Here is a 50,524-nt window from a genome sequence, read left to right as displayed (position 1 = left end):
ACTACGATTCAACCAAATCAAAGAGCAAATTGTTCTTTGGCTCGAATTTTTACTGCTTATTTTTGCAGATGTATTTTTGGTAAAAAATCTAAAAACTCAAAAAGTGGGTTCTTAAGGAATGACTAAAATAGCGAAGGGATTTGACTGTATTTCGCTTTTCACCAATGAGAGAATCTTGATTGCGTTTCAACTGAAAACCTCTCGCAAAACCGGCATCAACAAAACCTTTTTTAGCACTAGGTGCCAAATAACAAAACGGCTTTTTACGAAAGTAGAAATAAGGTATTCCCCATTTGAACAACAACTCTAGTTCAGGGATTTCTTTTTCGAAAACAGCAATCAAATGCAATAGTATCGATTGATACTTTTCTGATTGTCTAAATATATATCCGTCTGTAAGTCTCATTTTGTAAAAATAATTAAAAAAACAGTTGTTTTTTCCTTAAATTAGTGCAATCATAATTTTCACCACTATGAACTCGAAAATCGGAATTCTATATGCGACTGTAGATGGGCAAACCCTGAAAATTTGCAAAGTAATTGAAGAAGTTTTAGTCGAAAAAGGCAATACCGTCGAATTGTTTTCTATTGATGATTTCACAGGAAAACCAAGCGGCTTCGATAAGTTTATCATTGGCGCAAGCATCCGCTACGGCAAACACAATGCGAAAATAATTGAATTTATAAACCAAAACAAGACGGCACTCGATAATACCGAAAACGCTTTTTTCTCGGTCAATTTGGTAGCCAGAAAACCAGAAAAAGCAAGTCCTGAAACCAATCCATACTTTATCAAATTTCTAAAAACTATCGATTGGGTTCCCAAAACATCAGCTGTTTTTGCTGGCAATCTTGAGTATCAAAAATATCCCTTCACCGATCGATTGATGATTCAATTGATTATGTGGATGACAAAAGGCCCTACTGATTCAAAAGCTAAAATCGAATACACCGATTGGAACAAGGTTCGTGAATTTGCCGTTACTATGAATAATTTATAAGTTTTAGAATATTATTTAAACTATATTTGTTTTGTTAATTTCCTGCCTTATATTTGAGATTTCAAATTATTACCAATTAAAAACACATCAAAGTCGTTTTTTTTTTAGAATAGACAGTTGGCTTCAACTCTAATTATATATGATTAAACCTTTAAATTGGTATTTACGGCGACATCCCTTATTATATACAATTCGATTCCGATTAGTATCAAAAAATGCTTCTTCAAAAACTTTAGAACAATACAGCTACAATAAAATCAACAAAAAAGACAGTATTCCACCCTTATATTTTGAAATTAACAATTTAATTTTTAGCCAAAAAGTAGAAGGCTTAAATGATTTTGAAAAAGCTAAAACTATAGCCGTCTGGCTAATGAACAATATCAAAGGAGGCCCCGGATTGGGTAAATCTTCAACAATTGCTTTACAAAAAATGATTGCTGGTGAAGGTGGCGTATGCAGCGATTTCTCACAGATTTACAGCAATTTTTGTGTAATCAATGATCTGAAAGTTAGGGAATGGGGAATGAAAAATTTATCCACTGACCGCAGTGTTTCGGGCGGACATTCTTACAATGAGGTGTATTGCAAGGAGTATGATAAATGGATTATGATTGATGTATCCAAATCAGTCGTATTTTATCACTTAGATCCAAATATACCTATCTCAGCTCTAGAATATATTCGTTTAAAAAAAGATAACAAAAGGATAGACATCAAAAACATCAACGAAAATAGTGCTTTAGACATTGAGAACATCACTAAAATTTACATTGGTACAAATTCTCTACCCTTTCTAATAACCAACTACAACAATAAAACTATTGATGAATTCTTGGAAAAACTTGATTTTTTTCCAGTATCAATCATTCACGGATTAATTATGCTGACAGGACAAGGATATACTTTTGAGTTTCCATCCCAAGAAAATTAACAAAAAAAAACGGTGCAAAATAAGCACCGTTTTCTTATCATAATCATTATTATTTTTTTGGTGGCATTGCAGCCATAATTGGCACTCGATCCACAAAATGGTTCACCTGATCTATTTTGTCATTATCATCAAAATGGTACAGAATATGCATCCATTGCGTCATCGAAGAACCACCTTTGTATTTTGCCGTTACTTGATACCAACCCATCAGCCAAATCCCAGGCTTTTCAGTATTTTGCGGTTTATTCACTTTTACTGGCAACCAAACATCATTTTTAAACGAAATGGTTTCAATAACGTTCATTCTTCTGTCTCTCCAATATTTGTCAATTGCAGGCTTTCCTATTAAACTGTCGCCAGCGTTCCAATAGTATTTCGCATTATCAGCATAACTGGCTGTCCAACCTTCCATCTCACCGCTAGTCATCGCAGCAAGCGCTTTTTTGCCGATTTCAATGTATTTGCCATCTGCAATTTCAGCAGGTGCTTCTGTTTTTGCAGTATCTGCAGTTGCTGTTGCAGTTTCCTCGCCATCTTCTTTTTTGCAACCTAAAAATAAGGAAGCACATAACACAAATAAAAATAGTTTTCTCATAGTTAAAATGATTTAAGTTAATAAAATACAATTAGTTAAAAATTCTCTTTGAAAAAATATTTTAGGGCAAACTTGAAATAAATGTAACAATAAAAAAGTTATACTTCCGATTTTTACTAACAAAAAAAGTGTAAAATAGACTGATTATCAACTTTTTATCAATAATACCTTACGGCAACTTTAACCAAAAAATTTATTTTATGCGCTAAACCCAAATTAGAAAAAATGAATTTGGCGCTAATAAAAATGTATATATTTGTATAAAAATACACTCTTATGCAACACATCATCGACCGCTTTATAAGCTACGTTACTATTGACACCGAATCGGATTCCAGTTCAGAAACTACACCAAGTACCAAAAAGCAGTGGGATTTAGCCAATAAATTGGTAGAAGAATTGAAAACTATTGGAATGCAAGACGTAACTATTGACGACAAAGCCTACATTATGGCTACTTTGCCTTCTAATGTGGAACACGAGGTCCCAACAATAGGATTTATTTCCCATTTTGACACCACTCCTGATTTTACAGGTGCCAATGTAAAACCACAAATTATTTCAAATTACGATGGTAAAGACATTATTTTGAATGAAGAACTGAACATCGTATTGTCACCCAATTATTTTAAAGATTTACTCCAATACAAAGGACAAACACTAATCACTACTGACGGAACCACACTTTTAGGTGCTGATGATAAAGCTGGAATTACTGAAATTGTAACAGCAATGGAATTCTTGATTAATAATCCAGAAATCAAACACGGGAAAATTAGGGTTAGTTTTACGCCAGATGAAGAAATTGGTCGTGGAGCCCATCATTTTGATGTAGAAAAATTCGGCTGCGATTGGGCGTACACAATGGACGGAAGTCAAGTAGGCGAATTGGAATATGAAAACTTTAATGCGGCTGGAGCCAAAATTACGTTTAAAGGAAAAAGTGTACATCCTGGCTATGCCAAAGGAAAAATGATCAATTCGATGCTTATCGCCAATGATTTTATCAACGAATTACCGAAAGGCCAAACGCCACAAGAAACCAAAGGCTACCAAGGATTCTTTCACGTTCATCATCTTACTGGAAGTATCGAAGAAACCGTTTTAGAACTCATAATTAGAGATCACAACAAGAAAAAGTTTGAAAAACGAAAAGATTTAATTGCAAAAATCACTAAAAAATTCAATAAGAAATTTGCCAAACAATTTGGCGAAGAAATTGTCATTGCTGAAGTAAAAGACCAATACTACAATATGAAAGAAAAGGTTTTGCCTGTAAAACACATTGTTGATATTGCTGAAAAAGCGATGAAAGAATTAGGTATTAAACCACTTATCAAACCTATTCGCGGTGGTACAGATGGTTGTCAATTGTCTTATAAAGGTTTGCCTTGCCCTAATATTTTTGCTGGCGGTCATAACTTCCATGGTAAATACGAATATGTTCCTGTTGAAAGCATCCAAAAAGCGGTGGAAGTAATTGTAAGAATTGCTGAGTTGACAAGCAAAGGGGACTATTTGAAAACACCATCAAAGTCAAAGAAATAAAATTTTTAATTTATGGACAAAATCAATCAATGGAAAGAGGAATTAGATCTATTGAAATCAATAATTGCTGAAACACCTTTGATTGAAACCACTAAATGGGGAGGTCCAGTTTATGTTTATAATAAAAAAAATGTACTGGGCATCGCGGGCTTCAAACAGTTTTTTACTATTTGGTTTTTTGATGGAAATAAATTGACAGACGAAAAAAAAGTATTGATTAATGCACAAGAAGGCGTTACAATGGCGATGCGACAATGGAGATTCACCTCTAAAGATGAAATTGATCCAGAATTGATTTTACTTTATATCCAAGAAGCCATAGAATTGTATTAGCTCAAAATAATAAAAAACCATCAGCTCGATGGTTTTTTTATTGAAATATTTAAGGAAAAACTTAACATTATTGAATTGAAATAATGTTTACATTTGGTAGCACGAAGTTTACTTTACCAATAATCATTATAAAAGGATTCAATTATGGAAGAAGAAAAAAAAGAGGAAATTTTAAATGAAATCACTCCCGAGACCAATAAGAAGGTTACTGCTCCCAAGGCAAGAAAACCAAGAGCTAGCAAAACTACCAAAGTAGTTAAAGAAACTGCAGAGGCTCCAATCGCTGAAGAAACAACTGAGGAAACAACTGAGAAAATAGTTCAGGACGAAACCACTTTAGAAGAAATTTTTGGTTCTTTAGAGAAAAAAGAAAAGAAAGAAGAGAAAGAAAAAAAGAATAAGAAGGACAAAAAGGACAAAAAGGACAAAAAGGAGAAAAAGAAGAAAAAGGATAAAAAGGATAAAAAGAAAAAAGAAAAAGCCAAAGCTAAAGCCAAAAAGGCAAAAAAAGCGAAGAAAGAAAAAGCTAAAAAAGCGAAACTAAAAGCCAAAGCCAAAGAAAAAAAAGCCAAAGCTAAAGCTAAAAAAGCAAAGAAAAACAAAAAGAACAAAAAGAAATAATCTATTTGTTGCCCATAAAAAAATCCCAAATTATAATGCTACCATTGTAATTTGGGATTTTATTTTAGTGCTGAATTACTATTTTTTAGCCAATGCAGCGCTCATCTCCATAGAAATAGCAGAACGTTCCATTTTCAATTTTCCAGCCATTGTTTCGATAACTACTGTAGTTTCTGCAACCTCAGCAATTTTACCGTGAAGTCCGCTTTTAGTAATGATTTTGTCGCCTACTTTCAAAGCACTTTCGAATTCTTTTTCGTTTTTGGCTCTTTTTTGTTGGGGTCTAATCATAAAGAAATAGAACACCACAAACAATGCTAGATAAGGCGAAAACTTTAATAAATCTCCCATAATTTTAAATTATTTTTTGTTATTTGTTATTTGATTTTTGAAATTTAATGAATTTACATTAGTCCTCGACCCACCTTTTGAATCCTGTTGCTTGCCTGCAGTTCTTTGACTAAATTGTCTAAAATTCCGTTGATAAAAATACTGCTTTTTGGTGTAGAATATTCCTTCGCCAATTCTAAATATTCATTCAAAGTCACTTTCACAGGAATTGAAGGGAATTTCAACAACTCACAAATCGCCATTTTCAATATAATAGTGTCGATTTCTGCAATTCTTTCGGTATCCCAATTTGGGGTTTTATCTACATATTCTTTCGCCAATTCTGATTCATTCAAAACTGTTTTTCTATACAAATCGCTTACAAATTCACGATCTTCGGTGTCTTTGAATACTTTTGGAACTCTTAAATTTCCGCCTTCAACTGGTTTTATGGCCTTCAATTGTTTGATAATTTCGGTATTTACTACCGGAATGTCATCAATCCAAGTCAGTTTATTGTCCTCTAAATAATCGTATAATTTTTCGTTAGGAACAATTACGTCTTGAAATAAATTAGCAATAAACTCCTTATCTTCTTCAAAAGTGTTCACCGCATTACTCATATACTTTGCGTATAATTTACTTTGCTTAATATCATTCAAAAGAAGAATAATGTAGTCATCATTCAAAGTCCAATTGTTGATTTTGCGGTTTTCAAGAGCAATACTCAATGAGTTATTCTCAGCAAGTGCTTGAAAAACTGCATTCTTAACGAATTTTTGATTTGGATTACGTTCCTGCGGCGTCGCAAGATGTTTCTGACTGGATAGATGCAAAAATTCAGTTTCTTTTTTGCAGATCTCAATCAAAGAGGAAAGCATTATAAGGTATAAATCCTGAATAGCGTCGATACTGTAAAAAAGAAATTTTTCTTCTTTTTCAAGACTATCTGACCCATTTTGATGCATCGCATAAATGGTTTGCATTACCTTAATACGAATATGTCTTCTGTTTACCACCTTGTAAGAACTTTTATAAATTAGTTTGCAAAAATAAGAATTTCATCTTTTAAAACAGAATTAAACCTGAAAAATATCTAATTTTCCTATTACCTTTGAAATTCTTAAAGAACAAAAATTCAGATGAAAGAATTACAGCACTTAAATAAATATTTTTTCAAATACAAATACAGCTTTTTATTGGGAATCGTGATTACGATTGTTGCGCAAATATTCTCACTGTTTACACCAAAATTAATTAGCAAGTCTTTCACCGTAATCGAAGAATTTGCCAAAGAACAATCGGTGGCCAAAGCAGTCATCAAGGAAGAATTGATTTCAAACATCTTGCTCATCATCGCGACGACTGTAATTGCAGGCTTCCTTACTTTTTTGATGCGCCAAACCCTTATCGTGATGTCGCGACACATCGAGTTCGATTTGAAAAATGAAGTCTTCCGTCAATACGAAAATCTATCACAGAATTTCTACAAGCAGAACCGCACAGGCGACTTAATGAACCGTATTAGCGAAGATGTTTCGAAAGTACGAATGTATGTAGGACCAGCGGTAATGTATACGATTAACACCTTCATTCGTTTTGCCATTGTGATTATGTATATGATCAATGTATCGCCACTACTAACGCTGTACACCCTACTCCCTTTACCAATTTTGTCCTATGCAATTTTTAAAATTAGTTCCGAAATCAATAAAAGAAGTACTGTCTTCCAGCAATATTTATCGAAAGTCTCGAGCTTTACACAGGAAATATTCTCTGGAATTAGAGTGATAAAAGCCTACTCTTTAGAAGAGCAGCATCAAAAAAACATGATTGATTTATCGCAAGAAAGCAAAAGCAAGAGCTTGCACTTAGCCAAAATCCAAGCACTCTTTGGCCCGTTAATGTTGGCGCTTATCGGAATCAGTAACTTGGTTGTGATTTATTTTGGTGGGTTAATGTACATCAACGGAACCATAAAAAGTATCGGAACCATCGCCGAATTTATCTTATATGTCAATATGCTAACTTGGCCCGTAGCTTCATTGGGTTGGGTTTCTTCCATGGTACAAGAGGCCGAGGCGTCGCAAAAACGCATCAACGAATTCCTAAAAATTGTGCCAGAAATTCAAAACAATAATCAAGAAAAATCAATCATCGATGGCGCTATTGCTTTCGACGATGTGAGTTACACCTACGAAGACACTAATATTACCGCCTTGAAAAATATGACTTTTACCGTTCACGAAGGCGAAACTTTGGCGATTCTCGGCAAAACCGGCTCAGGAAAATCGACTATTATTTCCTTAATCGCTCGATTATATGATGTAAGCGAAGGACAGATTACCATTGACGAAAAGGAAATAAGCCAAGTCAACTTATTCGATTTGAGAAATAATATCGGTATTGTTCCTCAAGATGCTTTTCTATTTTCAGACAGCATACGAAACAACATCAAATTTGGAAAAGAAAACGCGACTGATGAGGAGGTTGAAACAGCCGCCAAAAGCGCTGTAGTTCATGACAATATAATTGGCTTCAACAAACAATACGATACCATTTTGGGCGAGAGAGGCATTACGCTTTCGGGCGGACAAAAACAACGCGTTTCGATCGCAAGAGCCATTATCAAGAATCCGAAAATTTTATTACTTGACGACTGCCTTTCTGCTGTAGATACAGAAACCGAAGAGGCAATTTTGAACAATTTGCAGGAAATTTGCAAAGACAAAACCACCATAATTGTTAGTCACAGAGTCTCTTCAGCTAAGAATGCCGACCGAATTATTGTCCTAGACGAAGGGCAAATTATCGAGCAAGGTTCTCATAATCAATTACTAAATCAAGAGGGCTATTATGCCGCTTTGTATGCTAAACAACTTTCTGAAAAAGAATTACAATAATTGTTGTGTAAATCAACTATTTTTTCGATTTTTGGTTAACAATATTAAATAGACAGAAAGAATTATGAGAGAAAATGATTTGTTAGAAAAAGAAGAAATATTTTCGAAAGTATTACGAGCTGGAAGAAGAACCTATTTCTTTGATGTAAGAGCTACTAAAGCAGATGATTATTACATTACCATTACCGAAAGCAAGAAATTCACCGAAGCAGATGGTTCGTTTCATTTCAAAAAACACAAAATCTATTTATATAAAGAAGATTTCACCTCTTTTGCTGAAATTTTAGAAGAGATGACCTCTTATGTTTTGAACCATAAAGGAGAAGAAGTAATCTCAGAAAGACACCAAAAAGATTTCAAAAAAGAATACGATTCAGAAAAGTTAGAAGACGCAAGCATTCCTTCCACAGCTAGTTTTACCAACATCGAATTTGACGATATCTAAATTGTAATACAACTACCAAAAATAACTAACCAATCCAAAAAAGCCTGAAAGTCATACGATTTTCAGGTTTTTTTTAATCAAAATTTGACTAAGCTTCGGGAGTTCTTTTTAAATTTGTGCTTTCCATCGGACTAAAATCCAAAAAAATAGAATTCAACTTTCAACAACATCAAATGACAACCTTTCTTAATAGGATCGTTTTAAAATAATAAAATCAAAGTAAAAAATGGCAAGAACTCTATCGAATATGTTAACACTCGAAACTATTGCCCCAGAATTTTATCTCAAAGACACCAATGCTACCAATAGTTATTTGTCGTTTGAAAATATAAAAGGAGAAAAAGGAACTTTGGTGATGTTCATTTGCAACCACTGCCCATTTGTACTTTACGTTATGGACGAAATTAGCAGAATTGCGAACGATTACAAAGCCCAAGGAATAGGCATTATAGCCATTTCAAGCAATGACGTAATCAACTATCCGCAAGATGCACCAGATTTAATGACCAATTTCGCCCTCGAATACAAAATGAGTTTCCCGTATTTATATGACGAAACGCAAGAAGTGGCCAAAGCTAATGATGCGGCTTGCACTCCTGATTTCTTTTTGTTTGACAGCCAAAACAAATTAGTGTATCGCGGTCAGTTGGACGATAGTCGCCCCGGAAATGAAATTGCATTGACTGGAAGCGACTTGAGAACCGCTCTTGACTGTGTTGTGTACAACCAAACCATCAATCCAAATCAAAAACCAAGTATAGGTTGTAATATTAAGTGGAAATAGATATCTTCTATTAAATAGTAAAGCTTCCAGCCTTTTAAGGCTGGAAGCTTTACAAAAATTCCAAAATTATTCACTGATCACTACTTCCGATAGTTATCGGAACTGAACACTGAATACTATTTAACGTCCATCAATTCAACGTCAAATATCAAAGTAGCGTTTGGTGGAATTACTCCTCCTGCTCCACTTGGTCCATATCCTAAATCCGATGGGATCACAAAACGAGCTTTATCTCCCACTTTCAACAAAGCGATACCTTCATCCCATCCTTCGATTACTTGACCAATTCCTAATTTGAATTCGATTGGCTTTTTTCTTGGGTAAGAAGAATCAAACACTTTTCCGCTTTCTAGTGAACCTTCGTAATGAACTGAAACTGTTTTTCCGTTCTCTGCTTGTTTCCCACTTCCTCTTTGGATGAATTGGTAACGCAAACCGCTTTCTGTTTTTTCGAAACCAGCCGCTAATTTTTCCATTTTAGCTTCAGATTCTGCTTTCAAAGCTGCCAATTTTTTCAAACGAGCTCCTTTCAAACCTACGTAAGCTTCGATAGCATTCCAGTTTTTAGCTTCCTCACCTACTCTAATAATTTCAAGAGTTTCTAATTTATCGCCTTGCGCAATCGCGTCAACTACATCTTGCCCTTCAACTACATTTCCAAAAACAGTATGCTTGTTGTCTAACCAAGGTGTTGCAACGTGCGTGATAAAAAACTGAGAACCATTACTTCCAGGCCCAGAGTTTGCCATAGACAAAACACCAGGTCCGTCGTGACGTAAATCTTGGTGAAATTCATCATCGAATTTATATCCCGGATCTCCAGTTCCTGTTCCTAGAGGACAACCCCCTTGAACCATAAAATCAGGAATTACTCTGTGAAAATTCAAACCATCGTAGAACTTTTGCCCTTGAGGTTTTATTTTGTTTTCCATATTTCCCTCTGCTAGAGCTACGAAGTTTCCAACAGTTCCAGGTGTTAAATCGTGCGTTAGTTTTACTAAAATCGAACCTTTTGCAGTGTTGAATTTAGCGTATATTCCGTTTTCCATTCTTTAATTTTTTTTATTGAGGTGCAAATTTACAAAAAATATTAGTTTTTTGACTTGTTTTCAAAAACCTATCACTGCATTCGCTTTTAAAAGTTTCCGCCACGAATTACACTAATAAACACGAATTAGAACTATTTTTTATTACACGAATTCTTAGAAATAAATAAAATTAGTGTAATTCAATTTTAAATTTGATAAAAAATTAGTGACAATTGGTGTGATTCGTGGCTAACTTTTTTTTCTTTTTTTAAAAGCGAACGCCCTGAAAACCAGTCTGGCATTCCATTTTGAAACAAAAACTTTGCCTTCAAAAATAGAAGCTAGCTTAGTTTTCTTTTAATTGATTAATTACCGACATTACATCCTGATTCCCAAGTCCAGACTTCAAAGCTTGCGAGTATATATCAATTACACCAGAAGTCAGTGCGAAATTCACACCATTTTTTTGCGCTAAGAGCAGGTCTTTGTGCATTAAACTCAAAGCAAAGGCTGCTGGATAATCGTCCTTAATCAACATTGGGGTTTTAACTTTTGAAGCGCCACTTCCACAGGCACTTTCGTTGATTATTTCTAAAAGATCTGTACGGTCAATACCATTAATTTCAGCAAATAAGACCGTTTCTGCCAAGCCCAAATACAGAATAGAAAGATAGTAATTCACACTCAATTTGGTCGCAATTCCTTTGCCGTTGACTCCAACGTGTTTGATAAATTTGCCCAGTTTTTCGAAATAAGGCAATGCAAAAGTAAGGTCCGCAGCATCGCCACCCACCATAATTGTAAGCGTTCCATTGGCCGCGGGTTGCGTGCTTCCTGCCACAGGAGCATCAAGAAAGGACGCCTGCTTCTGCTTCAATTTTTGAGCAATACTCACAGAAAGTTGTTCCGAAATAGTACTCATATCAATAAAAAGTTTTCCTTCAATTTTATCCATTCCCAGAATTTCATCAAAGACTTGCTCTAGGGCTTCGTCATTGCTGAGCATCGTAAAAATGATGTTTGATTGTGTGACTAATTCCTTAAGGTTTTCAGCAATGGTAGCAGCCGTATTTTCGAAAGGTTTTGTTTTGTCAATACTTCTGTTGAATACCGTCAACGGAAACCCCGCTTTCAACAAATTGCTCGCCATCGGTGTTCCCATATTGCCAAGGCCGACCCATCCTATCTGTTTCATTTTATTATTTTTATTTGATTATGACTTCAAATGTAGTGAAAAATGAGCAGTGATTTTTTACAACCAATAGTTAAAAAAGTGATGATTATCTATATCGTACCTAACCTAAAATCTGATTTTTTTGGCTTAGGATGAAATTAATTATGATTCACCCAAATCAGCGCGGAAGTATCATATCCCAGATCTTTTGCTATTTTTAAATAGTCATTTTTAATAGCTTCAGGCATTGTTTTTTCGCGGGATAACAACCACATATATTTGAGGTTTTTACCAACAACCAAAGCATATTTATATTCAGAGTCGAGTGCCAGAATGTTATATCCTGAATAAAAAGGGCCAAAAAAGGAAACCTTTAACCTTCCTTCAGTAACATCAACTACAAATTTTGCCTTCCCTATGGATTCGGCACTTTTATTTTTGATGTAATTGTAACCTCTATTTACTACTTTTATGCTTCCATTATCGTTCAAGGAATAGTCGGCTGTGGTGTTATTTAAATTTTTCTCAAACACAAAATCCAGTCTTGCTATTTCGAACCAGTGGCCTAAATATTTTTCTTTTTCAAATCCTTGAACTGCTTTAGCTCCTTTTGGAATTGAACTACACGAATGCAACGTAAACATTGTGGCTGTGAAGAGTGCTGCACTTCCCAAAGCTAAAATTTTATTTTTCATAATCATTTGTATTGAATACCAAAGTTCGCCATTATAAAACGGCAAATCAATACATTTCTGAATACTTTATGATTTGTTTTTGCTCGCTCCACAATTCCGATGGCTATCGGAACCGACTTTGAGGATGTGTTTGTCAGTCTGTGACTGAAATAGAAATTAAATACTTTGAAACAAAATCGGTTGAAAACCGAAAGTTACTACCTGAAAGTTGGGAGACTTTGCGGATCGTGGAGAAAATAAATACATAATAGAGCTATCGGGGGACTTTTCGCTGCAAAATTGTTTTAGTTTTGAGTTTTCATCGTTTCCCTAATTATATCAACGAATTTTCCTTTTACAATTACTGTTCCAGCTATATAATCATGAATTGCTCTTTTTCTTTTGTTTGTTAATAGCACAATAAATTCACTATAAACCCAAATATTACTTATCCAAGTGTAAACCAAAAAAAACGTTGGAGATAAAGACATTAAATATTCTGAGCGTTTTAGCCACCCCAAACTATTAAAAACTGTTTCGTCTGCTGATACAAGACAAGAAGCCATCATTACAACACTAAGCAGTGTCAAAATTAACAGTATAGAATGTCTTAAAATAGCTTCTTTCCAATCTATTTCTTCGCCATTTGGTTTTATTATTTTCATTCCAAAAATCAATTTACCAGGAGTTCCACCATACTTTTTAGGTAAATATATATGATACCATAGTCCAAATAAAAGATTGGGAATAATTGTATAGAAGTATATGTTTTTTCCAAGTCCATTTAAATATAAAATAAGAAATATCAATGGAAGCATTATTAGGGCATCTAAAAAAAAAGATGCAAATCTTGCCCAGAACCCTGCATAAATACTTTCGTTTATTCCGTCTATTTCAATTGGAGTTTCGTTTTCGTTCATAATAAATATGGTACTTCAGTTATAATTTAAGTTTATTTTATTTTAGATTGCTTGTAAAGTCTAAATATTTAGCGAGGTTAGATATTTAGGAAACCTTGATTTTCGATTTAATTCTAAATTTTGAAATATAATTCAAACTTTAAATCAAGCATAATTACTGTCAATTGTTTACTAGTTTTTATTGCTGGACTTTTTGTTAGTTTTGATTATATCTATCAAAATATTGCCAATACTTATCTTTAAATATATCGTATTCAATTTCAAAAACATTGGAGTAATTTTGTTGAACTTTAAAAAATAATTTTGAAGGTTTCCGGAAATCTTTACAAGCAAAATAAATTTCCCGCTCTCCCTCGGCGGTTTCCCTACCGATATTCAAATAACCATCATAATCTTTCAATTCTTGCATTATTTCTTCTTCAATATCGCTTAGCTTTTTATAGTCATTTTCATTTGGCATTCCATTATTCTTACTACCATCAAATTTTAATTTTAAAATGGCAATCCAAGGGTGAGATGCTTTTCTGTCCCAATTTAACAATTCCGAATTAACAACAGCAATCAAAGTATTTCCACTTTTAAGAGTCGCTTCAAGAACTGAATATTCATCATTTGCAGTATCATAGCGAACGCCTTCATATTTTTCGATAAATTCTTTTTGCCTCCAAATCAAAAAATCTTTTAGTTTTTCAATGGGAATTAATTCATTTTGATTTTCTTGTGTACCAACTATTGATAGGTTATCAATATTATTTAAAAAGTCAAGTTCTCCTAAATAGTTATCTAGAAATATGTACGTACCATTTCCGACTTCTGATTTATTTTTTTCATTTAAGTCATTATGAACAACAGTAATATCAATTTCATCTGGAAAATCAGGAAATTCATTTGAACAAAAGCTAATATTTTTAGAATTGAATTGATGACCCGCCATTTCTATATTAACACCTTTAATATCTGTAGCAGGTTTAAACGCTGTAAATTTCCAACGCTCAAGTTTTGGAGAATGACTTATAAGTTCTTCAATAAATACAATATTTTTTGCATTCCCATCTGCCGTTATGATTAATTCTGCTGTATCAGCATTGTACATACCCGACAAAAAGTAAAAACCTTCCTTTAATTCATTTAGTTTAGGAGAGATTTTATTTAAAAAATCTTTTTCAATGTTTCTATGATTATTAACTACTTCGAAAAAGGTGTTTTCGTTTTTTTGAAACCAAGACCAAAAGTCTTCATATGTTTTAATTGATTCAGTTTTCTTACCGAAGATGTTTTTGAAAATGTTCATTATTAATATGTAGTTATTTGTTTAAACTTAAATGTTATTAATCTTGCAACACCAAACATATTAGGTGAAACAGACTTCGAATCAAGCTCCCAAAAAAGGGCAGATTGTTAAAAGTTTATTTTACTCAATCCTTTGTCAAATATATAAAATTTATATTACAAATTTTAAAACATAAATGATTATTTCTCTCTACAAATCTATTAGTTAAGACCACAAGATTGCAATGAAGGGCTGGATTTAGCTCCTGAAAAAAAACTTTGTACCTTTGCAAACTAGAAGATAAAAAAATGCGCATAGATATTATTACCGTTCTCCCAGAATTATTGCGAAGTCCCTTTGAAGCTTCGATGATGAAACGTGCCATCGACAAAGGAATTGTGGAAGTTCATATCCATAATCTGCGAGATTACACGACCAACAAACAAAAAAGTGTCGATGATTATCCCTATGGTGGGGGCGCCGGAATGGTGATGAATATTCAGCCTATCGACGATTGCATCACACAATTGAAAAGCGAAAGAACCTACGACGAAATCATTTATATGTCACCCGACGGGGAAACTTTGAACCAAAAAATGGCCAATACAATGTCGATGTACGAGAATATCATCATTCTTTGTGGGCATTATAAAGGCGTGGACCAACGCGTTCGTGATCATTTTATTACTAAAGAAATATCGATTGGTGATTATGTTTTGAGCGGCGGCGAATTAGGAGCTTTGGTTTTGTGTGATGCCTTAATCCGATTAATCCCAGGCGTTTTGAGTGATGAAACCTCGGCTCTGACCGATAGTTTTCAAGATAATTTATTGTCGGGACCAATCTACACTAGACCTGCCGATTACAAAGGCTGGAAAGTGCCTGAAGTTCTCACCAGTGGGAATTTTGCCAAAATTGACAAATGGCGCGAAGATATGGCGTATGAACATACTAAAAATAGACGACCGGATTTGTTGGAATAAATGAAAGTGCTCAGTGTTCAGGTTCTAGTGTTCAGTCGTGATTGTAAGTAAAAAAATCCAGTTTCAAGTTTTTGAAACTGGATTTTTATTTTATCTGTAACGGTTGATTGCGACTGAACACTAATAACTGAATACTGAGCACTAAAAGCTGAGCACTTGAAAATAAAGTTTGTAAGTTAATAAAAAAGATGTAAATTTGCACCCTCATTAGACCAACCTCTGGCGAAAACCGCGAATGTTGCTCTTTTTAAACCATAAAATAAAAATAAAATGGCAGATTTATTGAAATTCGTTCAAGACGAATTTGTAACAAGAAAAGACTTCCCTGAATTTGGAGCTGGAGATACAATCACAGTTTTCTACGAAATTAAAGAGGGTGAAAAAACAAGAACACAGTTTTTTAAAGGTGTTGTTATTCAAAGAAGAGGTTCTGGAAACACAGAAACTTTTACTATTCGTAAAATGTCAGGTGCAATTGGAGTAGAGCGTATCTTCCCAGTAAACTTGCCAGCTTTGCAAAAAATTGAAATCAACAAAAAAGGTGCTGTACGTAGAGCTAGAATTTTCTACTTCAGAGAACTTACTGGTAAGAAAGCTAAGATTAGAGATAAAAGAAGATAATCAAACTATCTCTTTACAATCAAGTCCCGACTATATCGGGACTTTTTTTTGCCCAAAATTGACGGAATTCAAGAAAAAATAGTTCGTACTTTTTTTTACATTTAATAAAAAAACGAATCCTAATTTAACTATTCTCGTTTGGTATATTAAAAAATCATAATATCATAAATATTCCCTAAAATAGAAACTTATTTGTATTGAATTAATAATTACGAAAACGTTTTTGTTACATTTGTACCCCAAAATAAATATTAAACAATTTTTAGTACAATGTCTACAAAATCTAAAATTTATTACACGCTTACCGACGAGGCTCCTTTGCTAGCCACTTATTCTTTTTTGCCAATCGTTCAAGCATTTACTGCAACTTCTGATATTGAAATTGAATCAAGAGACATTTCGGTAGCCGGAAGAATTTTGGCCAACTTTTCAGAATTATTGAAAGACGACCAAAAAGTAGAAGACTCGCTAGCCGAACTCGGAAAATTGGCGACTACCCCTGAAGCTAACATTATAAAGTTACCTAACATTTCAGCATCGGTACCGCAACTAAAAGCTGCCATCGCTGAATTGCAATCGCACGGATATGCCGTACCAAACTTTCCTGAAGATCCAAAAAACGATGAAGAAAAAGGGATTAAAGCTAAATATGCAAAAGTATTAGGCTCTGCAGTGAATCCTGTTTTACGCGAAGGAAACTCTGATCGTAGAGCGCCAAAAGCGGTAAAAAATTACGCTAAAGCCAACCCGCATTCTATGGGAACTTGGAGCGCTGATTCAAAATCGAAAGTAGCCTCTATGGAAAATGGAGACTTTTACGGAAGTGAAAAATCGGTAACAGTAGCAGAAGCTAATGATGTAAAAATTGAATTCGTTGCTCAAGACGGAACAGCGACTGTTTTGAAAGCTAGTACACCCTTGAAATCAGCAGAAATCATTGATTGCTCTGTTTTGAATCTTAATAAATTAAAAAGTTTTGTTGCCGAAGCGATTGCTGAAGCTAAAGAAAAAAATATTTTGTTATCGGTTCACCTGAAAGCAACGATGATGAAAGTTTCAGATCCCATTATTTTTGGTACAATCGTAGAAGTTTATTTTGCTGATGTTTTTGCAAAATACGCTGCACTATTTGCAGAATTAAACATTGACACCCGCAACGGTTTGGGAGATGTTTATGCAAAAATTACTGGGAATCCAATGCAAGCAGAAGTCGAAGCTGCCATAAATCAATCGATCGAAAACGGACCAGCTTTAGCAATGGTAAATTCTGATAAAGGAATTACCAATCTGCACGTTCCATCGGATGTCATTGTCGATGCTTCTATGCCTGCAATGATCCGTACATCGGGACAGATGTATAATAAAGAAGGACAACAACAAGATACACTTGCACTTATTCCAGACCGCTGTTATGCTGGGGTTTTTGAAGCAGTTATTGAATTTTGCAAAAAACACGGCGCTTTTGACCCAAGAACAATGGGAAGCGTTTCGAATGTAGGTTTGATGGCCCAAAAAGCTGAAGAATATGGTTCACACGACAAAACATTCCAAATCAAAGGAGATGGACTAGTTCGCGTTTTAGATGCCAATGGAACCATTTTGATGGAACAAGCTGTTGAGAAAAATGATATTTTCAGAATGTGCCAAACAAAAGACGCTCCAATTCAAGACTGGGTAAAACTAGCCGTAAATAGAGCTCGCTTGACAGGTCTTCCTACTATTTTCTGGTTGGATAACAACAGAGCCCACGATAGAGAATTAATTGCTAAAGTTCAGAAATACCTAAAAAACTACGATACTACAGGTTTAGATATTCAAATTCTAAATCCAGTTGATGCTACTAATTTTTCTATGGAACGCATCATCAAAGGATTAGACACCATCTCGGTTTCAGGAAATGTATTGCGTGATTACTTGACGGACTTATTTCCAATTTTAGAATTGGGGACTTCTTCAAAAATGCTTTCAATTGTTCCGTTGATGAACGGTGGAGGTTTATTTGAAACAGGCGCTGGTGGATCCGCTCCGAAACACGTACAACAATTTGTAGAAGAAGGCTATTTGCGTTGGGATTCATTGGGTGAATTTTTAGCTTTAGGCGCTTCATTAGAGTACATCGGAGAAACTTTAAATAACTCTAAAGCCTTCGTTTTAGCGGAAACTCTTGATGTTGCTACTGAGAAATTCTTAGCTAATGATAAATCTCCAGCTCGTAAAGTGGGACAAATCGACAACCGTGGTTCGCATTTTTACTTGGCTATGTATTGGGCTGAAGCATTAGGAAATCAAGAAAAAGATGCTGAATTGAAAGCCATTTTCGCTCCTATTTCAGCAGAATTGTTTGCGAATGAATCAAAAATTAATAGCGAGCTGATTGGTTCGCAAGGAAACGCACAAAACATTCGTGGTTACTACCAACCAAATCCTGAATTGACCTCAAAAGCAATGCGTCCAAGCGAAACATTCAATTCAATTTTAGCTAAGATTGTATAATTTAAAGTGGATTATTCTATTTATATCTAAAAGGCAACTGGAAACAGTTGTCTTTTTTATTATATTTGAATTAGTAACTCCTTCGCCCTTTTCTTCAAAAAGCAAGTTGACATGAAAACTACTTTCAAAACTATTGACGACTACTTTGCGGTTCAAACTCAGGAAGTACAAATTTTGCTAGAGCAAGTTAGACAAACAATAAGAAAAGCAGCTCCTGAAGCCGAAGAAGTCATTAGTTATAACATGCCTGCCTTCAAATATCAAGGAATCTTAGTTTACTTTGCCGCTTATAAAAATCATATCGGTTTTTATGCCACCCCCACCGGTCACGAGAAATTCAAAGAAGAATTATCTAACTACAAACAAGGAAAAGGTTCTGTTCAATTCCCCTTGAACCAACCCCTACCTCTAGATTTGATCTCAAAAATTGTAGAATTCAGATTGCAAGAAAAACTAAAAAATAGCTCCATTTAGCTTATTATCAACTAGGACTACCTCAAGCAGGACTAAAAAAAACGGACGAATGACATTTGAGAAAAATTTAACATTTGTCTAGTGAAAGCAACAAAAAACTTAACGAAATTTGCATATCAAAATATTTGAAATGAACGCTATTAAAATTAATGCACTTTTTCTGTTTTTTCTATTTTCACTTGCTTCCTTTTCTCAAGACTCTAATTCAAGTGAACCTTCCAAACAAAAATTCACCATTAGCGGAACAGTATCAGATACTAAAAACAATGAAACATTGATTGGTGTATCTATTTCAATTCTGGAACTGAAAACTGGAGTTACTACCAATGAGTACGGATTTTATTCTATTACTTTACCAAAAGGAACTTACACCGTACAAATAAGTTATGTAGGCTACGAGACTATTAGTGAAACAGTCCAATTGACTCAGAATACTAAAAAAAGTTTCAAGCTCAGTGGTAGCGAGCAGCAATTGAAAGAAGTCGTAGTTTCAAGCAATAGGAAAAGCACTAATATCAAAACACCTGACATGAGTGTCAACAAATTATCTATGACAACCATCAAAAAAATGCCAGTTGTTTTAGGTGAAGTCGATGTCTTAAAATCCTTGTTGCTTCTTCCCGGAGTTACCAGCGCTGGCGAAGGACAATCAGGTTTTAATGTTCGTGGTGGTGGTGCAGACCAAAACTTGATTTTATTAGACGAAGCCACCATTTTCAACTCTTCACACGTTTTTGGGTTTTTCTCGGTTTTCAATCCGGATGCCATAAAAGATTTGAAATTGTACAAAGGTGGAATTCCTTCACGTTACGGAGGTAGAGCCTCATCCGTTTTAGACATTTATCAAAAAGATGGAAATAGTAATTCCTTTCATATGAACGGTGGTGTTGGACTAATTTCAAGCCGCTTATTAGCCGAAGGACCGATTGTAAAAGACAAAGGCTCTTTCCTTGTGGCAGGTAGAACTTCCTACGCTCATTTGTTTTTGAAACTTACCGACAATGAAAATTCCGCATCATTTTACGATTTGAATGCCAAACTACATTATGAAATTAATGCAAACAACAATCTTTATATTTCAAGCTATTTTGGTAGAGATTTTTTCAATATCAGTGATCAGTTCCAAAACACCTACGGTAACGCTACCTTCAATCTGCGATGGAATCATTTATTTTCGGAACGACATTTCTCCAATTTATCAGCCATTTTTAGTGATTACTACTACGGTCTAACCCTTACATCTGTTGGCTTCGATTGGCAATCGAGTATTAAAAACTTCAATTTGAAATACGATTTAAAATACTATTTGAATGACAAAATCAAATTGAACTACGGATTAAACTCCATTTATTACAAATTCAATCCTGGAACTATCAAACCAATAGATGACAATTCTAGTATCAATTTCGCTCAATTAGATAAAAAAAATGCTTTTGAACCTTCGATTTACCTAGAAGCAGAGCATCAAGCGTCGCCAAAACTATCCTTTTTGTATGGTTTGCGATTTAGTATGTTTTACCGATTGGGGGCGTCTACAGTCAGTTTATACAAAGACGGACTAGCAGTTACCTACAATGACCAACTAAAAATTTACGAAAAAGGAGTTCCAATCGGAACAAAAGAGTATGGCTATAATGATGTCATTACTTCCTTTTCTAATCTAGAACCTCGTTTTTCTAGCTCCTATGTTTTAGACGAAAAATCGTCTGTAAAAGCGAGCTATAATCGAATGGTTCAATACTTACAACTCGTTTCAAATACAGCCTCACCTACGCCTTTGGACATCTGGACACCGAGCGACCAATACATTCAGCCTCAAATAGCCGATCAAGTAGCTGTGGGTTACTTTAGAAATTTCAGCAATGATAAGTATTCATTGGAAATTGAAAGCTTTTATAAAAAAGTTAAAAATCGAATAGATTATATCGACGGCGCCGATTTAATTGCCAACAACGCCATCGAACAAGTCATACTCAACGGGCAATTAAGAGCCTATGGTTTAGAATTAATGCTTCGCAAGAACATAGGGAAACTAAATGGTTGGGTTGCTTATACTTTATCCAATTCAGAACAACAAACTCCTGGTAGAACTCCTAATGAATCAGGAATAAACAATGGAAATTGGTATAAAACAGGCTTTCATAAGTTACACAATTTAGCTGTAACCGCCAACTATAGTTTGAATCCTAAATGGAGTTTTGGAGGTAACTTTATACTGCAATCGGGGCAACCCGTAACCTTTCCGAATGGTCAATACGAATATCAAGGAGTAGTTATACCAAGTTATGGCGCTAGAAACGAGGATAACCTGCCGTTGTACCACCATTTAGATTTATCAGCAACTTACATTCCAACCCGAGGCAAAGCCGAACAGGCCGAAGGCAAACCCAACAAAACCAAAGGCTGGCAAGGAGAATGGGTATTCAGCGTTTACAACATATACAATCGAAAAAACGCCGCATCCATCAGCTTTAGAGAAAACCAAACCTCGGGCTCGAATGAAGCCGTGAAGTTGTCCATTTTCGGTGCAGTACCATCTGTAAGTTATAATTTCAAATTCTAAAATCATGAAAATCACAAAATATATTGCATTAATTGTCGCCACTTTGTTCTTCATTAGTTGTGAGGAAGTTATCGATGTCGATTTAAATACCGCACCACCAAGATTGGTTGTCGATGCTGCTATCAATTGGCAAAAAGGAACCACAGGAGCAGATCAAAAAATAATTCTGTCAACAACTACGGGTTTTTACAGCAATGTGATTCCTAAAGTTTCTGGAGCTACAGTTTCTGTAAAAAGCAGTGCCAATATAAATTATGTATTTACCGAAGTTCCAAATACAGGCGAATACAAATGTGCCACATTCAAACCCATACTTGGAGAAACGTACACCTTAACTGTTATCTACAAAGGAGAAACCTATTCGGCTACCGAAACAATGCAATCCGTATCTCCCATCGAATCTGTTACACAAAAAAGTAATGGAGGTTTCTCAGGCAAAGATTTTGAAATTGAGGTAACATACAAAGATCCTTTGGCCAAAAATTTCTATATGGCAAAATTTTTTCCTGATGTTTACAAAGTACCTAGCTACAGTATTTTAAGAGACGAATACACCAACGGGAACCTCAAAAATTGGTTGTTTAGCGATCCGGATCTAAAAGTGGGTAGTGTCATTGCCATAACTCATTACGGAATTTCTGAGCCCTACTATAGTTATATGAACAAGATCATCTCTATTTCGAGCACATCAGGCGGAGGAAGTCCGTTTCAAACCCCACCAGCTACTGTAAGAGGAAATATCGTCAATCAGAAGAATATCGATAATTACGCACTAGGATACTTCTCTTTGAGCGAAGTCGATGTTCGAAATTACACTATTCAATAAGGAGCCAATCCAGCCATTCATTGCAAGTCCTCCCTCAAAAAACTATTTTTCTAAGCCCTAAAAGGAGCTTCCTTTGGTCGCTCTTTTAGAACAAGAAAAATTAGTTTTTTTCAGTCCGGGCTTTCCATTGCTGTCTGGGCTAATGAGTTTAGATTGCAGATTGTAGATATTAGAATGTAGACAGGGCATTCGCTTTTAAAAAAAGAAAAAAAAGTTAGCCACGAATCACACCAATTGTCACTAATTTTTTATCAAATTTAAAATTGAATTACACTAATTTTATTTATTTCTAAGAATTCGTGTAATAAAAAATAGTTCTAATTCGTGTTTATTAGTGTAATTCGTGGCGGAAACTTTTAAAAGCGAATGCCCTGGAATTTAGATTTTTCATACATTTACAAAAATTATAATAGCTAATTTTACACTTCCAACTTCTAACCTCTAACTTCCAACCTCAAATGTCTTCACATCATATTGTTCGCGATGACCAGGAACCGGCTTTAATCATTGCCAACGGAGCATCTTGTAAACAAGAGTTATTAGGTCAATTACTCGAATGGTCACCCTTGGTAATTGTGCTCGATTCCGCAATGGAACGCGTTTTGGAATTAAACATAAAAGTTGATGTATTGTTGGGTGATTTTGACCGAGGATTCGATCCTAATTACTATAAGGAAAAACAATATCCATTAGAAATTATCCATACTCCAGACCAAAACAAAACCGATTTAGAGAAAGCCTTTGATTATCTTATCGAAAGAAAAATTCCCGCAGTAAATGTGGTTTGGGCAACCGGAAAAAGGGCTGACCATACTATAACCAACATTACTACCATTTCTAGATACCGCAATGTATTGAAAATAGTTGTTCTTGACGACCATTCAAGAGTGTTTCTATTGCCCAAAAAATTCGAAAAATGGTATCCTGCGAATGCAACTATTTCACTTATTCCTGTCGGACAGGTAACCGGAATACATTCGCAAAACCTCTATTATCCTTTAGAAAACGATACACTTACTATTGGCTACAGAACCGGAAGTAGCAACCACGTCAAAGAAGATGGATTGGTCGTGATAGAACACGAACAAGGCGATTTATTGCTGATGGAGTGCTGGGATTAGCCAAGTCAAGACAATATATAAAATAGCCCTAAACAAAAAAAACTCCTCCTCCAAAAAGCAAATTACACAGGCTTTCATAGAAAAAATCTGTAAAAATCCGTGTAATCTGTGCAATCTGTGTCCCAAAAAAAAATCCGAAGCAGCCCTCCGAAGAATCAAAACTTACAAAGGAATATTCCCATGTTTCCTGTTTGGTCTGACACTTACTTTATTTTCAAGCATACTAAACGCTTTTATCAATTTACGTCTTGTATCCTGAGGAAGAATCACCTCATCAATAAATCCGCGTTGTGCTGCAATATAAGGATTGGCAAACAAGTCGGCATATTCATTTTCTTTTTCGAGCAATTTGGCTTCATGATCTTCGGCATCACTAATCTCTTTTTTGAAGATAATTTCCGAAGCTCCTTTCGCTCCCATTACTGCAATTTCGGCAGTTGGCCAAGCAAAATTCATATCGGCACCAATGTGTTTCGAATTCATTACATCATAAGCACCTCCATAAGCTTTTCTAGTAATTACAGTAACTCTAGGCACGGTAGCTTCACTCAAAGCGTACAATAATTTTGCACCATGAATAATAATTCCTTCCCATTCTTGATCGGTTCCAGGTAAAAATCCTGGTACGTCTACCAATACAATCAATGGAATATTGAAACAATCGCAAAAACGTGTAAAACGAGCCGCTTTTTTTGAACTTCTAACCCCTAAAACACCCGCTAAAAAAAGTGGTTGATTGGCAATAATACCCACACTTCTACCCGCTAATCTAGCAAAACCTACAATGATGTTTTCGGCATAATTCTTATGAATTTCAAAGAAAGAATCTTCATCAATAATACCCGAAATCACTTCGTGCATATCATAAGGTTTATTGGTACTATCAGGTATAACATCGTTTAATTGCATTCGAAGTTCGTCACCCAATTCATAAGGCAATTTTGCTGGATTTTCTTTATTACTCTGAGGCAAATAACTCAACAGTCGTTTTAAATCTTCTAAACATTCTTGGTCATTTCCAGAGGTAATATGAGCAACACCCGATTTTGTAGAATGTGCACTCGCTCCACCTAATTCTTCAGAAGTAACAGTTTCGTTAGTTACGGCTTTGACCACGTTTGGCCCAGTAACAAACATATAACTGGTTCCTTCTACCATCATAGTAAAATCGGTCATTGCAGGAGAATAAACTGCTCCACCTGCACAAGGGCCCATAATGGCGGATATTTGAGGAATTACTCCGCTGGCTTGTACGTTTCGATAAAAAATATCAGCATAACCACCAAGGGAACGAACTCCTTCTTGAATTCTAGCTCCACCAGAATCGTTCAAACCGATCATTGGCGCACCCATTTTGACTGCCATTTCCATCACTTTGCAGATTTTTTCAGCATGAGTTTCTGATAAAGACCCACCGAAAACAGTAAAATCCTGAGCGAAAATATAAACCAATCTACCATTTATGGTTCCGTATCCCGTAATAACTCCATCTCCATAATAAATCTCTTTATCCATACCGAAATCGGAAGTTCTGTGAGTCACCAACATACCAATTTCTTCAAACGAGCCTTCGTCAAGCAAGTAATCGACACGCTCTCTGGCCGATAATTTTTTCTTTTCGTGCTGTTTCTGAATCCGTTTCAAACCTCCACCTAACGAAGCTTCAGCTATTTTATCATTTAGTTCTTTTATTTTATTTTCCATGATTTCTTAATTAGGTAAACGTAAAACTTTTTGATCTTCAAAATATTGCCTCAAAGCGACAAGCGCAGCAATTTCAGCTTCTTTGGCCTTATGGGCAAGAATGACTTCGGGAGAATAATATTTTTTTACAAAATTGGTATCAAAATTTCCAGAGCGGAAAGCTTCGTGTTCGAAAACAAATTTCCCAAAAGGCAATGTCGTTTCTACCCCTTCGATTTTGTATTTATCAATCGCTTTGAGCATAATTTCGATGGCTTCTTGACGTGATTTACCATAGGTTATCAATTTAGACAACATTGGATCATAATAAATAGGAACATCCATTCCTTGTTCGAATCCATTATCAACACGAATTCCTTCACCAACTGGTAGTTGATACATTTCTAAACGCCCAACACTAGGTAAAAAGTCATTCATACAATCCTCAGCATATACCCGTAATTCCATGGCATGACCTTTAATTTTCAGATCTTCTTGTTTGATAGTTAATTCTTCTCCGCGAGCGACTTTGATTTGCAGTTCGACCAAATCCACACCAGAAATCATTTCGGTTACAGGATGTTCTACTTGCAAACGGGTGTTCATTTCAAGAAAGTAAAAATTATCATTTTCATCATACAAGAATTCAACCGTTCCTGCTCCAAGATAATCGCAAGACTTGGCTACAAGAACCGCAGCTTCGCCCATTTTTTTTCTAATTTCGGGTGTCAAAACTGAGGAAGGCGCTTCTTCAATCACTTTTTGATGACGACGCTGAATACTACATTCTCTTTCGAAAAAATACAACACATTACCGTGACTATCGGCCATAACTTGAATTTCGATATGCCTAGAAGATGCCACGTACTTTTCAATAAAAACAGAACCATCACCAAAAGCCGCAACAGCTTCACTTATGGCTCGATTCATTTGCGACTCGAAATCACTTTCCTTATCGACAATTCGCATTCCCTTTCCTCCACCACCAGCAGATGCTTTAATCAAAATAGGAAATCCAATTTTCTTGGCAGTTTCCTTAGCTTCTTGTATATCGGATATCGCGTGATCAACTCCAGGGACCATAGGAATATTGTACTTCATAACTGCATCTTTCGCAGCTAGTTTACTTCCCATAATTTCAATCGCTTTGGTTTTCGGACCGATGAATATAATTCCATTCGACTCACACGCTTGCGCAAACTCGGCATTTTCACTCAAAAAGCCATAGCCAGGATGTATGGCATCTACATTTAACTCTTTGGCTACTTCAATGATTTTACTTCCTAGTAAATACGAACGATTCGAAGGTGCCTCCCCAATCCAAACCGCTTCATCGGCAAATTTTACGTGGGGTGAATTTCTGTCGACTGTCGAATACACTGCTACGGTTTTTATTCCCATTTTTTGAGCAGTTTTCATTACTCTTATGGCAATCTCTCCTCTATTGGCAACTAATATCTTTTTCATATGCTGATATTTATTTTATTTATCGGTCATATGTAATTCGCATATCAGTATTGGCGTCTACGACCAATCATCGAATATGCTCATTTCATATTATTCAAATTCAATTAATAAATCACCTTTTATCACAGAATCCCCCACATTTACGGAAATAGATTTGATAACCCCATCTCGTGGTGATAGCAAACTATTTTCCATTTTCATAGCTGTTAGAATCAGCAAATTGTCATTTTCCTGAACGGTTTGCCCGACTTCAACATTTATTTCTAGAATTAGTCCAGGCATTGGAGCTTTGAGTTTTTTGATCACTTTGGATACTCCAACTTCAAAACCTAAATCTTTAATCAAAATATCCAAAGGATTTGCAATAGCAACGTGATAAATGTTGTTATTGACTTTGACGGAATATTTTTTTTGATTGAAATCTGAAAAGATAATTTCAGCTTTGTAAGGAAGGTGATCTTGAAGAATGTGAAACTTGTTTTTCTGGACACTTACAGCGTCTAATTTTGAGGTATTTTCGGTATTGAAATCAAACTCAAAAGTATCATTAACTTTAACTTTAAAATTGGAACTCATAATTGTAAATTTTATAGTATAAATTTAACTATAAATGATTTACGTTTTACAAGCAAAGCAATATTTACAATGTCGTCAAAGTAATATTAAAAAACCGAACTTTATTTTATTAGTTTTCTGAGTTTAAACGACAATTTTTCTGTAATAGTCTTAAAATTATAAAATTAGCCCAATAATAAAACTAAATCTTTACAAGACTAATAACCCAAAATCCCGCAAAGTATGGATAGGTTTTGAATACCAAAACAATTCAAAATCCTCAAATTGTGTTTCAAAATCTGATTTAATTTCTTGAAAAGAAAGGTTTTTGGTTTTGGATACCGAAATTCTGTTCAGTATTTGAACCAACCATTCTCCTTCATTTTTAGCCGTTTGAATCGTAAAACTTTCTTTCTTGTCGTGAAAAGTCATAGACATCATTTCCCAACTATTCCCTTTTTTGGATTTGGTGAAATGACCCACAATCGGCTTTCCTCCTAGCCAAACGATTTTGGCAGTTGGTTTGATATTGAAATTATCTTCTTCCTCTAAGGCATTGGCAATAAAATCAGGCTGAATTTTTGTTTTTGGAATTTTGAAATCGAACCACTCCTGCAATTCATAGTCAAAGCAAATGCCGTGCATAAAGTTGTAAAGGGATTTTTTTAGTCCGAAACTGAATTTATCGTGGTCAATTCCGGTTGAGTCCTTAAAATTAATATCGTTGTTGGCAAAAACCACCCCTAACCCCTCCAGAGGAGGGGAAGTTGGAACAACACCAAATTGCTCTGGATTCATTCCCACCGGACTGTGTGCAGTCATCGCAAACTGATGCCAAAATCCGGATTGCAAAATACCCAATTCAAACAATTGGCGCACCATTTCTAAACTATCTACGGTTTCTTGAATCGTTTGCGTTGGATAACCGTACATCAGATAAGCGTGAACCATAATCCCGGCTTCGGTGAAATTTCGGGTCACTTTTGCTACTTGCTCTACCGTAACTCCTTTGTCTATCAATTTTAATAATCGGTCAGAAGCAACTTCCAAACCACCAGAAACGGCGATACAACCAGAAGCTTTCAGCAACAAACACAAATCTGCAGTGAAACTTTTCTCGAAACGAAGGTTCGTCCACCAAGTAACCGATAACTTTCGGCGCAGAATTTCGACTGCCAAAGCGCGCATTAAAGCAGGCGGCGCCGCTTCATCGACATAATGAAAACCATTTTGTCCCGTTTGAGCAATCATTTCTTCCATTCGATCACACAATAAATTGGCGGCGATAGGTTCGTAGATTTTGATATAATCTAAAGAAATATCACAGAAGGTGCATTTTCCCCAATAACAACCGTGTGCCATCGTGAGTTTATTCCAACGTCCGTCGCTCCACATTCGGTGCATTGGGTTCACGATTTCAATAACCGAAATGTATCTGTCTAAAAACAAATCGGAATAATCAGGTGTACCGACTTCTGATTGTTTATAATCAGGTTTTAATGAATTGTTTTTGTAAACTACTTTTCCGTTTTCAAGAAGGAAAGTTCTTTTAACCTCCCCTGACCCCTCCAAAGGAGGGGAATTGAAAACTAAATTACATAGTAACTCGACTGGTAATTCTCCATCATCCAAAGTGATATAATCGAAAAACTCAAAAACACGAGCATCGGAAAGCGAACGCAGTTCAGTATTTGGAAAACCGCCTCCCATTGCAATTTTGATATTTGGATGGTTTTTTCGAACCCATTGCGCGGAACGAAAAGCGGCATATAAATTCCCTGGAAAAGGAACAGAAATGAGAAATAATTCAGGCTGAATAGTTTCGATTCGCTCTTTTAAAAGTGAGAACAAAACATTGTCTATATAAGTTGGTTGTTGTTGTAAAACTGAATACAATTCGTCGAAAGAATTGGCAGATCTACCCAAACGTTCCGCATAACGGCTGAAGCCAAAATTGGCATCTACACATTCCACTATAAAATCGGAAATATCTTCGAGGTACAAAGTCGCCAAATGCTTGGCTTTATCCTGCGTTCCCATCGTTCCAAAAGCCCAATCCAATTCTTCCAATTGTGCAAAACGAGACGCTTCGGGCAAATAATCTTCCTGACAAATTTGCAATGCCAAGGTTGGATTTTTTCCTTGAAGAAATGCAATAACCGAATCGATGGTTTTGATGTATTCGTCTTGCAGAGCAATTATACGATTTGAATTATCCGTAATGTTATGGTCAGAAACTTTAAACTTTAAACTTTGAACTTGAAACAAATTTTCAAGACCTTCTTTCGAAAACAATTTCAAAATCACTTCAATACCTAAATCTGCCTGCGTTGCCGAAATATTTTTGGTATTCAGAAACCCTTTGATATAAGCAGTCGCCGGATACGGTGTATTCAGTTGGGTAAACGGCGGCGTGATGAGAAATACTTGGGTTTTCAAAAGAATTGTTTTGTACAAAAGTAAGTTATTTTAGAATTTAGGTAACTATTCTGCATATTCTATTTTCAAAACATTAATTGCCTACAGCTTTAGCTGGAGGAATAAAATTGTGCTGATTTTTAATGGCTTTAGCCGAAATAGCATACTTTTTGGCTAAAGCCAATGCTATATTGATTCCTTTTCCTCCAGCTAAAGCTGGAGACAATTCAAAATTATTGATATGCTAAATACTTACTAATTTAGAAAAGAATGAGATTCATCTTCGAAGGTTTTCTGTATTTCGGAATAAAATTACTACTTTTAAAATCTCAAAAAGAATACAATGACAATCCAAGAATACCTCTCCAAAATAAATACGCTTTACATAACAGGAAACGCAAGAGAGCACTCTTATCGTGGCGATTTACAAAACCTGATAATGGCAATTTTGCCCGATATTTTAGTGACCAATGAACCTGCCAGAGTCGATTGTGGCGCACCTGATTATGTTTTAACTCGCAAAGATGTACCCATTGGTTATATCGAAGCCAAAGACATTGGAGTCGATTTACAAGACAAAAAACTCAAAGAACAATTTGACCGTTACAAATCGGGATTGTCGAATTTGGTTTTTACCGATTATATGGATTTTCATTTTTACAAAGACGGAGAATTCATAACCAAAATTGCAATTGCACAATTAGAATTCCCCTCCTCTGGAGGGGTGTCCGAAGGACGGGGTGGTCAAATTGTACCTATCCCCGAAAACTTTGACCAATTCACCCAACTCATAAAAAACTTTGCCCAAACCATTTCGCAAACCATCAAATCGCCTACCAAATTGGCGCAAATGATGGCAGGAAAAGCCAAATTGATGGCCGATGTTATCGAAAAATCATTGACCAATGACGACCAAGAAGGCAAACGCTCCCAAATAAAATCGCAAATGTTGTCGTTTCAACAAATGCTGATTCACGATATTGACAACAAAGCTTTTGCGGATATTTATGCCCAAACCATTGCTTACGGAATGTTTGCCGCTCGTTATCACGACCCAACTTTGCCCACCTTTTCTCGTATGGAAGCGGCTGAATTAATCCCAAAATCGAATCCTTTTCTTCGAAAATTATTTCAGGATATTGCAGGATTTGATCTCGACATTCGTTTAACTTGGATTGTGGATGAATTGGTCAACATTTTTCTGGCTAGTGATGTCGCCACAATTATGAAAAACTTTGGTCGAAGCACCAAACAAGAAGATCCCGTAGTACATTTTTACGAAACCTTTTTGGGCGAATACAATCCGGCGCTGCGAAAAGCCCGTGGGGTTTGGTACACGCCACAACCTGTGGTGAACTTTATTGTTCGTGCGGTGGATGATATTCTAAAAACCGAATTCGATTTACCACAAGGATTGGCGGACACGAGTAAAATAAAAATCAAGAAAAAAGCAATTACCCAAACCAAAGGGAAGGATGCCAAAATAAAAGAAGTCGAAACCGAAGTCGAAGTACACAAAGTACAAATCCTAGACCCAGCCACAGGAACAGGCACATTTCTAGCAGAAGTCGTGAAACACATTCACAAAAAATTTGAAGGACAACAAGGCATTTGGAGTAAGTATGTAACCAAAGATTTAATCCCTCGATTGAACGGTTTTGAGCTCTTGATGGCAAGTTATGCTATGGCGCACCTGAAAATGGATATGCTGCTCACCGAAACAGGCTACAAACCTACCGACGACCAACGGTTTCGCATTTTCCTGACCAACAGTCTGGAAGAAGCACACCCCGACACCCAAACCCTTTTTAGTTCGTGGCTCTCGGACGAAGCCGACCAAGCCAACGCCATAAAGCGAGATGCGCCCGTTATGGTGGTGATTGGAAATCCTCCGTATAGCGGAATTTCTTCTAATAATGGAAAATGGATTTCGGATTTGATTGAAGATTACAAATATGTTGACGGCGAACATTTTAAAGAACGTAAGCATTGGTTGAATGATGATTATGTAAAATTTATTCGTTTTGGGCAACATTTTATTGATAAAAACGGCAGTGGTGTTTTGGCTTTTATTAACCCACACGGTTTTTTAGACAATCCTACTTTTAGAGGAATGCGTTGGCATTTGATGCATAGTTTTGATAAAATTTACACTATAGATTTACACGGAAATAGCAAGAAAAAAGAAACGGCTCCTGATGGTTCGATAGACCAAAATGTATTTGATATTATGCAGGGCGTTTCTATCAATTTATTTGTAAAAACGGGAAAGAAAAAAGAAAATGAATTAGGACAAGTTTTTCATTACGATCTATTTGGAAAAAGAAATTTGAAATATGATTTTCTTTCAGGTAATTCGTTAAATGATATTTCGTTTCAAGAATTGAATCCTAATATACCCAATTATTTTTTTGTTTCTAAAAATGATGATGGTAGAAATGATTATGAAAATGGATTTAGAATTAATGAACTTTTTAGTGACTATACATCTGGTATGGTGACAGCAAATGATGCACTTACAGTTTTTAACACTAAAGAAGAACTTGATAATCAAACAGAAAGAATTTTATCTTCAGATAATCCATATAATGAATTTGGTATAAAAGATAGCAGAAGAATTCCAAAAGAAGGAAGAATTGAAGATTTGAAAACTGCAAAGATAAAAGGCGAAATGAAAATAAATTTTAGACCTTTTGATATTAAATTTATGTATAAGTTTGAAAAAAAATGAACATTGGATTAATTCCCCAAGAACCGACATTATGAAACATTTCATTAATGATAAAAATGTTGGTTTGGTCGTCGCAAGACAATGTGCAGATGATTGGAAATATATTTTATGTACCAAAGATGCAAATGACTTTAACCTAACTGGAACAGCAGGTCGTTATGGATCAGGTTATACATTTCCCCTCTATTTATATACCCAGCCCTCCAATAATCAACAAACCGCATTTGAAACAATCGAAAGAACCCCCAACCTCAACCCTGAAATTGTTAAACAAATTGAGGATGGTTTGGGATTGCAATTTGTGCACGAACCCGTAGAGACGTTGCAGTGCAACGTCTCTACCACCAACACAAAAACAGAACCACGAACCACCTTTGCCCCGATTGATATTCTCGATTATATCTATGCCGTTTTGCATTCGCCAACCTACAGAGAGAAATACAAGGAATTTTTAAAAATAGATTTTCCCCGTGTTCCCTACCCAACCGACATTCAAACATTTTGGAAATTAGTTGATTTAGGTGGTGAATTGCGAGAAATTCATTTATTAGAAAGTCCAACCGTAGAAAAGTACATCACACAATACCCCGAAGATGGCGAAAACATTGTAACAAAACCAGTTTACAAAAATGGCAACGTTTATATCAACGAAACCCAATATTTTGCCAACGTTCCAGAAGTCGCTTGGAACTTTTACATTGGTGGCTACCAACCTGCACAAAAATGGCTCAAAGACCGCAAAGACCGCGAATTGAGTTATGAAGATATTTTGCATTATCAAAAAATAATTGTGGCATTGAGCGAGACTGATAGAATTATGAGGGAGATTGATGGGATTGAAATTTAAAGAGTTATTGTCTTTATAAAAAAAAAGTTTAATTACCCTGAATTCGGGCTAATTAAAAAAAATAAAAAACAGTGGTTATGGCAAAAATTAAGGTTCAAAACACAGAGATAACAATTGTTAAAGTCGAAGACCAAGACTATATTTCATTGACCGATATGGCTAATGCTAAAGAAAGCGAAAGTCGTGCAGCCGATATTATTAAAAACTGGTTGCGAAACAGATTTACATTAGAATTTATAGGAACTTGGGAACAAATAAATAATTCAAATTTTAAAGTGGTCGAATTTGACCACTTTAAAATGCAGGCAGGTTTACCAAGTTTTGTAATTAGTGCTTCAGAATGGATTGAAAAAACTAATGCAATTGGGATTGTTGTACAAAAAGGAAAGTACGGAGGTACTTATGCCCATAAAGATATTGCATTTGAATTCGGTTCTGCTATAAATGTTTTTTTTAAATTATTTTTAATCAAAGAATTTCAACGCCTCAAACAAGAGGAACAAAAACAATTAGGATGGGATGCTAAAAGAGAATTAGCCAAAATAAACTACCACATTCATACCGACGCCGTTAAGACACATCTAATCCCAAAAATATTAACCGCTTCTGAAATAAGTTTAGTATACGCCAACGAAGCCGATGTGTTGAATATGGCACTTTTTGGGAAAACAGCCAAACAATGGAGAGATGAAAACCCAGATAAAAAAGGCAACATTAGGGACTATGCTGGCATTAATGAATTAATATGCCTGTCGAATCTTGAAAATCTAAACGCAATTTGGATTCAAGATGAAATTCCTCAAAACGAACGATTAATAAAGCTCAATAAAGTTGCCATTCATCAAATGAATATCCTTTTGGAAGTAGGAAATAAAAAATACCTGAAATAACATATATTAGATGTCAAGCAACTCACAAAAAACGTGGCTTTGATCGAAACCGACAGGATTATGAAAAAAATGATGAAATTGAGATTTAACTCAAAACTCCTCTTCCTTTTTTCGAATGGCCAAAAGCGCCAAAACCGAAATCAGGGCAGCAGCCGACAAATACAATCCAACATAGCCAATTCCATAGGTTTTCGCTAACCAAATGGCAATTAATGGCGCGAAGGAAGCACCTAAAATTCCCGCTAGATTAAAAGTCAATGAAGCACCAGAATACCGAACTTCCGTTGGAAATAATTCCGACAAAAAGGTTCCGAGTGGACCGTAAGTTAAACCCATCAACCCCATACCGATACAAACAAAAGTAGTTATCATAGCAGAACTTTCCGATTCCATAAAAAACGAAAAAGTAAATCCGAAAAGTAAAATCAAAGTAGAAATAAAAACCAAAATCTTTTTTCTCCCAAATCTATCGGACCAAACTGCCGAGATAGGAATCCCTACCACAAAAAACAAAATAGAAAATAACTGAATAATCAAAAAATCTCGACGACTAAATCCTAAATCCGAAGTTGCCCAACTCAGACTAAAAACAGTCATTAAATAAAAGGTAACAAAAGTCGCCACAGCTGCAAAAGTTCCAAAAATCAATTCCCTTTTATAAGATTTAAAAATCGTCATTATTGGTATTTTTACTTGCTTTTTGGTTTCCAAAGCACTCTCGAACGAAGGAGTTTCGGTAATTTTTAGTCGGATGTAAAAACCAACCACAACTAATAAGGAACTGGCAATAAAAGGAATTCTCCAACCGTAATTGAAAAACTGCTCTTCGGTTAGCAAATCACTCAACAATAGGAAAGTTCCTCCGGAAAGCAACAACCCAATTGGCGCACCCAATTGTGGAAACATTCCGTACCAAGCTCGTTTTCCTGGAGGCGCATTTTCAATGGCCAATAAAACAGCACCACCCCATTCGCCACCCAAACCAAGTCCTTGTCCGAATCGACACAACATTAGTAATAAAGGCGCAACGATTCCGATACTAGCATAAGTAGGCAGAAAACCAATCGCAACTGTCGAAAATCCCATCGTCAACAAGGCGGCAACCAAGGTCGCTTTACGCCCAATTTTATCACCAAAATGCCCAAAAACCGCCGAACCAATAGGTCTAGCAAAAAAAGCTATCGAAAAAGTAGCCAACGATTCTATCGTCGAAGTCGTAGGATCTGAACCCGGAAAAAACAATTGCGGAAAAACCAAAACAGCGGCATTGGCGTAAATATAAAAATCAAAAAACTCAATTGTGGTGCCAATCAAGCTTCCGAAAAGAACGTGTTTTAGTGAATTTGCCTTAATGGTACTAGAGTTGTCTTGCATAGAAATAGTATAATATTTCGATAAAAATGATGTTATTTTTCGAAACTAACAAATATTTAGTTCCAATAATTTTTCACTAATTTAGCATCAAATAAACTTCAATATGCCAACTGACTGTATTAGCTATCAAAATTCCGGGTATTTTTCTTCGTTGATCAATGATTATTTAGACCAAAAAGATAATTTGCAGTCGTTGTACAATAGATTTCCCAGTGTAGAGAATTTTGATGCGCAAATCGCTGAAAAAAAAATTAATTTCAATGGCAATGGCAATGGCAATTTCAATGACAATATCAATGGCAATTTCAATGTCAATGAAAAAAGAAAAGTTTTAGTTTCGGTACTAGATAAACAATATGATAAAATAAATACTTCGTCTTCCACTTTAAACAATATTAAACTCTTAAACAATTCCAACACTTTCACCATTACCACCGGTCATCAATTGAATTTGTTTACTGGGCCATTGTATTTTTTGTATAAAATTATATCCACTATCAATTTAACCAAGGAGTTAAAAGTAAAATATCCCGAAAACAATTTTGTGCCCATTTATTGGATGGCGACTGAAGACCACGATTTTGACGAAATTAATTATTTCAATTTCAAAGGTCGAAAGTTTCGCTGGAATAAGGAAAGTACGGGACCTGTTGGGCGCTTATCCACAGCAGGCTTAGATGAGTTTTTTGAAGTATTTGCGCAAGAATTAGGATCGAGTAAAACGGCAGAAACCATCAAAACTCTTTTTAAAAATGCCTATCTAAATCATTCCAACTTAGCCGACGCCACTCGTTTTCTTGCCAACGAACTATTTAAGGATTATGGATTAGTGATTATAGATGCTGACCATCCTGATTTGAAAAGGCTTTTCATTCCATATATCAAAGAAGAATTAATCAATCAGACTTCCTATAAAAAAGTAACAGAAACTAATGAAGAGCTAAAAAACTACTCGATTCAAGTCAATCCACGTGAAATCAACTTGTTTTATATCGAAGATGATTTGAGAGAACGCATCGTTTTAGATTCCGATAGCAATCAGAATGATATTTATAAAATCAATAATACCAAAACTACATTTTCAAAATCGGATTTTTTAGCTTTAGTAGAAAATCATCCCGAGAAATTCAGTCCGAATGTGATTATCCGCCCCTTATATCAAGAAGTAATTTTACCCAATTTATGCTACATTGGTGGAGGCGGAGAAATCGCTTATTGGCTAGAATTGAAGTCCTATTTTGACTCAGTAAACGTTACTTTCCCGATTCTTTTGTTGCGAAATTCCGTTTTACTCGCAACCGAAAAGCAATCCAAAAAAGCGGATAAATTAGGGCTTTCGTGGGCTAACTTGTTTTCGAAACAAAATGATTTGGTAAATCTAAAAACAGCCGAATTATCAGAGTTCCCTATTGATTTGTCCATTCAAAAGGACTTTTTAAAAAACCAATTTCATTACCTTCATTCTTTGGTACAACAAACCGATAAATCATTTTTTGGAGCTGTAAAAGCACAAGAAGCAAAACAGATAAAAGGTTTAGAAAACCTTGAAAGAAGGTTACTGAAAGCCCAAAAAAGGAAGCATTCTGAAACCCTAGAGCGCATTATAGCACTACAAAACGAGCTCTTTCCTAGTTATAGTTTACAAGAAAGACAAGCCAATTTTTCTGAATTTTATTTAGAATACGACAACGATATGATAGAAAAATTGTTTGCAACGCTTAAACCTTTAGATTCTAGATTTGATGTTATTGTTCTGCCTTAATAACACTTCAAATATTCAATTCAAATTGTTATAAATAACACTTTTTACTTTACTTTTGTTAGAACAATATTGTATGTTTGTAAGAAGTAGTCAAAGTTAAACCAAAAGATTAATAAGAAATAACCAAAAAAAACATGCTTAAAGAACGCTTAACCTCACTAGATGTATTTCGTGGATTTACCATTATTTTAATGACAATCGTCAACAATCCCGGAAGCTGGGGCTCTATCTACCCACCATTAGAACACGCCGAATGGAACGGCTGTACACCAACTGATTTGGTTTTCCCTTTCTTTATTTTTATAATGGGAACCGCAGTGCCTTTTGCAATGCCAAATAAAACTTTCGACAGCACGACTTTCAATAAAATCCTTGTTCGTTCCTTACGTATTTTTTGCTTAGGCTTATTCCTGAATTTTTTTAGCAGATTAGATTTTCTTGGTCTAGAAGGAATGCCTTTGTTAGTAGAAAAATTGATTCTAACCTTCCTTGTTGCTTATGCATTGTTAGGGGATTTTAGCGCCAAAATAAAAACAATCTTAGCTTTTTCGATATTCGGAATTTTGCTTTTTCTTGCGTATAGCGGCTTGCCTGCCTACCAAGACGTGCGACTTCCCGGGGTTTTACAACGCATTGCGCTTGTCTATTTTTTTACTTCGCTTTTGTATTTAAAATCAAACCTGAAAACCCAAATCATTGTAGCCGCAATCCTTTTATTAGGATATTGGGCTTTGATGACTTTAGTAGCAGTACCAGGATTTGGCGCTGCAAATCTTGAGAAAGGAACCAATCTAGGCGCGTACATAGACGAACTCTTCTTAAAAAATCATATGTACAGCCAGACCAAAACTTGGGATCCAGAAGGAATATTATCTACTGTGCCTGCCATTGCCTCTGGCATCATTGGGATGTTGATAGGCCAATTGTTAAATCTTCCGACATCAAAAATAGAAATCGTAAAAAAAATGAGCTTTGTTGGCCTTGGATTAGTTGTTCTTGGATTAATATGGAGTATCAAATTCCCAATAAACAAATCCCTATGGACTAGTTCCTATGTGCTATACACAGCGGGCTTGGGCACTATCTGTTTGACCCTTTTGTATTACATTATAGATGTTGCGCATTACTCAAAATGGACAAAACTGTTCTTGGTTTGGGGAGTAAATCCAATGATTGTATTTTTCTTTTCAGGTATTTTGCCTAGAGTTCTTACAATGATAAAAATAAATCACCCAGAACTACCTGGAGAACCACTTGGATTTCAAAGTTATTTCTATAACTATGGCATTGTTCCTTTGTTCGAAAATCCATTAAATGCCTCCTTGGCCTTTGCGCTGTTTTATGCCGCTTTTTGGAGTGTTATTTTATGGATTCTGTACCAAAACAAGTTGTTTTATAAAGTATAGGTACAAATCAAATAAATTTGAACTTTTTTTTGCGAATTTTACGTTAAAACGGCTTAATTATTCGCTTAATAAACGTTATTTTTGCCCCCAATTAAAAAAAACAAAAAAATGGCAACAAATAGAACTTTTACAATGATCAAACCTGATGCGGTCGAAAACGGACACATCGGAAATATTTTGGCAATGATTACAAACGCTGGTTTCAAAATTGTATCCTTGAAATTAACACAACTAACTGTTGCTGACGCTAAAGCATTTTATGCTGTTCACGCAGCAAGACCTTTCTACGGAGAATTAGTAGAATTTATGACTCGCGGTCCAATTGTTGCCGCAATTTTAGAAAAAGAAAATGCCGTAGAAGATTTCAGAACTTTGATTGGAGCAACAAATCCTGCCGAAGCTGCTGAAGGAACAATTCGTAAAGCATACGCCTCTTCTATTGGAGAAAATGCTGTTCACGGTTCAGATAGCGATGAAAATGCCGCAATCGAAGGAGCTTTTCATTTTGCAGGAAGAGAGGAGTTTTAGTATTTAGTGTGCAGTGTGCAGTTTTTAGTGTGCAGTAGCAGTTAACCGTTACAGATAAAATAAAAATCCAGTTTCAAAAACTTGAAACTGGATTTTTTTTCTTCAATCACGACTGAACACTATAAGCTGATTACTGAGCACTATAAGCTGAGCACTTCAAAAATCATCTCAAAACAACATCTTTCACCACTTCGCGTTGTAATTCTTCATTAATCATTGCGACAATTTTCGATTTTCCGTGACCTAATTCCTCTCTTAAAACAGCCGACGAAAGTTCTACGTAAAGTGTACTTCCTTTCAAAACAACGTTCTTTGTATAGTAATTCACGCCATTACCCATCAGATTTTCCCAAGCATCCTTCACATCAATTTGGTCCATTCCGGGTTGCAATTTATTGACTTGGATAATTTGTTTCAAAACATCACCCACGGTGCTTTGATTATTTAGTCTTTTTGCCATCGCCTAGAATATTTATTGGGGTTGCTTTTTTATAATGATACTCTCTATCCTCTGTATTTTTGAAAACTAATTTTTCCTCCGAAACGACTATCAGTTCTTCCGACCATTTGGCATAAGAAGTTACATAATCAAAAAACACTTGCCCTTCCACGAATCGCACTTTTACGTTCTCCTGCGTATTGTTTACAACAAAAGACCCATCTAATTGAGGCATCACTTTTTTTCTAAAACCACTATTGTCTTTGCCAATTTCAAAATAATCATAACTCTCATTCACTTTATAATCCTTGTCATCACCATCTTCAAATACCACTTTCTCGATTTCCCAATATCCATTTATCTTGGAAATATCCTCAGTTTTTATCTTTTGCTGGCAAGAAACAAACAGTAATAAAACAAATAAAAATGCAACACTATTTTTCATAATTATTAGGAGCTTTTTCCCGCTGTACACTGTATCTTTTTATTTTTATAAAAGAAAAAAAATAAAAAGGATGCCGTTTCCATCGGGGCTAGGGTAATAGAAATAAAAGATTTTTTCTTTACGACAAAGTTAGTCTTAATAACTTCAACGCAAACAAAATTAAAAAAAACTCGTTAAACTTTTTTCAATATCTTTCGTCTTAAATACAAACAGTCACAGGATGTCAAAAATTTTCTATAGTTTACTAATCGTGCTTTTGTGCGCTAGTTGCAGTTCAGAATCTCCAGCACCGCCGCCAAGTCCAGTAGAGTCAATGTATTTCCCTCCGCTATCTGGCACTGCTTGGGAAACAAAATCAGTCGCAGATTTGGGATGGAAACAAGCTGCCGTTCAACCTTTATTGGATTATTTAGAGCTCAAAAAATCCAAAGGCTTCATCATTTTGGTCAACGGAAGAATTGTCATAGAGAAGTATTTCAATGGACATTCTGCCACAACCAACTGGTATTGGGCAAGCGCAGGAAAAACACTAACAGCCACTATGACCGGCATCGCTCAACAAGAAGGTTTTTTAAATATCAATACAAAAGTTTCTGATTACCTTGGAACAGGCTGGACAAGCGAGCCCTTGGCAAAAGAAAATTTAATCACCAACAAACATTTGCTTACAATGACTTCGGGAATCGAGGATATTGCCAACGGTGATGCGGTAAATCCTGCAAGCCTAACCTACAATGCCGATGCAGGAACCCGTTGGGCATACCATAATGTCTATGTAAAACTGCAAGATGTTATCGCCAAAGCAACCAATCAAAGTTTTGAAAACTATTTCAATGCCAAACTAAAAACAAAAATAGGAATGGACGGTCTTTGGTTTACCTCTGGCAACAACGAAGTATATTGGAGTACGACGAGAAGTATGGCTCGATTTGGTTTACTAATCCTCAACAAAGGAAAGTGGGAAAACAGTTCTATACTAAATGAAACCTATTGCAGCGAAGCTACAAACACCTCTCAAAACATCAACTTAAGTTATGGTTATTTATGGTGGCTGAATGGTAAATCTAGCTATCGTTTGCCTCAATCGCAAGTTCAATTACCTGGAAGCATTATTCCTTCTGGGCACAATGATATGTTTATGGCTTTAGGAAAAAATGATCAAAAAATATATGTGGTTCCTAGCAAGAAAATGGTCGTAATCCGAATGGGAGATGCCGCTGATAATGTAAATCTAGCCTTATCAGACTTCGATAATGTTCTGTGGCAAAAAATAAATGCGCTATACCAATAATGCTTATTTACTTTTCATTCTATTGAAGAATCCAATGATAAAGAAAATTGCACCAAAAAAAAGCAAGATATAATACAATGGGACGTTTTTGTCTCGGGTTACATTCGACAACACAAAGCAAACAACACTAGCTAAATAAAAATAAATGGGAGGTATATTTTTAAAGAAAGAAAAATTCATTTTATACTATTTAAAGAAACTATCTACGAATTCGTATTTATTGAAAACTTGCAAATCCTCAATACCTTCTCCTACACCAATATACTTTACAGGAATTTGAAATTGGTCTGAAATTCCAATAACAACACCACCTTTGGCCGTTCCGTCTAATTTGGTAACCGCAAGTGAGGTAACTTCGGTGGCAGCGGTAAATTGTTTGGCTTGCTCGAAAGCATTTTGACCAGTAGAACCATCGATAACCAATAAAACATCGTGAGGTGCATCGCCCACTACTTTTTGCATCACGCGTTTTACTTTGGTCAACTCGTTCATCAAATTGATTTTGTTGTGCAAACGACCTGCTGTATCAATAATAACAATATCCGCATTTTGTGCAACAGCCGATTGCAAAGTATCAAAAGCTACCGAAGCGGGATCACTTCCCATATCTTGTCTTACAATGGGAACGCCCACTCTGTCTGCCCAAATTTGCAATTGATCGATGGCTGCGGCACGAAAAGTATCGGCTGCGCCAAGAACTACTTTGAATCCCGCTTTTTTGAATTGGTAAGCGAGTTTACCAATAGTAGTTGTTTTTCCAACTCCATTGACTCCTACAACCATCAAAACATAAGGTTTAGTATTGGTTGGAATTACAAATTCGGTTGCTTCTCCTGAATTGGTTTCAGAAAGTAAACCCGCAATTTCTTCGCGAAGAATTTGGTTCAACTCGTCTGTCCCGAGGAATTTATCTTCGGCGACACGTTTTTCGATTCGGGTGATAACCTTTAGTGTTGTATTCACACCCACATCAGAAGCAACCAAGACTTCCTCCAAATTGTCTAAAACCTCATCATCAACTTTAGATTTACCAGCAACGGCTTTGGTAAGCTTAGAAAAGAAAGATGTTTTTGTTTTCTCTAGACCTTTGTCAAGCGACTCTTTTTTATCGGAGGAAAATATTTTTTTAAAAAAACTCATTTGATATAGTATTTATGATAAGCTACTTTTTGAAAGAAAATTGCGAAATCAATTATTAATTTACTTAAGAAAAGTTTTTACAATCTTTATTTTTCTGGCGGTAAATATAAAAAATAAAAAAGCTACTTCCGAATGAAAGTAGCTTTTCTATATAATGCGATAGTTAATTATTTCTTTTTCAAGAATTCATCAACTAGTTCAGGAGCCATAATAGATTCTACGAATGTATATGCACCAGTTTTAGGAGATTTTACCATTTTTATGGCTTTTGATAATCTCTTAGAAGATGTCTGTAAGGATGCTACGGTTTTCTTTGCCATGACTAATAATGTGTTTTTTGTATTTTAATAGTACCCCAAATGTAATCATTTGAGATTTATACTAAAATCTCTAATTATTTAATTTCTTTGTGAACTGTTACACGTTTCAAGATTGGATTAAATTTTTTAATCTCTAATCTATCTGGAGTATTTTTTTTGTTCTTTGTTGTAATGTATCTTGAAGTTCCTGCAACACCAGTTGTTTTGTGTTCAGTACATTCTAAAATTACTTGGATTCTGTTTCCTTTTGCTTTCTTTGCCATCTTGATATATTTTTCGTCCCGAAGTTTCGGGAGGATTATTTAATAAATCCGCCTGCTTGTGTTTTTTTCAAAACTGCAGCGATTCCATTTTTATTAATTGTTTTTACCGTAGATGCAGCTACTCTTAGAGTAATCCATCTATCTTCTTCTGGAAGATAAAAACGCTTTTTAACTAAGTTCACAGAAAATTTTCTCTTAGTTTTATTCATAGCGTGAGAAACGTTATTTCCTACCATCGCTCTTTTACCTGTAAGGTCGCAAACTCTTGACATTATCTTATCTTTTATCGTTATTCAAAATCAGGGTGCAAAGAAAAGAAAAATAAATGGATGAAGCAAAAAAATTATTGGACATTTTTCAAAATTTCTTTTCGAAGCATTTCCAAACTCTTCACAGCCGCTCTATCTATCACTTTATCACGGGGTTGACCGAAATTAAACTCCTCTACTATAACCTCATTTGGTGTTGCCAATGCAATAAATACCGTTCCAACTTCAGCATTTGAATCCCCTTTTGACGGTCCTGCATTACCAGTTGTAGCAATTGCGTAGTCTGTTTTCAATAATTTTTGGACATTTATCGCCATTTGCTTCGCAACTTCTGCACTTACAACCGAATATTTTTCGATTAAATCTTCGGAAATTCCTAAAATCGAAATTTTAGTTTCGGTTGCATATGAAACTACGCTTCCTTTGAAATAATTTGATGCTCCAGCAACTGAGGTCAAAATCTGAGCAACTTTGCCTCCTGTGCAACTCTCTGCTGTGGAAATTGTTTTATTTTGTTGTATCAAAAGTCGCCCAATAACCTTTTCTAGCGTTTCGTCATCTTCAAATCCCACGATACTGTTGCCAAGTATTTTAGATAAACTAGTCACATTTTCAGAAATGGATTTCTCCAAAAAATCTTTATTGGCACCACGCGCTGATAGTCGCAATCGCACTCGACCTGGACTTGGCAAATAGGCTAATTTTATAAAATCAGGCAAATTGTTTTCCCAATTTTCGATGGTTTCGGCCAATAAACTTTCGCCAATACCATAGGTTAAAACCGTTTTATGAATGATATAAGGCCGTTGATACTCGATTACAATTTTTGGAATAATCTCGTTTTCGACCAAATATTTCATCTCAAATGGAACACCTGGAAGCGAAATAAATACGGTATTTCCCTTCTTCATCCACATTCCTGGCGCGGTTCCCACTTGGTTGTGAAGTACGGTACATTTTGACGGAACTAAGGCTTGATCAATGTTAAGTTGCGTAATCTTACGTTTGTAAAAACCTTCTATAATCTGGGTTACATGCTTCAGTACTTGGTCGTTCTGAATGAGTTCGTCATCAAAATAATCACAAAAAGTCTTCTTAGTAATATCATCCTTTGTGGGGCCAAGTCCGCCGGTGATTATGACCAAATCGACTTTGTCCTGCAGTTTTTCAAAAGTGGAAAGAATGTGCTGTTTGTTATCACTAATTGAAATCATTTCGTGAATTTCGACTCCAATTCGATCTAATGATTTGGCTATAAATCCAGAATTGGTATCGACAATCTGACCTATTAAAATTTCGTCGCCAATGGTTATTATGGATGCTTTCATTTGAAGTGGGAAGTTAGAAGTGGGAAGTTAGAAGTCGTAAGTCAGAAGAAATTGCCATCTGCAATCTGTTTTAGCCCTGATGGAAGTGGAAAGCTTTTTTTGCCAAAATCACTATTTTTTCTAAACAAAAAAGAGCGACCAGAGGAAGCTCCTTTTTTATTTCTTTAGAAAAAAAGTGATTTAAAAAAAACTTGTAACGTACAGCAGGATCAGCTTCTTATAAATCGAAATCTTTCTTTAATTCTTTCACTGCATCTTTCACTTGATGCTTGATGCTCTTGAACGTTTCCTTAATCTCTTTGGTTTCACCCTCCGTTTTTGTCCAAGCTTCGACTTGAAGAATTTCTTCGAAAGCCACTTTTAAACCTAGTAAATCCAGAGATGGTTTTACTTTGTGAGCGTAAGAATACGCATGTTTATGGTCTTTCTTTTTGATTCCTTCTTTGATTTGTGCAATATCTTCAGGAATTTCGTTCACAAATAACGTTACGATTTGCAGGACAAATTCCGGATCGTTATCTGAAAGTGCGTACACTTTTGCTAAGTTGTAATATAGTGCCATTTATTTGATTTGTATGCTAAATAATTTATTTCCTTCTAAAAATCCTTCTAAAACATCGTCTGCCTTCACTGCTGCAACACCTTCGGGCGTTCCGGTAAATAATATGTCACCAATTTTCAATGTAAAATAGTGTGAAACATATGAAATAAGCTCGTCAATCTTCCATAACATATGACTTGTATTGCCTTTTTGTACTGTTTTAGAATTATTGGTCAATTCAAATGTAATATTTTCTAATGAATTAAATTTACTTTTTGGTAAAAATTCACCTATTACAGCCGAACCATCAAATGCTTTTGCCTTTTCCCAAGGCAAGCCTTTGGCTTTTAACTCATTCTGCAAATCGCGAGCTGTAAAGTCTATACCAACACTGATTTCATCATAATACTTATGCGCAAACTTAGTATCGATATATTTTCCTACCTTTTTAATCTTGACAATCAATTCGATCTCGTGGTGGATGTCAGTGGAAAACTCTGGAATCACAAACGGATGTTGCTTCAATAAAATAGCCGAATCGGGTTTCATAAAAATCACCGGTTCAGAAGGTTTTTCGTTTTGCAACTCCGCTATGTGTTGGGCGTAATTTCTGCCGATACAGATAATCTTCATCTTTAAAGTGATCAGTGGTCAGTTTATAAGTATTCAGTAGTCTAAAATAGATTTTTTTGTATTCCATCAAAACAGTCAATTGCATTTTTTTGACCAATTCCTCAACTGAACACTAAAAGCTGAATACCGAATACAATTATTTCGTGTTTAACTTTCTTAACTTTATTGCTGTCAATACCTTTTTGGTGTACAAAGGGAAATCAGCATTTTGAATCCAACTAAAATAACCTGGTTCAGACTCTAATATTTTTTCAACTTTGGCTCCTTTGTGTTTCCCGAAGGTGAACATCTCATCCCCGTCCTTGTCGAAAGCAATCATTCCTGCAAAATCTGCAATTTTTTTTCTAGTTGTAAATTCAGCCAATGATTTTATATCATTTTCTAAATCAGGATAACGCTCCAATTGTGCCAACATAATTTCGTAGGTTGCCATTGTATCTGCCTCTGCAGAATGCGCATTTTCCAAACTTTTATCACAATAAAATTTCACTGCGGCGCTCAACGTACGTTCTTCTTTTTTATGAAAAATAGTTTGAACGTCTACTGAAACTCGGTTTTTCATATCGAAATCTACTCCGGCACGAAGCATTTCTTCAGCCAATAAAGGAATATCAAATCGGTCAGAATTGTATCCAGCCAAATCCGAATCCTTGATCATATTGTATATCTGCGAAGACAACTCTTTGAATGTAGGCTCGTTCGCCACTTTCTCATTACTAATACCGTGAATTGCCGTACACTGCGGAGGAATAGGAATAGTTGGATTGACCAACCAAGTTTTGCTTTCTTTATTTCCGTTGGGGAAAACTTTGAAAATTGCTATTTCAACAATTCTATCTTTGGCGACATCAATTCCTGTAGTTTCTAGGTCGAAAAAACAAATCGGTTTGTTCAGTTTGAGCTCCATCTATAAATTTTAGAATGACAAATATATCTTTTTGAACCTAACGTTCGTCGATTTTTTGAAAAAGTTTTGGACAAAAAAACAAAAAACCCGACGAGTCCAAAAACAGTCGGGTTTATGTTCAATTTTTATATCAAATTAAAAATTTCTATCCACATCAAAGGCTTCCAAATATTCGGCAACACGTTTTACAAAGCTTCCGCCAAGCGCTCCATCAACAACACGATGGTCATAACTGTGCGAAAGGAACATTTTTTGGCGAATACCAATAAAGTCTCCTTCAGGGGTTTCGATAACAGCGGGTACTTTTCGAATGGCGCCAAGAGCTAAAATCCCAACTTGAGGTTGATTGATAATGGGCGTACCAAAAACACTACCAAAAGTCCCCACATTGGTCACAGTATAAGTCCCTCCTTGCGTATCGTCTGGTTTTAGTTTCCCTGATTTTGCGCGACCTCCTAAATCATTCACCGCTTTTGCCATACCCACTAAATTGAGTTGATCTGCGTTTTTGACAACCGGGACAATTAAGTTTCCGTTAGGCAAAGCTGCCGCCATCCCAAGGTTGATATTCTTTCTTTTGATAATAGTCTGGCCATCAACAGAAATATTCATCATCGGATAATCTTTCAATGCTTTGGCAACGGCCTCCATAAAAATTGGAGTATACGTTAATTTTTCACCTTCTCTTTTTTCGAAAGTGTCTTTTACTTTATCACGCCATTTTACAATATTCGTAACATCGACTTCTATAAAAGACTGTACGTGCGCCGAAGTTTGAACTGACGCAACCATATATCCAGCGATCAGCTTGCGCATTCTGTCCATTTCGATGATTTCATCACCACCGTTTATCGAAACGGGCACAGGCTGCGGTGTTGGCACTACAGGCTGAGTCGGAGCACCTACTTTTGGAGCCTCGACTACAATCGGAGCAACAGAACTTCTCGTTTTTATATAGTTTAGAATATCTTCTTTGGTAACTCTACCCTCTTTTCCCGATCCTGAAATGGTTTCTAATTCAGCGAGAGAAATCCCTTCTTCCTTTGCAATGTTTTTTACTAATGGCGAAAAGAATTTTTCGGAATCAGCATAGTTCGTAGGAGTTGTAATAATCTCTTTAACAACCTCAATTGTTTTTTCAATGACTGCAACTTCAACAGGAGCAACATTTTCTTGTTTTGGAGTTTCTGCAACTGAATTGACGTCGGTTTCTATAATTGCAATGGTTTGACCAACCTGAACCATAGCATCTTTTGCAAATAACTGTTCCACTAATATTCCTGAAACTTCGCTTGGTAATTCGCTATCGACTTTGTCAGTGGCAACTTCAAGAACGGCTTCATCGGCTTCAATTTTGTCGCCCACTTGCTTCAACCAATTTGTGATAGTTGCTTCTGCTACGCTTTCTCCCATTTTGGGAAGTTTCAATTCGAATCTTGCCATTGTATTAACTTAAAAGGTGATTTTAATTTTATGACTGCAAAATTAGTGATTATTTTTAGTTTTCGACTGATAATTGCTAGTTTTTGGGCAAATCAAATATGAAGAATTTCAAATCTTAATTAAGAAATCTTAATGACCTCTCCTCTATCAAAACTACTATTGCTACCTATCAGAAAATCAGATGATTCAGGGAAAATTTTATAGGTTATTTGGCTACCTCTATGGGTTTCAAACACATCAATTGTAGTTTTAAAGCTGAGATAATTTTGATCAAAAATGATTTCAGTAGCTATATTTTTCGAAAACGATTGCGTAAAATCTTCACGAATAACCGATTTTTTGAATTGATTTTCTAATTTTTCTCTTACAAGTTCTCCCGAAGGATTATGAGCAGAAATTAGAATGTAATTATTTGGTGTTGGCTTTGGTTTAGGCTTCCCTTGAAACATTTTTACCATTGAAAAAAACACAATTCCTATTTTCATAAAAACTGAAAAAAAAAGTGATACTTTGAAATGCTTTTTATAGAAGAAATTCATTGCCTCCTGAAAGCGTTTCATATAGGTTCCATCCTTAATAGTACTTTCGCCTTTGTAATGTATTACTGAAGTTTCGTGAAAATAAAAATTTGATTTACCTTTTTTCAAAGCCATATATGATAAATCGATATCGTCTGAATACATAAAACAATCTTCGTCGAAACCGCCAATTTCATTATATAAATCGCGCTTCATCAACATAAAAGCCCCCACAAGAATATCGACTTTACCCGTTTCGTTCTCAGATAAATGTTGAGCATAATACTTTCCAAACGTTTGAGGAAAAATTTTATACAAACCAGTTATTTTTGTAAACGCAACAAATGGTGTTGGCACACCTCGCTTGCTTTCAGGTAGAAAATTTCCAGTTCCATCAATCAGTTTCACTCCAACTATTCCCAAATTTTGCTGCTTTTCTGCGAAAGCCAATACTTTAGTGAAAGTATCTTCTGCAACTACGGTATCCGGATTTAGGATGCAAATGTATTCGCCTTTAGCATCAGCCACTCCAATATTATTCCCTTTTGGAAAACCAGAATTGATTTTGTTTTCAATGAGTTTCAGATTAGGGAAACGCCTTTTCATCATCGCACAACTATCATCTTGAGAATTGTTATCTACAACAATAATCTCGGCATCTATATTTTCGATTGCTTTTTGAACACTTAGAACACAAAGCTCGAGAAAGTATCGTACGTTGTAATTGAGAATGATAACAGATAATTGCATAAGGCAAATATAATTGAAAAATCAAATACAAAAAAAGCTGCTTCATTACAAAACAGCTTTACAATTGGAAAAAATTAAAATATTATTTTCCAGCTTCTTTTTTCGCCTCCTCCTTCATTTTGTCATTTGCAGTAATAGCAAATTCAACTCTACGATTTTGACTTCTACCTTCCGGAGTGTCGTTGGTTGCAATAGGTTGCTCAATACCTAATCCAGTAGTTTTGAAACGCGACGCTACAAGACCTTTTGCAATTAAATGGTTTTTTACAGCTTCAGCTCTCTTTTCAGAAAGAGTGAGATTGAATGCTGCAGATCCTGTATTATCTGTATACCCGTAAATTTCAATATTGGTGTCTGAATATTCAGTAAAAACAGGAATTAATTTATCTAAATTTGCTTTGGCTCGATCTGTCAACGTAGATTTTCCGGTATCAAAAAGTATAGAATCCTCTTTTAAAGTCAAATGAATCCCTTCGCCTACTCTTTGCACATCTGCACCTGGCAAAGACTGACTTATTTCTCTAGCTTGTTTATCCATTTTGTGGCCAATTACACCACCGGCTGCTCCACCAATGGCTGCTCCAATGGCTGCTCCAATGGCTGCACCAGCCGCAGCGTTTCCAGAACTAGCGCCAATAAGACCTCCAACTAAAGCCCCTGCTGCCACACCAATCCCAGCTCCTTTTTGAGCGTTATTTGCATTTTTTACAGAACTGCAGCTTGTAGTAAGATTTACTAACACAAACAAAATTGCTAATCCAAATGATATCGTTTTTTTCATAATATGATGACTTTATTGTTTAATTAAATTTTTAGGTATAGGCGCTTAGAGCACCCTTGTTATCTATTGATTTTATTGATATTTATTCAAATTTCACCATCTTTTTCATTAACACATCGAAGATTGTCCCCATATTTGACCTTCTATTGTATCT

The 50,524-nt window shown here is 35.6% G+C and carries 50 protein-coding genes; 22 read left to right on the top strand and 28 right to left on the bottom strand.

Going from position 1 to position 50,524, the window contains the following annotated elements:
- Positions 1-88: 88 nt before the first annotated feature.
- A complete protein-coding gene (locus ACIQ1E_RS04545) occupies positions 89-406 on the bottom strand; it encodes a DUF1801 domain-containing protein (protein ID WP_396169104.1) in 318 nt (105 codons plus the stop codon).
- Positions 407-473: 67 nt separating this feature from the next.
- Between ACIQ1E_RS04545 and hemG the strand changes: the two genes are divergently transcribed.
- Together hemG and ACIQ1E_RS04535 are read left to right on the top strand one after the other, a co-directional pair.
- Complete coding sequence (gene hemG, locus ACIQ1E_RS04540) at positions 474-1,001, top strand: menaquinone-dependent protoporphyrinogen IX dehydrogenase (protein WP_396169101.1); 528 nt, start codon at positions 474-476, stop codon at positions 999-1,001.
- Positions 1,002-1,140: 139 nt separating this feature from the next.
- The gene (locus tag ACIQ1E_RS04535) at positions 1,141-1,935 is read left to right on the top strand and encodes a hypothetical protein (RefSeq protein WP_396169098.1); all 795 of its coding nucleotides are present in this window, start codon (positions 1,141-1,143) and stop codon (positions 1,933-1,935) included.
- A gap of 49 nt (positions 1,936-1,984) precedes the next feature.
- Here the strand turns inward: ACIQ1E_RS04535 and ACIQ1E_RS04530 are convergent, their stop codons facing one another.
- The gene (locus ACIQ1E_RS04530; RefSeq protein ID WP_396169096.1) at positions 1,985-2,530 is read right to left on the bottom strand and encodes a nuclear transport factor 2 family protein; all 546 of its coding nucleotides are present in this window, start codon (positions 2,528-2,530) and stop codon (positions 1,985-1,987) included.
- Between the two features lie 276 nt (positions 2,531-2,806).
- On the opposite strand from ACIQ1E_RS04530, the gene pepT reads away from it, so the two are divergent.
- The 3 genes from pepT to ACIQ1E_RS04515 all read left to right on the top strand — a co-directional run bounded on the left by pepT (position 2,807) and on the right by ACIQ1E_RS04515 (position 5,032).
- Complete coding sequence (pepT, locus tag ACIQ1E_RS04525) at positions 2,807-4,078, top strand: peptidase T (protein WP_396169094.1); 1,272 nt, start codon at positions 2,807-2,809, stop codon at positions 4,076-4,078.
- 12 nt (positions 4,079-4,090) lie between these two features.
- Positions 4,091-4,411 (top strand): DUF1801 domain-containing protein, encoded by a 321-nt coding sequence (locus ACIQ1E_RS04520; RefSeq protein ID WP_396169092.1) that lies wholly within the window; start codon positions 4,091-4,093, stop codon positions 4,409-4,411.
- Positions 4,412-4,555: 144 nt separating this feature from the next.
- Entirely contained in the window at positions 4,556-5,032 is a 477-nt protein-coding gene (locus ACIQ1E_RS04515; protein ID WP_396169090.1) for a hypothetical protein, read from the top strand.
- Positions 5,033-5,110: 78 nt separating this feature from the next.
- Here the strand turns inward: ACIQ1E_RS04515 and yajC are convergent, their stop codons facing one another.
- Together yajC and nusB are read right to left on the bottom strand one after the other, a co-directional pair.
- On the bottom strand, positions 5,111-5,383 hold the full coding sequence (gene yajC / locus ACIQ1E_RS04510; protein WP_396169088.1) for a preprotein translocase subunit YajC: 273 nt from the start codon (positions 5,381-5,383) through the stop codon (positions 5,111-5,113).
- 53 nt (positions 5,384-5,436) lie between these two features.
- Positions 5,437-6,348, bottom strand: coding sequence for a transcription antitermination factor NusB (nusB, locus tag ACIQ1E_RS04505; protein WP_396169106.1), 912 nt, complete (start codon positions 6,346-6,348; stop codon positions 5,437-5,439).
- A 156-nt stretch (positions 6,349-6,504) separates the two neighbouring features.
- Between nusB and ACIQ1E_RS04500 the strand changes: the two genes are divergently transcribed.
- The 3 genes from ACIQ1E_RS04500 (at position 6,505) to ACIQ1E_RS04490 (ending at position 9,494) form a co-directional block, all read left to right on the top strand.
- Positions 6,505-8,265: an ABC transporter ATP-binding protein gene (locus tag ACIQ1E_RS04500; RefSeq protein WP_396169086.1), complete on the top strand. Its 1,761-nt coding sequence runs from the start codon at positions 6,505-6,507 to the stop codon at positions 8,263-8,265.
- Positions 8,266-8,329: 64 nt separating this feature from the next.
- Positions 8,330-8,710 (top strand): PUR family DNA/RNA-binding protein, encoded by a 381-nt coding sequence (locus tag ACIQ1E_RS04495; RefSeq protein ID WP_396169084.1) that lies wholly within the window; start codon positions 8,330-8,332, stop codon positions 8,708-8,710.
- 226 nt (positions 8,711-8,936) lie between these two features.
- Positions 8,937-9,494 carry a thioredoxin family protein gene (locus ACIQ1E_RS04490; RefSeq protein ID WP_396169081.1) on the top strand — a complete coding sequence of 186 codons (558 nt, stop codon included), beginning with the start codon at positions 8,937-8,939 and terminating at the stop codon, positions 9,492-9,494.
- 116 nt (positions 9,495-9,610) lie between these two features.
- Here the strand turns inward: ACIQ1E_RS04490 and ACIQ1E_RS04485 are convergent, their stop codons facing one another.
- The 5 genes from ACIQ1E_RS04485 to ACIQ1E_RS04465 form a co-directional block, all read right to left on the bottom strand.
- A complete protein-coding gene (locus ACIQ1E_RS04485) occupies positions 9,611-10,543 on the bottom strand; it encodes a peptidylprolyl isomerase (RefSeq protein WP_396169079.1) in 933 nt (310 codons plus the stop codon).
- Positions 10,544-10,868: 325 nt separating this feature from the next.
- Complete coding sequence (locus tag ACIQ1E_RS04480; protein WP_396169076.1) at positions 10,869-11,717, bottom strand: NAD(P)-dependent oxidoreductase; 849 nt, start codon at positions 11,715-11,717, stop codon at positions 10,869-10,871.
- A gap of 137 nt (positions 11,718-11,854) precedes the next feature.
- The gene (locus ACIQ1E_RS04475) at positions 11,855-12,391 is read right to left on the bottom strand and encodes a lipocalin family protein (protein ID WP_396169074.1); all 537 of its coding nucleotides are present in this window, start codon (positions 12,389-12,391) and stop codon (positions 11,855-11,857) included.
- 284 nt (positions 12,392-12,675) lie between these two features.
- A complete protein-coding gene (locus ACIQ1E_RS04470) occupies positions 12,676-13,290 on the bottom strand; it encodes an RDD family protein (RefSeq protein ID WP_396169072.1) in 615 nt (204 codons plus the stop codon).
- Between the two features lie 196 nt (positions 13,291-13,486).
- The gene (locus ACIQ1E_RS04465; RefSeq protein ID WP_396169069.1) at positions 13,487-14,581 is read right to left on the bottom strand and encodes a DUF695 domain-containing protein; all 1,095 of its coding nucleotides are present in this window, start codon (positions 14,579-14,581) and stop codon (positions 13,487-13,489) included.
- Positions 14,582-14,868: 287 nt separating this feature from the next.
- Here ACIQ1E_RS04465 and trmD point away from each other — a divergent pair, with 287 nt between their 5' ends.
- The 7 genes from trmD to ACIQ1E_RS04430 all read left to right on the top strand — a co-directional run bounded on the left by trmD (position 14,869) and on the right by ACIQ1E_RS04430 (position 23,641).
- Complete coding sequence (gene trmD / locus ACIQ1E_RS04460; protein WP_396169067.1) at positions 14,869-15,543, top strand: tRNA (guanosine(37)-N1)-methyltransferase TrmD; 675 nt, start codon at positions 14,869-14,871, stop codon at positions 15,541-15,543.
- A gap of 270 nt (positions 15,544-15,813) precedes the next feature.
- The gene (gene rplS / locus ACIQ1E_RS04455) at positions 15,814-16,164 is read left to right on the top strand and encodes a 50S ribosomal protein L19 (protein ID WP_396169065.1); all 351 of its coding nucleotides are present in this window, start codon (positions 15,814-15,816) and stop codon (positions 16,162-16,164) included.
- 270 nt (positions 16,165-16,434) lie between these two features.
- A complete protein-coding gene (locus tag ACIQ1E_RS04450; RefSeq protein WP_396169062.1) occupies positions 16,435-18,657 on the top strand; it encodes an NADP-dependent isocitrate dehydrogenase in 2,223 nt (740 codons plus the stop codon).
- Between the two features lie 111 nt (positions 18,658-18,768).
- Positions 18,769-19,131: an iron chaperone gene (locus ACIQ1E_RS04445; RefSeq protein WP_396169060.1), complete on the top strand. Its 363-nt coding sequence runs from the start codon at positions 18,769-18,771 to the stop codon at positions 19,129-19,131.
- A gap of 130 nt (positions 19,132-19,261) precedes the next feature.
- Entirely contained in the window at positions 19,262-21,694 is a 2,433-nt protein-coding gene (locus ACIQ1E_RS04440; RefSeq protein ID WP_396169059.1) for a carboxypeptidase-like regulatory domain-containing protein, read from the top strand.
- A 4-nt stretch (positions 21,695-21,698) separates the two neighbouring features.
- Positions 21,699-22,520: a DUF4249 domain-containing protein gene (locus ACIQ1E_RS04435; RefSeq protein ID WP_396169057.1), complete on the top strand. Its 822-nt coding sequence runs from the start codon at positions 21,699-21,701 to the stop codon at positions 22,518-22,520.
- Positions 22,521-22,978: 458 nt separating this feature from the next.
- Positions 22,979-23,641, top strand: coding sequence for a thiamine diphosphokinase (locus ACIQ1E_RS04430; protein WP_396169056.1), 663 nt, complete (start codon positions 22,979-22,981; stop codon positions 23,639-23,641).
- 162 nt (positions 23,642-23,803) lie between these two features.
- On the opposite strand, the gene ACIQ1E_RS04425 is transcribed toward ACIQ1E_RS04430, so the two are convergent.
- The 5 genes from ACIQ1E_RS04425 to ACIQ1E_RS04405 all read right to left on the bottom strand — a co-directional run bounded on the left by ACIQ1E_RS04425 (position 23,804) and on the right by ACIQ1E_RS04405 (position 29,990).
- Entirely contained in the window at positions 23,804-25,345 is a 1,542-nt protein-coding gene (locus ACIQ1E_RS04425) for an acyl-CoA carboxylase subunit beta (protein ID WP_396169054.1), read from the bottom strand.
- Positions 25,346-25,351: 6 nt separating this feature from the next.
- Complete coding sequence (gene accC / locus ACIQ1E_RS04420; protein WP_396169053.1) at positions 25,352-26,791, bottom strand: acetyl-CoA carboxylase biotin carboxylase subunit; 1,440 nt, start codon at positions 26,789-26,791, stop codon at positions 25,352-25,354.
- A gap of 90 nt (positions 26,792-26,881) precedes the next feature.
- Positions 26,882-27,367, bottom strand: coding sequence for an acetyl-CoA carboxylase biotin carboxyl carrier protein subunit (locus ACIQ1E_RS04415; RefSeq protein WP_396169051.1), 486 nt, complete (start codon positions 27,365-27,367; stop codon positions 26,882-26,884).
- A 189-nt stretch (positions 27,368-27,556) separates the two neighbouring features.
- Complete coding sequence (locus tag ACIQ1E_RS04410; protein ID WP_396169049.1) at positions 27,557-29,785, bottom strand: B12-binding domain-containing radical SAM protein; 2,229 nt, start codon at positions 29,783-29,785, stop codon at positions 27,557-27,559.
- A gap of 73 nt (positions 29,786-29,858) precedes the next feature.
- Entirely contained in the window at positions 29,859-29,990 is a 132-nt protein-coding gene (locus ACIQ1E_RS04405) for a hypothetical protein (RefSeq protein WP_396169046.1), read from the bottom strand.
- 117 nt (positions 29,991-30,107) lie between these two features.
- Here ACIQ1E_RS04405 and ACIQ1E_RS04400 point away from each other — a divergent pair, with 117 nt between their 5' ends.
- From ACIQ1E_RS04400 to ACIQ1E_RS04390, 3 genes are all read left to right on the top strand, one after another.
- Positions 30,108-32,495 carry an N-6 DNA methylase gene (locus ACIQ1E_RS04400; RefSeq protein ID WP_396169043.1) on the top strand — a complete coding sequence of 796 codons (2,388 nt, stop codon included), beginning with the start codon at positions 30,108-30,110 and terminating at the stop codon, positions 32,493-32,495.
- A gap of 31 nt (positions 32,496-32,526) precedes the next feature.
- A complete protein-coding gene (locus tag ACIQ1E_RS04395; RefSeq protein WP_396169041.1) occupies positions 32,527-33,342 on the top strand; it encodes a type ISP restriction/modification enzyme in 816 nt (271 codons plus the stop codon).
- A 77-nt stretch (positions 33,343-33,419) separates the two neighbouring features.
- Entirely contained in the window at positions 33,420-34,232 is an 813-nt protein-coding gene (locus tag ACIQ1E_RS04390) for a KilA-N domain-containing protein (protein WP_396169039.1), read from the top strand.
- Between the two features lie 90 nt (positions 34,233-34,322).
- On the opposite strand, the gene ACIQ1E_RS04385 is transcribed toward ACIQ1E_RS04390, so the two are convergent.
- Complete coding sequence (locus ACIQ1E_RS04385; RefSeq protein WP_396169037.1) at positions 34,323-35,606, bottom strand: MFS transporter; 1,284 nt, start codon at positions 35,604-35,606, stop codon at positions 34,323-34,325.
- 103 nt (positions 35,607-35,709) lie between these two features.
- On the opposite strand from ACIQ1E_RS04385, the gene bshC reads away from it, so the two are divergent.
- From bshC to ACIQ1E_RS04370, 3 genes are all read left to right on the top strand, one after another.
- Positions 35,710-37,368, top strand: a complete 1,659-nt coding sequence (gene bshC, locus ACIQ1E_RS04380) for a bacillithiol biosynthesis cysteine-adding enzyme BshC (protein ID WP_396169035.1) — start codon at positions 35,710-35,712, stop codon at positions 37,366-37,368.
- Positions 37,369-37,502: 134 nt separating this feature from the next.
- On the top strand, positions 37,503-38,774 hold the full coding sequence (locus tag ACIQ1E_RS04375) for an acyltransferase family protein (RefSeq protein WP_396169033.1): 1,272 nt from the start codon (positions 37,503-37,505) through the stop codon (positions 38,772-38,774).
- A gap of 108 nt (positions 38,775-38,882) precedes the next feature.
- A complete protein-coding gene (locus ACIQ1E_RS04370) occupies positions 38,883-39,302 on the top strand; it encodes a nucleoside-diphosphate kinase (protein WP_396169031.1) in 420 nt (139 codons plus the stop codon).
- 163 nt (positions 39,303-39,465) lie between these two features.
- Here ACIQ1E_RS04370 and ACIQ1E_RS04365 read toward each other — a convergent pair whose 3' ends face one another.
- Both ACIQ1E_RS04365 and ACIQ1E_RS04360 read right to left on the bottom strand, forming a co-directional pair.
- Positions 39,466-39,762, bottom strand: coding sequence for a DUF721 domain-containing protein (locus ACIQ1E_RS04365; protein WP_396169029.1), 297 nt, complete (start codon positions 39,760-39,762; stop codon positions 39,466-39,468).
- Positions 39,743-40,186 (bottom strand): hypothetical protein, encoded by a 444-nt coding sequence (locus tag ACIQ1E_RS04360; protein WP_396169027.1) that lies wholly within the window; start codon positions 40,184-40,186, stop codon positions 39,743-39,745. Before ACIQ1E_RS04360 ends, ACIQ1E_RS04365 begins: the two co-directional genes overlap by 20 nt.
- 220 nt (positions 40,187-40,406) lie before the next feature.
- Between ACIQ1E_RS04360 and ACIQ1E_RS04355 the strand changes: the two genes are divergently transcribed.
- Positions 40,407-41,477, top strand: a complete 1,071-nt coding sequence (locus ACIQ1E_RS04355) for a serine hydrolase domain-containing protein (protein ID WP_396169025.1) — start codon at positions 40,407-40,409, stop codon at positions 41,475-41,477.
- A gap of 186 nt (positions 41,478-41,663) precedes the next feature.
- On the opposite strand, the gene ftsY is transcribed toward ACIQ1E_RS04355, so the two are convergent.
- From ftsY to ACIQ1E_RS04300, 11 genes are all read right to left on the bottom strand, one after another.
- Positions 41,664-42,617 carry a signal recognition particle-docking protein FtsY gene (gene ftsY, locus ACIQ1E_RS04350; RefSeq protein WP_396169023.1) on the bottom strand — a complete coding sequence of 318 codons (954 nt, stop codon included), beginning with the start codon at positions 42,615-42,617 and terminating at the stop codon, positions 41,664-41,666.
- 167 nt (positions 42,618-42,784) lie between these two features.
- Positions 42,785-42,937, bottom strand: coding sequence for a DUF4295 domain-containing protein (locus ACIQ1E_RS04345; RefSeq protein ID WP_091090435.1), 153 nt, complete (start codon positions 42,935-42,937; stop codon positions 42,785-42,787).
- A 74-nt stretch (positions 42,938-43,011) separates the two neighbouring features.
- The gene (rpmG, locus tag ACIQ1E_RS04340) at positions 43,012-43,200 is read right to left on the bottom strand and encodes a 50S ribosomal protein L33 (protein WP_103806173.1); all 189 of its coding nucleotides are present in this window, start codon (positions 43,198-43,200) and stop codon (positions 43,012-43,014) included.
- Positions 43,201-43,235: 35 nt separating this feature from the next.
- Positions 43,236-43,472 carry a 50S ribosomal protein L28 gene (rpmB, locus tag ACIQ1E_RS04335; RefSeq protein ID WP_396169021.1) on the bottom strand — a complete coding sequence of 79 codons (237 nt, stop codon included), beginning with the start codon at positions 43,470-43,472 and terminating at the stop codon, positions 43,236-43,238.
- Between the two features lie 71 nt (positions 43,473-43,543).
- Positions 43,544-44,797 carry a competence/damage-inducible protein A gene (locus ACIQ1E_RS04330; RefSeq protein ID WP_396169020.1) on the bottom strand — a complete coding sequence of 418 codons (1,254 nt, stop codon included), beginning with the start codon at positions 44,795-44,797 and terminating at the stop codon, positions 43,544-43,546.
- Between the two features lie 217 nt (positions 44,798-45,014).
- The gene (locus ACIQ1E_RS04325; RefSeq protein WP_133275974.1) at positions 45,015-45,359 is read right to left on the bottom strand and encodes an Hpt domain-containing protein; all 345 of its coding nucleotides are present in this window, start codon (positions 45,357-45,359) and stop codon (positions 45,015-45,017) included.
- Entirely contained in the window at positions 45,360-45,971 is a 612-nt protein-coding gene (locus tag ACIQ1E_RS04320) for a fumarylacetoacetate hydrolase family protein (RefSeq protein ID WP_396169018.1), read from the bottom strand.
- A gap of 136 nt (positions 45,972-46,107) precedes the next feature.
- On the bottom strand, positions 46,108-46,878 hold the full coding sequence (locus ACIQ1E_RS04315) for an exonuclease domain-containing protein (protein ID WP_396169016.1): 771 nt from the start codon (positions 46,876-46,878) through the stop codon (positions 46,108-46,110).
- Between the two features lie 135 nt (positions 46,879-47,013).
- Positions 47,014-48,321: a dihydrolipoamide acetyltransferase family protein gene (locus ACIQ1E_RS04310; RefSeq protein ID WP_396169014.1), complete on the bottom strand. Its 1,308-nt coding sequence runs from the start codon at positions 48,319-48,321 to the stop codon at positions 47,014-47,016.
- A gap of 119 nt (positions 48,322-48,440) precedes the next feature.
- Complete coding sequence (locus tag ACIQ1E_RS04305) at positions 48,441-49,589, bottom strand: glycosyltransferase family 2 protein (RefSeq protein WP_396169012.1); 1,149 nt, start codon at positions 49,587-49,589, stop codon at positions 48,441-48,443.
- An 82-nt stretch (positions 49,590-49,671) separates the two neighbouring features.
- Positions 49,672-50,370, bottom strand: a complete 699-nt coding sequence (locus ACIQ1E_RS04300) for an OmpA family protein (RefSeq protein ID WP_396169010.1) — start codon at positions 50,368-50,370, stop codon at positions 49,672-49,674.
- Between the last annotated feature and the right edge of the window lie 154 nt (positions 50,371-50,524).

The organism is Flavobacterium sp., assembly GCF_044348915.1.
Classification (GTDB): domain Bacteria; phylum Bacteroidota; class Bacteroidia; order Flavobacteriales; family Flavobacteriaceae; genus Flavobacterium.
Note: the sequence above shows the minus strand (reverse complement) of the source record. Positions and strands in the feature narration are given on the sequence as shown.

What these genes read in the sequence shown, in the direction of transcription:
- ACIQ1E_RS04370 (WP_396169031.1), top strand. Translation starts at nt 38,883, where the DNA reads ATGGCAACAAATAGAACTTTTACAATGATCAAACCTGATGCGGTCGAA.
- ACIQ1E_RS04475 (WP_396169074.1), bottom strand. Translation starts at nt 12,391, where the DNA reads ATGAAAAATAAAATTTTAGCTTTGGGAAGTGCAGCACTCTTCACAGCC.
- rpmG (WP_103806173.1), bottom strand. Translation starts at nt 43,200, where the DNA reads ATGGCAAAGAAAGCAAAAGGAAACAGAATCCAAGTAATTTTAGAATGT.
- hemG (WP_396169101.1), top strand. Translation starts at nt 474, where the DNA reads ATGAACTCGAAAATCGGAATTCTATATGCGACTGTAGATGGGCAAACC.
- ACIQ1E_RS04365 (WP_396169029.1), bottom strand. Translation starts at nt 39,762, where the DNA reads ATGGCAAAAAGACTAAATAATCAAAGCACCGTGGGTGATGTTTTGAAA.
- ACIQ1E_RS04520 (WP_396169092.1), top strand. Translation starts at nt 4,091, where the DNA reads ATGGACAAAATCAATCAATGGAAAGAGGAATTAGATCTATTGAAATCA.
- ACIQ1E_RS04535 (WP_396169098.1), top strand. Translation starts at nt 1,141, where the DNA reads ATGATTAAACCTTTAAATTGGTATTTACGGCGACATCCCTTATTATAT.
- ACIQ1E_RS04330 (WP_396169020.1), bottom strand. Translation starts at nt 44,797, where the DNA reads ATGAAAGCATCCATAATAACCATTGGCGACGAAATTTTAATAGGTCAG.
- ACIQ1E_RS04430 (WP_396169056.1), top strand. Translation starts at nt 22,979, where the DNA reads ATGTCTTCACATCATATTGTTCGCGATGACCAGGAACCGGCTTTAATC.
- ACIQ1E_RS04325 (WP_133275974.1), bottom strand. Translation starts at nt 45,359, where the DNA reads ATGGCACTATATTACAACTTAGCAAAAGTGTACGCACTTTCAGATAAC.
- ACIQ1E_RS04395 (WP_396169041.1), top strand. Translation starts at nt 32,527, where the DNA reads ATGAAACATTTCATTAATGATAAAAATGTTGGTTTGGTCGTCGCAAGA.
- ACIQ1E_RS04495 (WP_396169084.1), top strand. Translation starts at nt 8,330, where the DNA reads ATGAGAGAAAATGATTTGTTAGAAAAAGAAGAAATATTTTCGAAAGTA.
- ACIQ1E_RS04530 (WP_396169096.1), bottom strand. Translation starts at nt 2,530, where the DNA reads ATGAGAAAACTATTTTTATTTGTGTTATGTGCTTCCTTATTTTTAGGT.
- ACIQ1E_RS04390 (WP_396169039.1), top strand. Translation starts at nt 33,420, where the DNA reads ATGGCAAAAATTAAGGTTCAAAACACAGAGATAACAATTGTTAAAGTC.
- pepT (WP_396169094.1), top strand. Translation starts at nt 2,807, where the DNA reads ATGCAACACATCATCGACCGCTTTATAAGCTACGTTACTATTGACACC.
- ACIQ1E_RS04415 (WP_396169051.1), bottom strand. Translation starts at nt 27,367, where the DNA reads ATGAGTTCCAATTTTAAAGTTAAAGTTAATGATACTTTTGAGTTTGAT.
- bshC (WP_396169035.1), top strand. Translation starts at nt 35,710, where the DNA reads ATGCCAACTGACTGTATTAGCTATCAAAATTCCGGGTATTTTTCTTCG.
- ACIQ1E_RS04315 (WP_396169016.1), bottom strand. Translation starts at nt 46,878, where the DNA reads ATGGAGCTCAAACTGAACAAACCGATTTGTTTTTTCGACCTAGAAACT.
- ACIQ1E_RS04310 (WP_396169014.1), bottom strand. Translation starts at nt 48,321, where the DNA reads ATGGCAAGATTCGAATTGAAACTTCCCAAAATGGGAGAAAGCGTAGCA.
- ACIQ1E_RS04485 (WP_396169079.1), bottom strand. Translation starts at nt 10,543, where the DNA reads ATGGAAAACGGAATATACGCTAAATTCAACACTGCAAAAGGTTCGATT.
- ACIQ1E_RS04425 (WP_396169054.1), bottom strand. Translation starts at nt 25,345, where the DNA reads ATGGAAAATAAAATAAAAGAACTAAATGATAAAATAGCTGAAGCTTCG.
- ACIQ1E_RS04500 (WP_396169086.1), top strand. Translation starts at nt 6,505, where the DNA reads ATGAAAGAATTACAGCACTTAAATAAATATTTTTTCAAATACAAATAC.
- ACIQ1E_RS04400 (WP_396169043.1), top strand. Translation starts at nt 30,108, where the DNA reads ATGACAATCCAAGAATACCTCTCCAAAATAAATACGCTTTACATAACA.
- ACIQ1E_RS04385 (WP_396169037.1), bottom strand. Translation starts at nt 35,606, where the DNA reads ATGCAAGACAACTCTAGTACCATTAAGGCAAATTCACTAAAACACGTT.
- ACIQ1E_RS04490 (WP_396169081.1), top strand. Translation starts at nt 8,937, where the DNA reads ATGGCAAGAACTCTATCGAATATGTTAACACTCGAAACTATTGCCCCA.
- ACIQ1E_RS04450 (WP_396169062.1), top strand. Translation starts at nt 16,435, where the DNA reads ATGTCTACAAAATCTAAAATTTATTACACGCTTACCGACGAGGCTCCT.
- ACIQ1E_RS04355 (WP_396169025.1), top strand. Translation starts at nt 40,407, where the DNA reads ATGTCAAAAATTTTCTATAGTTTACTAATCGTGCTTTTGTGCGCTAGT.
- ACIQ1E_RS04320 (WP_396169018.1), bottom strand. Translation starts at nt 45,971, where the DNA reads ATGAAGATTATCTGTATCGGCAGAAATTACGCCCAACACATAGCGGAG.
- ACIQ1E_RS04480 (WP_396169076.1), bottom strand. Translation starts at nt 11,717, where the DNA reads ATGAAACAGATAGGATGGGTCGGCCTTGGCAATATGGGAACACCGATG.
- rplS (WP_396169065.1), top strand. Translation starts at nt 15,814, where the DNA reads ATGGCAGATTTATTGAAATTCGTTCAAGACGAATTTGTAACAAGAAAA.
- ACIQ1E_RS04305 (WP_396169012.1), bottom strand. Translation starts at nt 49,589, where the DNA reads ATGCAATTATCTGTTATCATTCTCAATTACAACGTACGATACTTTCTC.
- rpmB (WP_396169021.1), bottom strand. Translation starts at nt 43,472, where the DNA reads ATGTCAAGAGTTTGCGACCTTACAGGTAAAAGAGCGATGGTAGGAAAT.
- accC (WP_396169053.1), bottom strand. Translation starts at nt 26,791, where the DNA reads ATGAAAAAGATATTAGTTGCCAATAGAGGAGAGATTGCCATAAGAGTA.
- ACIQ1E_RS04445 (WP_396169060.1), top strand. Translation starts at nt 18,769, where the DNA reads ATGAAAACTACTTTCAAAACTATTGACGACTACTTTGCGGTTCAAACT.
- trmD (WP_396169067.1), top strand. Translation starts at nt 14,869, where the DNA reads ATGCGCATAGATATTATTACCGTTCTCCCAGAATTATTGCGAAGTCCC.
- ACIQ1E_RS04360 (WP_396169027.1), bottom strand. Translation starts at nt 40,186, where the DNA reads ATGAAAAATAGTGTTGCATTTTTATTTGTTTTATTACTGTTTGTTTCT.
- ACIQ1E_RS04345 (WP_091090435.1), bottom strand. Translation starts at nt 42,937, where the DNA reads ATGGCAAAGAAAACCGTAGCATCCTTACAGACATCTTCTAAGAGATTA.
- ACIQ1E_RS04300 (WP_396169010.1), bottom strand. Translation starts at nt 50,370, where the DNA reads ATGAAAAAAACGATATCATTTGGATTAGCAATTTTGTTTGTGTTAGTA.
- ACIQ1E_RS04440 (WP_396169059.1), top strand. Translation starts at nt 19,262, where the DNA reads ATGAACGCTATTAAAATTAATGCACTTTTTCTGTTTTTTCTATTTTCA.
- ftsY (WP_396169023.1), bottom strand. Translation starts at nt 42,617, where the DNA reads ATGAGTTTTTTTAAAAAAATATTTTCCTCCGATAAAAAAGAGTCGCTT.
- ACIQ1E_RS04435 (WP_396169057.1), top strand. Translation starts at nt 21,699, where the DNA reads ATGAAAATCACAAAATATATTGCATTAATTGTCGCCACTTTGTTCTTC.
- yajC (WP_396169088.1), bottom strand. Translation starts at nt 5,383, where the DNA reads ATGGGAGATTTATTAAAGTTTTCGCCTTATCTAGCATTGTTTGTGGTG.
- ACIQ1E_RS04470 (WP_396169072.1), bottom strand. Translation starts at nt 13,290, where the DNA reads ATGAACGAAAACGAAACTCCAATTGAAATAGACGGAATAAACGAAAGT.
- ACIQ1E_RS04545 (WP_396169104.1), bottom strand. Translation starts at nt 406, where the DNA reads ATGAGACTTACAGACGGATATATATTTAGACAATCAGAAAAGTATCAA.
- ACIQ1E_RS04465 (WP_396169069.1), bottom strand. Translation starts at nt 14,581, where the DNA reads ATGAACATTTTCAAAAACATCTTCGGTAAGAAAACTGAATCAATTAAA.
- ACIQ1E_RS04515 (WP_396169090.1), top strand. Translation starts at nt 4,556, where the DNA reads ATGGAAGAAGAAAAAAAAGAGGAAATTTTAAATGAAATCACTCCCGAG.
- ACIQ1E_RS04375 (WP_396169033.1), top strand. Translation starts at nt 37,503, where the DNA reads ATGCTTAAAGAACGCTTAACCTCACTAGATGTATTTCGTGGATTTACC.
- nusB (WP_396169106.1), bottom strand. Translation starts at nt 6,348, where the DNA reads ATGCAAACCATTTATGCGATGCATCAAAATGGGTCAGATAGTCTTGAA.